The 53,203-nt window shown below is 64.0% G+C and carries 65 protein-coding genes, 1 tRNA gene, 1 pseudogene and 1 riboswitch (1 of these 68 running past the window's edge); of the genes and pseudogenes, 44 read left to right on the top strand and 23 right to left on the bottom strand.

What is annotated here, in order from left to right:
• Positions 1-663: 663 nt before the first annotated feature.
• Both CK221_RS30835 and CK221_RS30830 read right to left on the bottom strand, forming a co-directional pair.
• Positions 664-912, bottom strand: coding sequence for a carboxymuconolactone decarboxylase family protein (locus tag CK221_RS30835; RefSeq protein ID WP_348628444.1), 249 nt, complete (start codon positions 910-912; stop codon positions 664-666).
• 15 nt (positions 913-927) lie between these two features.
• Positions 928-1,131: a hypothetical protein gene (locus CK221_RS30830; RefSeq protein WP_245430696.1), complete on the bottom strand. Its 204-nt coding sequence runs from the start codon at positions 1,129-1,131 to the stop codon at positions 928-930.
• 136 nt (positions 1,132-1,267) lie between these two features.
• Here CK221_RS30830 and CK221_RS21410 point away from each other — a divergent pair, with 136 nt between their 5' ends.
• The 3 genes from CK221_RS21410 to CK221_RS21400 are packed head-to-tail and all read left to right on the top strand — an operon-like array spanning position 1,268 to position 3,404.
• Complete coding sequence (locus CK221_RS21410) at positions 1,268-1,912, top strand: TetR/AcrR family transcriptional regulator (protein WP_245430695.1); 645 nt, start codon at positions 1,268-1,270, stop codon at positions 1,910-1,912.
• A gap of 12 nt (positions 1,913-1,924) precedes the next feature.
• Positions 1,925-2,548, top strand: a complete 624-nt coding sequence (locus tag CK221_RS21405; protein WP_066995755.1) for a hypothetical protein — start codon at positions 1,925-1,927, stop codon at positions 2,546-2,548.
• A gap of 7 nt (positions 2,549-2,555) precedes the next feature.
• Positions 2,556-3,404: a 23S rRNA (adenine(2030)-N(6))-methyltransferase RlmJ gene (locus tag CK221_RS21400; RefSeq protein WP_066995759.1), complete on the top strand. Its 849-nt coding sequence runs from the start codon at positions 2,556-2,558 to the stop codon at positions 3,402-3,404.
• Positions 3,405-3,428: 24 nt separating this feature from the next.
• Here CK221_RS21400 and CK221_RS21395 read toward each other — a convergent pair whose 3' ends face one another.
• Positions 3,429-4,184 (bottom strand): helix-turn-helix domain-containing protein, encoded by a 756-nt coding sequence (locus CK221_RS21395; protein ID WP_095779159.1) that lies wholly within the window; start codon positions 4,182-4,184, stop codon positions 3,429-3,431.
• A 180-nt stretch (positions 4,185-4,364) separates the two neighbouring features.
• On the opposite strand from CK221_RS21395, the gene CK221_RS21390 reads away from it, so the two are divergent.
• From CK221_RS21390 to CK221_RS21370, 5 genes are all read left to right on the top strand, one after another.
• Entirely contained in the window at positions 4,365-4,787 is a 423-nt protein-coding gene (locus CK221_RS21390) for a VOC family protein (protein WP_095779158.1), read from the top strand.
• 24 nt (positions 4,788-4,811) lie between these two features.
• Positions 4,812-5,174, top strand: coding sequence for a DoxX family protein (locus CK221_RS21385; protein ID WP_095779157.1), 363 nt, complete (start codon positions 4,812-4,814; stop codon positions 5,172-5,174).
• A 110-nt stretch (positions 5,175-5,284) separates the two neighbouring features.
• Positions 5,285-5,737, top strand: a complete 453-nt coding sequence (locus CK221_RS21380) for a hypothetical protein (RefSeq protein ID WP_066995767.1) — start codon at positions 5,285-5,287, stop codon at positions 5,735-5,737.
• 202 nt (positions 5,738-5,939) lie between these two features.
• Positions 5,940-6,518, top strand: a complete 579-nt coding sequence (locus tag CK221_RS21375; RefSeq protein WP_095779156.1) for a TetR/AcrR family transcriptional regulator — start codon at positions 5,940-5,942, stop codon at positions 6,516-6,518.
• The gene (locus tag CK221_RS21370) at positions 6,515-7,351 is read left to right on the top strand and encodes a DMT family transporter (protein WP_095779155.1); all 837 of its coding nucleotides are present in this window, start codon (positions 6,515-6,517) and stop codon (positions 7,349-7,351) included. The genes CK221_RS21375 and CK221_RS21370 overlap by 4 nt, the downstream gene beginning before the upstream one ends.
• A 20-nt stretch (positions 7,352-7,371) precedes the next feature.
• Here CK221_RS21370 and CK221_RS21365 read toward each other — a convergent pair whose 3' ends face one another.
• Both CK221_RS21365 and CK221_RS29905 read right to left on the bottom strand, forming a co-directional pair.
• Positions 7,372-7,965, bottom strand: coding sequence for a TetR/AcrR family transcriptional regulator (locus CK221_RS21365; protein ID WP_067330364.1), 594 nt, complete (start codon positions 7,963-7,965; stop codon positions 7,372-7,374).
• 302 nt (positions 7,966-8,267) lie between these two features.
• Positions 8,268-8,597, bottom strand: coding sequence for a hypothetical protein (locus CK221_RS29905; RefSeq protein ID WP_141245890.1), 330 nt, complete (start codon positions 8,595-8,597; stop codon positions 8,268-8,270).
• A 106-nt stretch (positions 8,598-8,703) separates the two neighbouring features.
• Between CK221_RS29905 and CK221_RS21360 the strand changes: the two genes are divergently transcribed.
• The 6 genes and pseudogenes from CK221_RS21360 (at position 8,704) to CK221_RS21335 (ending at position 12,174) form a co-directional block, all read left to right on the top strand.
• Positions 8,704-9,054, top strand: a complete 351-nt coding sequence (locus CK221_RS21360) for a histone (RefSeq protein WP_095779154.1) — start codon at positions 8,704-8,706, stop codon at positions 9,052-9,054.
• A 247-nt stretch (positions 9,055-9,301) separates the two neighbouring features.
• Positions 9,302-9,625: pseudogene (locus CK221_RS21355) on the top strand (GNAT family N-acetyltransferase); the annotation flags it as partial.
• Between the two features lie 252 nt (positions 9,626-9,877).
• The gene (locus tag CK221_RS21350; protein WP_095779153.1) at positions 9,878-10,474 is read left to right on the top strand and encodes a glutathione S-transferase; all 597 of its coding nucleotides are present in this window, start codon (positions 9,878-9,880) and stop codon (positions 10,472-10,474) included.
• A gap of 149 nt (positions 10,475-10,623) precedes the next feature.
• Positions 10,624-11,253 carry a hypothetical protein gene (locus CK221_RS21345; protein WP_095779152.1) on the top strand — a complete coding sequence of 210 codons (630 nt, stop codon included), beginning with the start codon at positions 10,624-10,626 and terminating at the stop codon, positions 11,251-11,253.
• Between the two features lie 43 nt (positions 11,254-11,296).
• Positions 11,297-11,680 carry a TfoX/Sxy family protein gene (locus CK221_RS21340; protein WP_066995781.1) on the top strand — a complete coding sequence of 128 codons (384 nt, stop codon included), beginning with the start codon at positions 11,297-11,299 and terminating at the stop codon, positions 11,678-11,680.
• 77 nt (positions 11,681-11,757) lie between these two features.
• Positions 11,758-12,174, top strand: coding sequence for a GFA family protein (locus CK221_RS21335; RefSeq protein ID WP_095779197.1), 417 nt, complete (start codon positions 11,758-11,760; stop codon positions 12,172-12,174).
• Positions 12,175-12,267: 93 nt separating this feature from the next.
• On the opposite strand, the gene CK221_RS21330 is transcribed toward CK221_RS21335, so the two are convergent.
• Positions 12,268-12,918 (bottom strand): outer membrane protein, encoded by a 651-nt coding sequence (locus tag CK221_RS21330; RefSeq protein WP_066995784.1) that lies wholly within the window; start codon positions 12,916-12,918, stop codon positions 12,268-12,270.
• A 412-nt stretch (positions 12,919-13,330) separates the two neighbouring features.
• On the opposite strand from CK221_RS21330, the gene CK221_RS21325 reads away from it, so the two are divergent.
• From CK221_RS21325 to crcB (CK221_RS21290), 8 genes are all read left to right on the top strand, one after another.
• Entirely contained in the window at positions 13,331-14,095 is a 765-nt protein-coding gene (locus CK221_RS21325) for an SDR family oxidoreductase (RefSeq protein ID WP_066995786.1), read from the top strand.
• Entirely contained in the window at positions 14,092-16,170 is a 2,079-nt protein-coding gene (uvrC, locus tag CK221_RS21320) for an excinuclease ABC subunit UvrC (protein ID WP_095779151.1), read from the top strand. Before CK221_RS21325 ends, uvrC begins: the two co-directional genes overlap by 4 nt.
• Before the next feature lie 104 nt (positions 16,171-16,274).
• Positions 16,275-16,871 carry a CDP-diacylglycerol--glycerol-3-phosphate 3-phosphatidyltransferase gene (gene pgsA / locus CK221_RS21315; RefSeq protein WP_066995790.1) on the top strand — a complete coding sequence of 199 codons (597 nt, stop codon included), beginning with the start codon at positions 16,275-16,277 and terminating at the stop codon, positions 16,869-16,871.
• 1 nt (position 16,872) lies between these two features.
• The gene (gene moaD / locus CK221_RS21310; RefSeq protein ID WP_066995792.1) at positions 16,873-17,130 is read left to right on the top strand and encodes a molybdopterin converting factor subunit 1; all 258 of its coding nucleotides are present in this window, start codon (positions 16,873-16,875) and stop codon (positions 17,128-17,130) included.
• A 1-nt stretch (position 17,131) separates the two neighbouring features.
• A complete protein-coding gene (locus CK221_RS21305) occupies positions 17,132-17,611 on the top strand; it encodes a molybdenum cofactor biosynthesis protein MoaE (protein WP_066995795.1) in 480 nt (159 codons plus the stop codon).
• Positions 17,612-17,830: 219 nt separating this feature from the next.
• Positions 17,831-18,247, top strand: coding sequence for a YbaY family lipoprotein (locus CK221_RS21300; RefSeq protein ID WP_095779150.1), 417 nt, complete (start codon positions 17,831-17,833; stop codon positions 18,245-18,247).
• A gap of 220 nt (positions 18,248-18,467) precedes the next feature.
• Positions 18,468-18,541, top strand: a riboswitch (Fluoride riboswitch).
• Positions 18,542-18,639: 98 nt separating this feature from the next.
• The gene (gene crcB, locus CK221_RS21295; RefSeq protein WP_095779149.1) at positions 18,640-19,032 is read left to right on the top strand and encodes a fluoride efflux transporter CrcB; all 393 of its coding nucleotides are present in this window, start codon (positions 18,640-18,642) and stop codon (positions 19,030-19,032) included.
• A gap of 32 nt (positions 19,033-19,064) precedes the next feature.
• Complete coding sequence (gene crcB, locus CK221_RS21290; RefSeq protein ID WP_245430694.1) at positions 19,065-19,466, top strand: fluoride efflux transporter CrcB; 402 nt, start codon at positions 19,065-19,067, stop codon at positions 19,464-19,466.
• A gap of 146 nt (positions 19,467-19,612) precedes the next feature.
• Here crcB (CK221_RS21290) and ndk read toward each other — a convergent pair whose 3' ends face one another.
• A complete protein-coding gene (ndk, locus tag CK221_RS21285; RefSeq protein ID WP_066995802.1) occupies positions 19,613-20,035 on the bottom strand; it encodes a nucleoside-diphosphate kinase in 423 nt (140 codons plus the stop codon).
• Positions 20,036-20,211: 176 nt separating this feature from the next.
• Between ndk and CK221_RS21280 the strand changes: the two genes are divergently transcribed.
• Complete coding sequence (locus tag CK221_RS21280) at positions 20,212-20,403, top strand: hypothetical protein (RefSeq protein WP_095779147.1); 192 nt, start codon at positions 20,212-20,214, stop codon at positions 20,401-20,403.
• 162 nt (positions 20,404-20,565) lie between these two features.
• On the opposite strand, the gene CK221_RS21275 is transcribed toward CK221_RS21280, so the two are convergent.
• Positions 20,566-21,258, bottom strand: coding sequence for a glutathione S-transferase family protein (locus CK221_RS21275; protein WP_095779146.1), 693 nt, complete (start codon positions 21,256-21,258; stop codon positions 20,566-20,568).
• A gap of 54 nt (positions 21,259-21,312) precedes the next feature.
• On the opposite strand from CK221_RS21275, the gene CK221_RS21270 reads away from it, so the two are divergent.
• From CK221_RS21270 to CK221_RS21260, 3 genes are all read left to right on the top strand, one after another.
• Positions 21,313-21,822, top strand: coding sequence for a DinB family protein (locus CK221_RS21270; protein WP_095779145.1), 510 nt, complete (start codon positions 21,313-21,315; stop codon positions 21,820-21,822).
• A 190-nt stretch (positions 21,823-22,012) separates the two neighbouring features.
• Complete coding sequence (locus tag CK221_RS21265; protein WP_245299617.1) at positions 22,013-22,630, top strand: hypothetical protein; 618 nt, start codon at positions 22,013-22,015, stop codon at positions 22,628-22,630.
• Between the two features lie 186 nt (positions 22,631-22,816).
• Positions 22,817-23,602, top strand: coding sequence for a GGDEF domain-containing protein (locus CK221_RS21260; protein ID WP_066995812.1), 786 nt, complete (start codon positions 22,817-22,819; stop codon positions 23,600-23,602).
• Between the two features lie 83 nt (positions 23,603-23,685).
• Here the strand turns inward: CK221_RS21260 and CK221_RS21255 are convergent, their stop codons facing one another.
• Together CK221_RS21255 and CK221_RS30370 are read right to left on the bottom strand one after the other, a co-directional pair.
• The gene (locus CK221_RS21255) at positions 23,686-25,767 is read right to left on the bottom strand and encodes an ATP-dependent helicase (RefSeq protein ID WP_095779144.1); all 2,082 of its coding nucleotides are present in this window, start codon (positions 25,765-25,767) and stop codon (positions 23,686-23,688) included.
• A 159-nt stretch (positions 25,768-25,926) separates the two neighbouring features.
• Positions 25,927-26,082: a hypothetical protein gene (locus tag CK221_RS30370; RefSeq protein WP_082980499.1), complete on the bottom strand. Its 156-nt coding sequence runs from the start codon at positions 26,080-26,082 to the stop codon at positions 25,927-25,929.
• Positions 26,083-26,207: 125 nt separating this feature from the next.
• On the opposite strand from CK221_RS30370, the gene CK221_RS21245 reads away from it, so the two are divergent.
• Positions 26,208-26,390: a hypothetical protein gene (locus tag CK221_RS21245; RefSeq protein WP_066995816.1), complete on the top strand. Its 183-nt coding sequence runs from the start codon at positions 26,208-26,210 to the stop codon at positions 26,388-26,390.
• A gap of 217 nt (positions 26,391-26,607) precedes the next feature.
• Here CK221_RS21245 and CK221_RS21240 read toward each other — a convergent pair whose 3' ends face one another.
• Positions 26,608-27,576: a LysR substrate-binding domain-containing protein gene (locus CK221_RS21240; protein WP_095779143.1), complete on the bottom strand. Its 969-nt coding sequence runs from the start codon at positions 27,574-27,576 to the stop codon at positions 26,608-26,610.
• A gap of 110 nt (positions 27,577-27,686) precedes the next feature.
• Between CK221_RS21240 and CK221_RS30365 the strand changes: the two genes are divergently transcribed.
• The 5 genes from CK221_RS30365 to CK221_RS21210 all read left to right on the top strand — a co-directional run bounded on the left by CK221_RS30365 (position 27,687) and on the right by CK221_RS21210 (position 30,963).
• Complete coding sequence (locus CK221_RS30365; protein WP_066995820.1) at positions 27,687-28,520, top strand: hypothetical protein; 834 nt, start codon at positions 27,687-27,689, stop codon at positions 28,518-28,520.
• 101 nt (positions 28,521-28,621) lie between these two features.
• The gene (locus tag CK221_RS30825; RefSeq protein ID WP_245430703.1) at positions 28,622-29,629 is read left to right on the top strand and encodes an EamA family transporter; all 1,008 of its coding nucleotides are present in this window, start codon (positions 28,622-28,624) and stop codon (positions 29,627-29,629) included.
• A 5-nt stretch (positions 29,630-29,634) separates the two neighbouring features.
• Entirely contained in the window at positions 29,635-29,877 is a 243-nt protein-coding gene (locus tag CK221_RS21220; RefSeq protein ID WP_245299618.1) for a hypothetical protein, read from the top strand.
• A gap of 351 nt (positions 29,878-30,228) precedes the next feature.
• Positions 30,229-30,669, top strand: coding sequence for a MucR family transcriptional regulator (locus tag CK221_RS21215; protein WP_066995912.1), 441 nt, complete (start codon positions 30,229-30,231; stop codon positions 30,667-30,669).
• Between the two features lie 93 nt (positions 30,670-30,762).
• The gene (locus CK221_RS21210) at positions 30,763-30,963 is read left to right on the top strand and encodes a hypothetical protein (protein ID WP_095779142.1); all 201 of its coding nucleotides are present in this window, start codon (positions 30,763-30,765) and stop codon (positions 30,961-30,963) included.
• 114 nt (positions 30,964-31,077) lie between these two features.
• Here CK221_RS21210 and CK221_RS21205 read toward each other — a convergent pair whose 3' ends face one another.
• Positions 31,078-31,269, bottom strand: a complete 192-nt coding sequence (locus CK221_RS21205) for a hypothetical protein (RefSeq protein WP_095779141.1) — start codon at positions 31,267-31,269, stop codon at positions 31,078-31,080.
• Between the two features lie 197 nt (positions 31,270-31,466).
• A complete protein-coding gene (locus CK221_RS21200; RefSeq protein ID WP_095779140.1) occupies positions 31,467-31,721 on the bottom strand; it encodes a hypothetical protein in 255 nt (84 codons plus the stop codon).
• Positions 31,722-31,849: 128 nt separating this feature from the next.
• On the opposite strand from CK221_RS21200, the gene CK221_RS21195 reads away from it, so the two are divergent.
• The 6 genes from CK221_RS21195 (at position 31,850) to CK221_RS21170 (ending at position 40,072) form a co-directional block, all read left to right on the top strand.
• Positions 31,850-33,727: an ABC-F family ATP-binding cassette domain-containing protein gene (locus CK221_RS21195; RefSeq protein WP_095779139.1), complete on the top strand. Its 1,878-nt coding sequence runs from the start codon at positions 31,850-31,852 to the stop codon at positions 33,725-33,727.
• Between the two features lie 248 nt (positions 33,728-33,975).
• Positions 33,976-36,081, top strand: a complete 2,106-nt coding sequence (locus CK221_RS21190) for a molybdopterin oxidoreductase family protein (RefSeq protein ID WP_095779138.1) — start codon at positions 33,976-33,978, stop codon at positions 36,079-36,081.
• A gap of 112 nt (positions 36,082-36,193) precedes the next feature.
• Positions 36,194-36,973 carry a 4-hydroxy-tetrahydrodipicolinate reductase gene (gene dapB, locus CK221_RS21185; protein ID WP_095779137.1) on the top strand — a complete coding sequence of 260 codons (780 nt, stop codon included), beginning with the start codon at positions 36,194-36,196 and terminating at the stop codon, positions 36,971-36,973.
• Positions 36,974-37,177: 204 nt separating this feature from the next.
• The gene (locus CK221_RS21180; RefSeq protein ID WP_245430701.1) at positions 37,178-38,164 is read left to right on the top strand and encodes an ABC transporter substrate-binding protein; all 987 of its coding nucleotides are present in this window, start codon (positions 37,178-37,180) and stop codon (positions 38,162-38,164) included.
• 164 nt (positions 38,165-38,328) lie between these two features.
• The gene (locus CK221_RS21175) at positions 38,329-39,183 is read left to right on the top strand and encodes an ABC transporter ATP-binding protein (protein WP_095779136.1); all 855 of its coding nucleotides are present in this window, start codon (positions 38,329-38,331) and stop codon (positions 39,181-39,183) included.
• A gap of 13 nt (positions 39,184-39,196) precedes the next feature.
• Positions 39,197-40,072, top strand: coding sequence for an ABC transporter permease (locus CK221_RS21170; RefSeq protein ID WP_095779135.1), 876 nt, complete (start codon positions 39,197-39,199; stop codon positions 40,070-40,072).
• Here CK221_RS21170 and CK221_RS21165 read toward each other — a convergent pair.
• Together CK221_RS21165 and CK221_RS21160 are read right to left on the bottom strand one after the other, a co-directional pair.
• Positions 40,053-41,450 (bottom strand): sensor histidine kinase, encoded by a 1,398-nt coding sequence (locus CK221_RS21165; protein ID WP_095779134.1) that lies wholly within the window; start codon positions 41,448-41,450, stop codon positions 40,053-40,055. The two genes, CK221_RS21170 and CK221_RS21165, sit on opposite strands and share 20 nt — an antisense overlap.
• 5 nt (positions 41,451-41,455) lie before the next feature.
• A complete protein-coding gene (locus CK221_RS21160) occupies positions 41,456-42,124 on the bottom strand; it encodes a response regulator (RefSeq protein WP_066995918.1) in 669 nt (222 codons plus the stop codon).
• A 484-nt stretch (positions 42,125-42,608) separates the two neighbouring features.
• Between CK221_RS21160 and CK221_RS21155 the strand changes: the two genes are divergently transcribed.
• From CK221_RS21155 to CK221_RS21145, 3 genes are read left to right on the top strand one after another with little or no spacing between them, the layout of a single operon-like run.
• A complete protein-coding gene (locus CK221_RS21155) occupies positions 42,609-42,854 on the top strand; it encodes a DUF680 domain-containing protein (RefSeq protein WP_066995852.1) in 246 nt (81 codons plus the stop codon).
• Positions 42,855-42,907: 53 nt separating this feature from the next.
• The gene (locus CK221_RS21150; protein WP_095779133.1) at positions 42,908-43,114 is read left to right on the top strand and encodes a DUF680 domain-containing protein; all 207 of its coding nucleotides are present in this window, start codon (positions 42,908-42,910) and stop codon (positions 43,112-43,114) included.
• A gap of 55 nt (positions 43,115-43,169) precedes the next feature.
• Positions 43,170-43,376: a DUF680 domain-containing protein gene (locus CK221_RS21145; RefSeq protein WP_066995855.1), complete on the top strand. Its 207-nt coding sequence runs from the start codon at positions 43,170-43,172 to the stop codon at positions 43,374-43,376.
• Between the two features lie 123 nt (positions 43,377-43,499).
• Here CK221_RS21145 and CK221_RS21140 read toward each other — a convergent pair whose 3' ends face one another.
• From CK221_RS21140 to purM, 3 genes are read right to left on the bottom strand one after another with little or no spacing between them, the layout of a single operon-like run.
• A complete protein-coding gene (locus CK221_RS21140; protein WP_095779132.1) occupies positions 43,500-44,018 on the bottom strand; it encodes a histidine phosphatase family protein in 519 nt (172 codons plus the stop codon).
• 8 nt (positions 44,019-44,026) lie between these two features.
• Complete coding sequence (purN, locus tag CK221_RS21135; RefSeq protein WP_095779131.1) at positions 44,027-44,734, bottom strand: phosphoribosylglycinamide formyltransferase; 708 nt, start codon at positions 44,732-44,734, stop codon at positions 44,027-44,029.
• A complete protein-coding gene (gene purM / locus CK221_RS21130) occupies positions 44,731-45,810 on the bottom strand; it encodes a phosphoribosylformylglycinamidine cyclo-ligase (protein ID WP_095779130.1) in 1,080 nt (359 codons plus the stop codon). Before purM ends, purN begins: the two co-directional genes overlap by 4 nt.
• Before the next feature lie 298 nt (positions 45,811-46,108).
• On the opposite strand from purM, the gene CK221_RS21125 reads away from it, so the two are divergent.
• The 3 genes from CK221_RS21125 to hdaA are packed head-to-tail and all read left to right on the top strand — an operon-like array spanning position 46,109 to position 48,555.
• Positions 46,109-46,696, top strand: a complete 588-nt coding sequence (locus tag CK221_RS21125; protein ID WP_066995921.1) for a CDP-alcohol phosphatidyltransferase family protein — start codon at positions 46,109-46,111, stop codon at positions 46,694-46,696.
• Complete coding sequence (locus CK221_RS21120; RefSeq protein WP_095779129.1) at positions 46,638-47,849, top strand: AI-2E family transporter; 1,212 nt, start codon at positions 46,638-46,640, stop codon at positions 47,847-47,849. Before CK221_RS21125 ends, CK221_RS21120 begins: the two co-directional genes overlap by 59 nt.
• Position 47,850: 1 nt before the next feature.
• Positions 47,851-48,555 carry a DnaA regulatory inactivator HdaA gene (hdaA, locus tag CK221_RS21115; RefSeq protein ID WP_095779128.1) on the top strand — a complete coding sequence of 235 codons (705 nt, stop codon included), beginning with the start codon at positions 47,851-47,853 and terminating at the stop codon, positions 48,553-48,555.
• Between the two features lie 36 nt (positions 48,556-48,591).
• Here hdaA and CK221_RS21110 read toward each other — a convergent pair whose 3' ends face one another.
• From CK221_RS21110 to CK221_RS21090, 5 genes are all read right to left on the bottom strand, one after another.
• Positions 48,592-48,858 carry a hypothetical protein gene (locus tag CK221_RS21110; protein WP_095779127.1) on the bottom strand — a complete coding sequence of 89 codons (267 nt, stop codon included), beginning with the start codon at positions 48,856-48,858 and terminating at the stop codon, positions 48,592-48,594.
• 294 nt (positions 48,859-49,152) lie between these two features.
• A complete protein-coding gene (locus tag CK221_RS21105) occupies positions 49,153-49,488 on the bottom strand; it encodes a hypothetical protein (RefSeq protein ID WP_095779126.1) in 336 nt (111 codons plus the stop codon).
• A gap of 64 nt (positions 49,489-49,552) precedes the next feature.
• Positions 49,553-49,629 (bottom strand) — tRNA-Pro (locus tag CK221_RS21100).
• A gap of 610 nt (positions 49,630-50,239) precedes the next feature.
• Positions 50,240-51,850, bottom strand: a complete 1,611-nt coding sequence (locus tag CK221_RS21095; protein ID WP_095779125.1) for a GNAT family N-acetyltransferase — start codon at positions 51,848-51,850, stop codon at positions 50,240-50,242.
• Between the two features lie 33 nt (positions 51,851-51,883).
• Positions 51,884-53,203, bottom strand: the 3' portion of a protein-coding gene (locus tag CK221_RS21090; RefSeq protein WP_095779124.1) for an HlyD family type I secretion periplasmic adaptor subunit. 21 nt of this gene lie beyond the right edge of the window; only the last 1,320 of its 1,341 coding nucleotides appear in the window; its start codon lies beyond the right edge, outside the window; the stop codon is at positions 51,884-51,886.

Below are 53,203 nucleotides of genomic sequence, written 5' to 3'. Positions count from 1 at the left end.
TTGTCTGAGTAAGCGGGGTCGTTGCCGTACGGCTTATGTGCTGCCGCTCAGCGTCCCTTTGCCCCTAAGTCGCGATCCACGAACATGGTTGCCACCACCGCGGACTGCTCGCCCAAATTGCACACCCAACGTATGGAAAGATATACCTGTGCGCGGCATAGTCAACTAATTTAGGGATTCATTAACTTCAGTCTTTTGCGGTTGGTTAACTGTAAGCGTAGGCAGGCGCGCCTTTGAGTCATAGAAGGGGTCGGTTCCGGCCGGTTTTCCCGCGGTAAAGCATCGCGTGCCGCGGCCTACGCAAAGCTTGTCGAGCGTTAGGGGCGGAAGGCTTCAAGGTGAAAGGACAAGGAACGCGTCTGGCGTCGTCTCTCGGGCTCTGGCATTTCTTGCGGCCGGTCTTTCGGGCTAGAAAATTGCGCAAGTATATCTTAGTTCGCCAACAGGTAGATCTGGCGAGCCTGTAGGCCTGTCTGCGAAACGCGCTTTCCGAATTGATCGGGGCTAGGCGGCCGTGGTGACGACGGTTCCGCAGCCGTGCTGTCCGGCACGCCGAGATGGCCTCCCGGCATCGCCACCACTCTGAGGTGCATCAACAAGGAGTAGCGCAGGTTGGACAACTGGACGCCGTGCATTCCCGTTTCTACTCCTCATTGCCCCTCCTTATTCTCCGCCCATCTCCTTCTTGAACTGGGCGAAGTCGACCTGCATGCCGTAGAAGATGGTGCTCCAGTGGCGGGTCAAGGCCGCCAAGGCGACTGCCTCCTGGATCTCCTCGTCGGTGGCGCCGGCGCGTTTGGCGTTCTCGGTGTCCGACCAGACACAATAATTGCAGGGGATTTGCGCCGCGACCGCCAGCGAGATCAGCGACTTCACCTTCGGCGGCAGCGCCGTCTTGTCGCTGAGCTCGATGGCCTTGACCTCTGCTCACGCGCCGGGCAGAGCGGCTTTCGGGAACTGCTTCATGAAGCCGGGCACGCCCCCAACGGTCGACTGGATGTCCTTGATGGCGGCGTCGTAGTCGTCCGCGCCGGCAGGCATGGTCAAGGCCGCGGTGAACGCGATAGCGGCGAGCAGCGAGGCGGAACGAAGGTAGGAATGCGCGCTTGAGATGATGCGAATGACAGGCATGGTGTTCTCCTCTGGTTTTTGTTAGCCTTACGGTGTAAGGTGATCTGGAACATGAACCTTACAGTGTAAGTTGTCAAGCGGCGCCATGGACTCACCGAGCAAGAAAATCCGAACCCGCGGAAAATTGTCCCGCGAGATGATCGAGGACGCGGCCTTTGAGGTGATCGAGCGGGAAGGGCTCTCCGGCTTCTCGATGCGCAAGCTCGCCGCCAGGCTCGGCTGCGAGGCGATGAGCATCTACCATCACTTTCCCTCGCAGGCGCATCTCTACGAGGCGCTGGTCGATCGCCAGATGAGCGGGCTCGTGATCCCCGATGACAGCCTTCCTTGGCGTGAGCGGGCGCGCATCGGTATGCAGGAATTCCGGCGTGTGGCGACGGAGCATCCGGCCTTCGCGCCGTTCATCGTCGTCTATCGCATGAACTCGCCGCCCTGCCTCGCCAAGTTGAACGCCATCATCGGCCTGTTCGAGGATGGCGGCTTCGGACCTGAGCTCAGCGCCCGTCTGTTCCGCGCCGCCGGTTATTATCTGATGGGGGCGATCCTCGACGAGACCGCCGGCTACGCCAAGGGGCCGTCGGCGGTCACCACGGTCAGCGACGAAGAATTGCAGCGCGACTATCCCAGTGTCGTGGCGGCCGCGGCTTATTTTGGCACAAGCGGTTTCGACAAGACTTTCGAGCTTGGCCTGGAGATGTTTCTGGACGAGATGGAGCGGATTCGCGACGCTGCCCGGGACGATGCCGCCAAAAGTGGCGATCGCGCCCGCAAGAAACTCTAACCAGGGCTTTCAATGCGCTTCCTCTCGGTTCTTGTGCTCATCGCCGGCGCTGCCATAGGGGTCTTCTATCCCTGGGCGATGAGCAATTTCTCCGGCCATGCGATCGGCACCTGGCGCGTCTACGAGGGCGGCCGCTTCCGGCCGGCGACCGTACGGCTCGCTGCGCGCGACGCGCCTGTCCGCGTGCTGGTCGACCTCACCGCGCGTGCCGAGCGCGTCGCCTCGCAGCAGCACACGGTGCTGACGCTGACCGCGGCAAGCGGCGGCCGCACGGCGCTCGCCTCGACGCTCTCCTTCAACCACACCGACAATCCACGCCAGGTGAGCCCGCAGCTGCCCGACAAGATCTTTCGCGACGAGGCCGGTGTGATAGAGACGGTCACGCCGGGCGCTTACGTCTTCACTGTCGGTCCGGGCGATGCGGACGGGATCGACATGCGCGCCGTCGACCTGATCTTGCGTGCGGGCACCGGCTCGGTCGACGAACGCGCGCAGCCGGCCGGTTACACGCTGATGGGAGTCGGCTTGGCTGGACTGGTGCTTTCGCTGGTCTTTGGGCGCGGCAACAAGCCGCCGCAGAATCCCAACTCGCAGCCCCCGCCGCCGCGCTGGGGCCGCGGCGGTTCGCAAAGGTGAAGGCGGCATGAATTATCGCCACGCCTACCACGCCGGCAATTTCGCCGATGTCGTCAAGCACGCGGTGCTCAGCCGGCTGGTCGAGTATCTGAAGCAGAAGGACAAGGCCTTTCGCGTTATCGACACTCACGCCGGCATCGGCCGCTACGATCTCGCGTCGGTGGAGGCCGGCAAGACGGGTGAATGGCAGGGCGGCATCGGCCGGATGTCCGAGGCCGCGCTCGAGCCTCGGACGGCCGCGCTGCTTCAGCCCTATCTGGAAGCGGTGCGCTTGGAAAATCCCGACTGCGGTCTCCGCCGCTATCCCGGCTCACCGCTGATCGTGCGCCATCTCCTGCGCAAGCAGGATCGGCTTACGGCGATCGAGTTGCATTCCGAGGACGCTGCGCGGCTCAAAGCCGTCTTCGCCGGCGACATCCAGACCAGGGTGATCGAGCTCGACGGCTGGTTGGCGCTCGGCGCGCATCTGCCGCCGAAGGAAAAGCGCGGGCTCGTGCTTGTCGATCCGCCCTTCGAGGAGGAGGGCGAGTTCCAGCGTCTCGTCGAGAACCTGCGCCGAGCGCACCGGCGCTGGCCGGGGGGCATCTACGCGCTCTGGTATCCGATCAAGGATCGCAAGGCGGTCGCCGCCTTCCGTGCCGCGCTGAAGGAGACAGGCATTCCAAAACTGCTCGACATCGGCTTCGAGATCCGGCCGGCCTCGAGCGGACCGAGCCTCGACGGCAGCGGCCTTGTGGTGGTGAACCCGCCCTTCACGCTGGAGGCCGAATTGCGGGTGATGCTGCCGGCCTTGCATGGAGCGCTTGCCGTCGAACAGCCGTCGCGCTGGACGATCGAATGGCTGGCCGGTGAGTGAGACCGGGACCAGCCGAAGATTGAGCTACGCCAGCGCCGAGGGTGTCACGCCGGTCAGCCGCCGGGTTTCGCGGATCAGATGCGCCTGGTCGGCGTAGCCGGCCTCGATGGCGAGCAGCGCGGTCGAGGCATCGCTATGCCGTCGCTGCAGGCGCCGGAAGCGGTGGAAGCGCAGGATGCGGTCGAGCGTCTTCGGACCATAGCCGAAAGCGTCCTCGAAACGCCGGCGCAGCGTCCGCTCGCTCATGTTGAGGCGGTTGAGCAGACAGGGAACCAGCGGCGTCTCCGGCGACAGGCCTTCATCAATGACTTCGAAGGCCCTGCCCATCAGCGCATCGAGCGCATCGCGCCCCTCTGTATGCGCGCCGATTTTATTCTCCAGCTGCCGCACCATGCCGGCGAGGTCGGGCGCGGCCTTGACGCGATCCGACAGTTCGCGGGCACGCGTACCCCATAAGTCCTGGAGGCTCAGCCGCCCGCCGACGATTTCGCCGGCCGGCACGCCGAGCCACCCGGCGGCCGCGCCCGGCCGGAAGCGGAAGCCGATGATCACCGACCCGGGGGGAAGGCGCTCGATCTGCGGCTCCTTGTCCGGTCCGGCCACGCGGAAGCGACCTTCGATCCATTGCAGATCGATGGTCGCGTCTGGCGTGATGACGATTGGCGGGACGTCCTGCTTCGCCATGCGATGCACCCAGACGGCGGAGAAGGCGCCGGCCAGGCCTCGCGGGGCGGGCCGTTCCCGAAAGAAGCCGGTGGTCTGCGCCAGGACCGCTTCCATATCTTCTCCGATCTGCTTCGGCGTCCTCTGGCGGATCCGCTTCGGCCATTTTGGCCGAAATCTTCAATGCGGGTCGCTTCCGCCGTGGCAAAACGGATGCAGCCTCTTGGCGCGTCCAGCGCCTTCGCTGCGCCGCATCCGGTCGCCATGTGGTGACGAATATAGAAGGGAGTGACAGAAATGAAAGCTCGCATCACCGTCTTCACCCTTGGCGTCGACGATCTGGAGGCGTCGCTCAAATTCTACCGCGACGGCCTGGGCCTGCCGACCGAGGGCATCATCGGCCGCGAGTTCGAGCACGGCGCCGTCGCCTTCTTCGAGCTTGCCGGCGGCTTGAAATTCGCGATCTTCGAGCGCGCGAGCATCGCCCTCGACGCCACCGTGCCGCAGAGCGGCCGCAGTCCGACCGAGTTCACCATCGGCCACAACGTGTCGAGCGAGGCCGAGGTCGACGCTGCGATGGCCGAGGCCGTCAAGGCCGGCGCCCGCGTCGCCAAGCCGGCGCAAAAGACCTTCTGGGGCGGCTATGCCGGCTATTTCCAGGATCCCGACGATCATCTCTGGGAAGTCGTCTACAACCCCGCTTTCATCCCGAAGGATTGACCCGGAAACCTGCAGGAGGTCGACATGTCGATCGATACCGTTCAGGCGATAGGCGCGCTTCTCATCGGCGGCGTGTTCGTCTTCGTCGGCATCGAGCACTTCCTGAAATTCAAGGCTGTGTGCGACTATCTGGCGAGCCGGAAGTTTCCGGCTCCCGCTGTCATGCTGGCAGCCGGCTCAGCGCTCGAGGTCGTCGCCGGCCTGATGCTCGCGCTCGGCCGTGCCGTGCCTTTCGCCGCCGGCGCGCTTGTCCTGTTCACGCTGGCGACGAACGTCGCGCTGCTGCGCTTCTGGGAGTCCGAAGAGCCGGAGCGGCAGGTGCTGCGCAACGCGTTCCTGATCAACCTGGCCGTCGTCGGCGGACTGCTGGTGGCGGGAACCGTCTGACAGCCGGACCGCATCTGGAACGATGATTTGGGAAACCATTGTCTTCACAACCGCTTGACCGCCGTCAAGCGAATCCGCACAGTGCGTGCAACCGACCTTGAGAGGCTGTCATGACTCGCTTCGCCCATTCCGCCCTTGCCGCGCTGATTTCGCTTCTGACGCCGCTTGGCACGTCGCTTGGTTTCACCCAGGCAGCGCAGGCCGCCGACCTTGCCGTTTTAACCGAGGATGACGGCAGCGTCTGCGGCGAGGCCTGGGTGCTGAGCAAGATCACCGATCGCTTCAGCTATCAGGTTCATCATGTGCCGCACCTGCCGGATGTCGCGATCACCGATTTCCATAACATCCGCCTGCATCGTTATCTGCCGTCGACCGAGAGATGGCCGATCGGCCGGCACTATTGCCGCGCCACCGTCAGCCTGTCGGACGGCCGCGACCGCTCGATCTTCTACCTGATCGAGGAAGGCCAGGGCTTCGCCTCGATCGGCGACAATGTCGAGTTCTGCGTCTCCGGCTTCGACCGCTGGATGGTTTATAACGGCCGCTGCCGCGTGCTTCGGTAAGAAGCCGCAGATCCATTCACTGGTCCGCGGCCTTTAGGTCGCAGGCCACTCCGTTCGGCCCGTCGATGGCATCAGTCCCATCGCGAATATTGTGAGCTTGCCGGCCATCGCCGGAAGGCAAATCGGCTAATTGGCTGCCGATTGACAACTGTCGAACTGTCGCCTAAAAAGAGACAGACCTGTCTCATCACACGGCGACATAATGCCCTCATCGCCTTCCGCCAAACGCCAGCATGTCGTCGACACCGCGTATTCGCTGTTCAAGCGCGACGGCTTCCACGCCACCGGCATCGATCGCATTATCGCCGAGGCCGACATCGCCAAGATGACGATGTACCGCCACTTCCCGGCGAAGGACGATCTAATCGTCGCGGTGCTGGAGCACCGCGCGGCGCGTTTCGAACGCCAACTCGACCGGCTGGCCGCGTCGGCGGACACGGCGGAAGCGAAGATCTTCACGATACTGGACTGGCACGAACGCTGGTTTCGCGATCCGGATTTCCACGGCTGCCTGTTCGCGCACGCGCTCGCCGAGTTCGGCGATCCCGATCATCCGGTGTTCAAGGCAGCCAGCCGCCAGAAGAAGGGTTTGCGGGCGCGCCTGCGCGCCATCCTGGAAGAAGAGATGCCGCCGGAGCGGGCCGAGGGCGTCGCCACGGCGCTGCTGATGCTGATCGAGGGCGCGACGCTGATGGCCCAGATGGGGGAGGCTGATGCCGCCATCGCCAATGCGCGCAAGGCGGCTTCCGCCATCCTCGCCGGCGCGCGGGTCCCCCAATGAACGCGACGGTCGTTGGGCTCGCGCTGTCCGCGGCCATTTTGCATGCCAGCTGGAACGCCTTCCTACGGACCGGGGCCGACAGGCTGTGGACGGTCACAGTCATGAGCTTCTCGAGCACTGCCGCTGCTATTGTCCTGGCGCTCTTCCATCCGCTGCCGGCTGCGGCTGCCTGGCCCTATGTCGTGCTGTCGGCCGTCCTTCAGGTCGGCTACAGCGTGTTCCTGGTTGCCGCCTACCGCTATGGCGAGCTCGGGCAGGTTTATCCGATCGTGCGCGGCAGCGTGCCGCTGCTGGTGGCGCTCGGCGGCTTCCTGCTGGCCGGCCAGCGGCTCGCCGCGCCGGAACTCATCGGCGTCGCGCTGGTCGCCGGCGGCATTATGGGTCTGTCTGTCGGGCGGCGCAGGGCCTCAGTGACATCGATCCCCTACGCGTTGGCCACCGGCGTCATCATCGCGGCCTATGCGACGGTCGACGCGATCGGCGTGCGCGTCGCCGGCGACAGCGCCGCCTACACCGCCTGGGTACTGCTGATCTACGGTGCCCTGCTGCCGGCGGCTTTCGTCGGCCTGCGCGGCAGGCTCACTGTCGACCTGCGTGCGCCGGAAACACGCAAGGCCTTGAGCGGCGGTCTATTCGCGCTGCTGGCCTATGGCGCGGTGGTCGCCGCCTTCGCGCAGGGGCCGGCCGGGCCGATCACCGCCATCCGTGAGACCAGTGTCGTCTTCGCGGCCTTCATCGGCCGCTTCTTCCTCGGCGAGCAGTTGACGCCGCGCCGTATCGGAGCCTGTGCCGTCGTCGCGCTGGGCGCGATCTGCCTCGGCTACCGACCCTGACGGCGTCGGTCTCGCGATCGTCACGCTCGCGCGCCCTGGCCGGACAGATAGGCGCAGATCAGCTCGCCGAGTTGCTTCTGCAGCTCCGGCGCATCGAGCATGTTGCGGCGCGCCGCATTGTGGATCACGCCCTCGACGGCTGAGGAGAGCACGCGCGCCACGGTCTCGGTATTCTTCAGGCGCCGGCGGTATTGCGCGACGGCCGCCGCATAGTGCTCGAGATAGCGGGCCTGGAACGAGGCATGCGCGGCGCGCGAGCCGCGGTCGCCCGGCGTCTCGTCGAGCAGCACCTGATGCAGCGTCGGGTGAATGCTGTGCGCGGCGATCATGCCGCGCACCAGTTCGCGCGCGAATTGCCTGAGCGGCTTCTCCTCGGCCGCGGCTTCGCGAATGACGGACAGCACATGGTCGAAGTGGCGGCGTCGGATGGCGTCGACCAGCGCAAGCTTGTCGGGGAAATATTGATAGAGCGACCCGATGCTCACGCCCGCGGTCTCGGCCACCTTGTTGGTGCTGAAGCCCGCCCAGCCGATCTCGCTTAGAACGCGGGCACCTGCTTCGATTATCGCCTCGACGGTGGCGACCGAGCGCGCCTGGCGCGGCTCCTTGCGCATGCGCGGGGCTGGCTTTGCAATGCGAGTAGACATCCCCAACCTGCCTCCCGAGAATATAAGCAGGATACTCACATTTGGCCTGAGAGCAATTCCAGGAAAAGTGCGAAGCGGTTTTCCGTCCGGAATTGCGACCAAGGAAGAACAGCAATTCCAGGAAAAGTGCGAAGCGGTTTTCCGTCCGGAATTGCGACCAACGAAGAACAGCAATTCCAGGATTGTGCGCAACGGTTTTCTCCCCGGAACTTGCGAGGGGCATGCAACGGGCGGAATCCTCACGCCGTCCGCAGCGGAGCCTGAGCGGATCAAGCTCTCCAGCGGCAGATTTTGAATGTGAGCGGTAAGCTCGCTTTTTGCCGCGCAAGCTTTGCCCCTTCGCCGGTTCGGTTCTGCTCCGCCTTGACTTGTAAATCTTTCCGCTGGACAAGATGAGGTGCTTTGTATGGTGTGCGTTGTCCATTATGAGCAATACGCTCACATTCTACGCTCTGCGCGGCATCAAGATGTCTGGATGATCCGGCGATAGAGAGCATCGGGAATTCTCGACGGCGCATTTTCACTTCGAAGGGCAAAGATTCTCTGTCGTTTTTTTCGCCGATGCCCTTGTCAACGCGTCTTGCGTAACCAAAATTCAATAACTGAAATTCATTGTGTTGCTTCGCTGGCTAGATAGCCGCGAGTCAGATATGCATGAGCACGCCGGGTCACTCACGACCTTGGGCAAAACGCAAGGGGCATCGCATGGCAAAGACGACAACCAAGGCGCCGGCGGCGAAAGCGCCGGCAAAGAAAGCGGCACCGAAGGCTGCCGCGAAACCTGCAGCAACGAAGAAGGCAGCGGCACCGAAGGCAGCCGCCAAGGCTCCGGCCAAGGCAGCGGCAAAGCCTGCGGCGAAGGCTGCGGCTAAGCCGGCCGCGAAGGCGGCAGCCAAGCCCGCCGCGAAGGCGGCAGCGAAGCCCGCCGCCAAGAAGCCGGCAGCGAAGGCAGCGGCCAAGCCCGCCGCCAAGGCGCCGATGAAAGCAGCAGCCGCCAAGTCGACGGCAGCCGTGAAGAAGGCAGCGCCTGCCAAGAAGGCGCCGGCCAAGAAGTAATCGCGTAACTTCGCTCGCGAGCCTGAACAGGCGAGGGTGGGTGCCGTCGAGGCGCCCCTCTCGCCAGTTCGGCGTGACAGCGGGCGAAGTGGATGGCAAAGGCCTGTCCTGAAAGCTCCTGGAAATTTGCCGCCCGGCAAACTTCCGGGAGCTTTTTTATTGCGCGACCGGCTCGCATCGTCACGATCCGTTCTGGTCCGGCGATGTCGGCTGCTGCCGCACGTCGATCAGGTAGAAAGGGTTGATCATGGCTTTGTGGCTTGGACTTCGCCGGGCAGGCGAGGGCGATGCCGAAGCGGTAAGCCGGGTCATCCTTGCCGCTCTGAGGAAAAACAACGCCAGGGATTACGGACCGGAAATCATCGCCCGCGTTGAGCAGAGCTTCAGCCCCTCGGCCGTGCTGCAACTTTTCAAGAAGCGCCAAGTCTTTGTCGCCGTTTGCGGCGACAAAATTGTAGGCACCGCGGGCCTGGACGGAACAACGGTTCGATCTGTGTTCGTCGATCCTGAATTTCAGGGACGCGGCGTCGGCAGCCGGCTGATGCTGGAGATCGAGGAGGCAGCGCGGGCAAACGGCGCGACGGTGCTGACGGTGCCTTCCTCGGTCACCGCGGAGCGATTTTATTTCAGACTTGCTTCCGCGCGCTCCGGGACTGCTTCCACGACAACGAACGACCATCATCATGGAGCGGTCCCTGAAGTAGCGGCCGGCACGCGCCGCTCGAACAAGTGCGGCCAACTGGCGGTAGGTTTTGGCGGCGCTGGCCGTTGCTCTGGCAATAGCATTCGGTCAACAGTGCGCGGACAATCAGGAACCCGATCCATGCCGAAGCTGCTCTACGCCTCCACCTCTCCCTATAGTTCGAAGGTCCGCATGGCCGCCGCTTATGCCGGCATCGCCATCGACCTCGTGCCGGTCAAGACGGAGGACAAGCCGGCGGAGCTGATCTCGGCCAATCCGCTGGGCAAGATCCCGGTGCTGGTGCTGGAGGACGGCCGCACGATCCACGACAGCCGGGCGATCACCCAGCATCTCAACCGGCTATCGAAGAACGTGCTGTTCCCGCGCAACCCCGACAAGCGGCTCGAGGCCGAGGTGCTGGAGGCGCTGGCCGACGGCATCTGCGACTGCGCGCTGTCGATGGTCTATGAGCGGCGCACGCGCCCCGACGCCATGGTCTATCAGCCCTGGCTCGACCGGCAGTGGGCGAAGATCACCGCCGCGCTCGACCTGCTCAACGCCAACCCGCCGAAACTGCCCAAGAAGATCACCGCCGGCCAGGTGGCGCTGCGTGCCACCCTCGGCTATCTCGCGCTGCGTTTCGGCGGCCAGTGGGAAAAGGGCCGTGGCCGGCTGGTCCGCTGGGCGACGCGCTTCGACGAGAAGTTTCCGGAACTGAAGGGCTGCGTGCCGGGGTGAGGGACGGTTGGCGACAGCGCTTCACCTCCTTTCCGGGATTCTTTGAGCACTCACTGTGCACATAAAATATGCTCTGCGGATTTTGCGCTTTCTAAAATATTTGGAAGAATCATCAGCCGCGCTTCAATTGGCCTGAGGTAGGGATCAGCATGGCGGAACCCGACTGGGTTGACCGGCTCTTTTTCTGGATATCTCCGGGCATAGAGTTTGAGGGGCTGCGGATTGGCGCACTTGATGGTGACAGCTCAAGCGAAGTTTTTCGCCGTGTGAAAGACGCCATTCAACTGATCAAGACGTACGATGTTGTGCGCTTTCGAATGGTTGTACGGGAAATAGCGCGCATCTGGATAAGGCTCCTTCCGGGTCATTCGGCCGCGTACCGTCAAGATAAAAAGATGTGCCTTCTAGACAGAAGGTTTGTGCTTTCGTCTCAACCGGAGTTTATTGCATCCGCAATCATCCATGAAGCGACGCATGGAAGGCTGATACGATGGAAGATCGGCTATACGGAGGACGTGCGACATCGTGTTGAAATGGCATGCGTTCGTCGTGAGTTGGCTTTCGCCGGGAAGATGCCGAACGCCGAAACATTGGTCGCGCAGACAAAGGCGATACTCGAATATGGTCCCGAGGTCTTCAGCAACGAGGCGATGACAGAACGATCGTTCGCTGGAGAGATCGAGGCAGCTCGAGGGGAAGGCATCCCCGACTGGGTGATACAAATGGCGCTTCGTGTTAGAGCTTGGCGGGTCCGATTTGCGTCAAGAACGCAACGGTGAGCAAGTATTGGGGCCGATGAAATCTAGTCGCTGAACGGTGAGCATGGCAAAGGCAGTCACCAAGAGCAGCACCACTCCCGATCCGATGGTCGAGCGACTTCGCGCGGCCCTTGGCCGGCGCGCTTTCAGGGAACAGAAAATGTTCGGCGGCACCTGCTTCATGATCAACGGCAATATGCTGGTCGGCACCTCGAAGCGCGGCTTGCTGGTGCGTGTCGGCAAGGAAGGGCACGCGGCCGCAGCCGCACGGCCCCATGCGCGGCCGATGGAAATGGGCGGGCGTTCGATGGAAGGCTATGTCCACGTCGCGCCGGACGGCACTGCAACGGAGGCAGATCTCGCCGAGTGGATCGATCGTGCGCTGGCTTTCGTCGAGACACTGCCGCCGAAGGTCAAACCCGCCAAGGTCGCAAAGCGGCCAGCCTGAACAGATCGCGCCGCCAATCCTTCACATCGGCCGTGTCGGCGGGGGTCGGCCGGGGCACGCAGTCGGCGGAGGAAGCGATGGCATCTCTGGCGGGACGTTGCATCTGCGGCGCGGTCACCTGGATCTATTCCGGGGAGCTCACGCGAAATCTTGTCTGTCACTGCGCCGATTGCCAGCGCGCCACGTCCGCTCCCTTCACCGCTTTCCTCGGCATGAGGCCGGAGCAGCTGAACTGGGCCGGCGTCATCAGGCACTATGAAAGCAGCCTGAACACCTTTCGCGGGTTCTGCCCGTCCTGCGGCACCAGGCTCTACTTCCGCTCCGACAGATGGCCCGACGAGATCCACGTTCACGCCGCGACCATGACCGACCCGGCCGACTACCGTCCGGACGCCCAGGTCTTCACGCGCTCGCGCGCGAATTGGCTCGACCAGCTGCAGTCGATTTCAGCCCATGAGGCTTTCCAGCAGGCGCCATCCACCGGGTTGCGTTGAAGGCGTGGCCAAACGTGTCGGCCTGGGGCAACGCCAACCACAAAAAAAGCCGGGCGCGCGGCCCGGCTTTTTCCGTGTCGTGGCTTGGACGACTTAGAACTTCATACCGACGCCGAAGAGGACGCGGTTGTCCTTCGACTTGACGTTGCCGACATTGTCGAAATTCTTGTCGCCGTAGTCGGTGTAGCGGTATTCGACCCGACCGAACACGTTGTCGGTGATCTTGATGTCGGTGCCGACACCGGCCGTCCAGCCCAGCATCGCCTTGCTGTCGCTGCTGACGCCGTCGTCGATCTTCTGGTTCTTGGCGGCGAGACCGCCGGTGCCATAGAGCAGGATTTCCGGGGTCACGGCATAGCCGAGGCGAGCGCGCAGCGAGCCTTCGAGGCCGCCCTTCGCATCGATGCCCGCGCTGTCGCCCTTGACGCCATTGTAGCCGAGATCGGCTTCAGCGCCGTAGACGAAGTTGTCCTGCTGCCACTGGTAGCCGCCGAAGACGCCGCCGATGAAGCCCTTGGTCTTCACGTTGACGCCGATGTCGCGGGCGTCGGCATGGCCGCTGAAGCCGTAGCCGAGGCTGATACCGGCATAGGGGCCGGCCCAGGAAGCGACGGGGAGTTCGGCGACCGGGGCCGGTGCCGGGGGCTCTTCGGTGACGGCGTCTGCGGCATAAGCGGTACCACCGAGGGCGAAGAGCCCGAGCGCAACCGCCAGCGGCCGCGCAAACTTGAGATTAGCTTGCATTGTTGTTTACTCCTTAAGCCACAAGACACGAGGCTTTTTATGTTCATGAATGCCCCCGGCCCGTCCGGGGGGATAAACGGGCCTGGCGTTCAACGGTTCCAAATGTCGTGCTGAAATACGGCTGAAGCGAACCTGAACTTGGGTAATACCCTGGCGCGAATGAGGCCAAAAGGTGACGTTGCATCTTCGCAACAGCGAATGTCAGCACGCTAATCATGTTGCGCTGCACACCGCTTGGTTCAAGGGGTTCGGGGACATATATTGCATTATGAAACTTCCGCAATCCGGGTCGGCAGCGTGCGTACGGGCCGCTTCGCCACATTCCTGCCCCAGGTAGAAATGGCATTTAACGCTTGGCCCGTCATATTGTGCCGGCTTCCCGGAATCGTGAAGCCGATAGAGGATTGACGACATGAAAGAAGCCTTTGGCGTGGTGCTGGTGACGGGTGGAGCGAAAAGGATCGGCAAGGCGATCGTCGAAGACCTTGCCGCGCATGGCTTTGCCGTGGCCATCCATGCCAATCGTTCCGGAGCCGAAGCCGAGGCGCTGGCCAGCCGCATCAGGAACCAGGGCGGCCGTGCCGCCGTGCTCGTTGCCGACCTCACCGATATGAAAGCCGTCGGCGATCTCGTCGGCCGCTCCGAGGCTGCCCTTGGCCCGGTCACGCTGCTCGTCAACAACGCCTCCTTGTTCGTCGACGACCGTATCGAGGATTTCGACTGGCAGGCCTGGGACCGCCACTTCGCCATTCATCTGAAGACGCCGGCGCTGCTGGCGCAGAACTTTGCTCGCGCCTTGCCGGAAGGCGCGGAGGGACTGATCGTCAACGTCATCGACCAGCGTGTCTGGCGGCCGACGCCGCGTTATTTCTCTTACGCGCTGTCGAAATCGGCCCTGTGGACGCAGACCCAGATGCTGGCGCAGGCGCTGGGGCCGCGCATTCGCGTCAATGCCATCGGCCCCGGCCCGACACTGAAGAACAAGCGCCAGGACGACGAAGATTTCGGCAGGCAGGTCGAAGGACTGATTCTGAAGCGCGGCCCGCAATTGCCGGAATTCGGCGCCACCATCCGCTATCTCTGGGAGGCGCGCTCCGTCACCGGGCAGATGATCGCGCTCGACGGCGGCCAGCATCTTGCATGGCAGACGCCCGATGTGACAGGCATGGTGGAATGAGTCCTGCCCAAAAACACAGCCCCATCGGCGCCGGCGATGATTTGCCGCCCGATCTCGACATCGAGGACGAGGCGTCGGAGGAGATCGTCGAGCCGGAGGCGGTTGTCGCCGGTCCCGACGTTGCTTTCACCGCGATCGACTGGACGCCGCATGCCGGCGACGCCGACGGCATGGTCGGTGCCGAGGTGATCCAGACCTTGGTCAAGCGGCTGCCCAACCAGCCGGGCGTCTACCGAATGATGAATGCCGCCGGCGACGTGCTCTATGTCGGCAAGGCGCGCAGCCTGAAGAAGCGCGTCACCAACTATGCGCAGGGGCGCTTCCACACCGCCCGCATCGGCCGCATGGTGCGCGAGACGGCGACGATGGAATTCGTCGTCACTCGCACCGAGATCGAGGCGCTGCTGCTCGAGGCCAACCTCATCAAGCGGCTGAGGCCCCGCTTCAACGTGCTGATGCGGGACGACAAGTCGTTCCCTTACATCCTGCTTACTGGCGACCATGTCTCGCCCGGCATCTACAAGCATCGCGGCGCGCGCTCGCGCAAGGGCGACTATTTTGGGCCCTTCGCTTCCGCCGGCGCGGTCGGGCGCACCATCAATTCGCTGCAGCGCGCCTTTCTGCTGCGAAGCTGCACGGATTCCTTCTACGAGAACCGCACGCGACCTTGCCTGCTCTACCAGATCAAGCGTTGCGCCGGTCCCTGCACCGGCGAGATATCGCATCGGGGCTATGCCGAGCTGGTTGCCGAGGCGAAGGATTTTCTCTCCGGCCGCAGTCAGAAGGTGAAGACCGAGATCTCGGCCGCCATGCAACAAGCCTCCGAAGAGCTCGATTTCGAGCGGGCCGCTATCTACCGGGATCGCCTCGCGGCGCTATCGCATGTGCAGGCGCATCAGGGCATCAACCCGCAGACGGTGGAGGAGGCGGATGTCTTTGCCATCCACCAGGAAGGCGGCCAGACCTGCATCCAGGTGTTCTTCTTCCGCACCGGCCAGAACTGGGGCAACCGCGCCTATTTTCCCAAGGCCGATCCGGCGCTGGAGCCGGCCGAGGTGCTGGGCTCCTTCCTCGCGCAGTTCTATGACGACAAGCTGCCGGCGCGTACGCTGCTTCTTTCCCAGTCGGTGCAGGAGCAGGAGCTGCTCGCCGAGGCGCTCTCCACCCGTGCCGGGCGCAGGATAGCGATCTCGGTGCCGCAGCGCGGCGAGAAGAAGGATCTCACCGATCACGCGCTGCAGAACGCGCGTGAGGCGCTCGGCCGCAGGCTGGCGGAAACGTCGACGCAGGCGCGGCTATTGCAAGGCTTTGCCGAGACCTTCGGCCTCGCAAGGCCGCCAGTGCGCATCGAGGTCTACGACAACTCGCACATCATGGGCACCAATGCGGTCGGCGCCATGGTCGTCGCCGGGCCGGAAGGTTTTGTGAAGAACCAGTACCGAAAGTTCAACATCCGCTCGACCGAGATCACGCCCGGTGACGATTTCGGCATGATGCGCGAGGTGATGGAGCGCCGCTTCTCGCGGCTGCTCAGGGAGCATGGCGACGTCCAGCCTTCAATCGGCGCGGAGGCCGAGGACGATGCGGCCGAGGATCTTGTCGAGGGAAACGGCAGCTTCCCGGCATGGCCGGACGTCATCCTGATCGACGGCGGCCAGGGCCAGATGACGGCGGTGCGCAAGATCCTGTCCGGTCTCGGCATCGAGGACCGGGTCGTCGCCATCGGCATCGCCAAGGGCCAGGACCGCGACGCCGGGCGCGAGCGCTTCTTCGTCAAGGGCAGGGACTCTTTCACGCTGCCGGTGCGCGACCCGGTGCTCTATTTCGTCCAGCGCCTGCGCGACGAGGTGCATCGCTTCGCCATCGGCTCCCACCGCGCCCGCCGCAAGAAGGAGATGGTCAAGAGCCCGCTCGACGAGATCGCCGGCATCGGCCCCGGCCGCAAGCGGGCGCTGCTCCATCATTTCGGCACCGCCAAGGCGGTCAGCCGCGCCGCGGTCGAGGACCTGATCAAGGTCGACGGCATTTCCGAGCACGTGGCGAAGCTGGTCTACAACCATTTTCATGACAGCTGACCATTCTTGCGCCTATTTTGGGTTGACCAATCGAATCTCGCCTGTTGACCCCCCACATTGGCTTCTGATTTGAGTAGGCAGGCGGAGAGAGATCCCGATCAGATATGGCCCAGCGCGCTTTCAACCTGCCGAACATCCTCACCTACGCCCGCATCATCGCGGTGCCGCTGGTGGTGCTGTGCTTTTTTCTCGAAGGCCATCTGAAGTCCTCCGACTTCGCCCGCTGGTCGGCGCTCGCCATCTTCCTGCTCGCCTCCGTCACCGACTATTTCGACGGCTATTTCGCGCGCGCCTGGCAGCAGACCTCCAACATCGGCAAGATGCTGGACCCGATCGCCGACAAGCTCCTGGTCGCCACCTGCCTGCTCTTGCTCGCCGCCGACACCGATCGCCATGCCGGCATTGCCGGTTGGTCGCTCTGGGCGGCGATCATCATCCTGTGCCGCGAGATTCTTGTCTCGGGCCTGCGCGAATATCTGGCGGCGCTGAAGGTCTCGGTGCCGGTGACGCAGCTCGCCAAATGGAAGACGACCATCCAGATGGTCGCCATCGCCTTCCTGCTCGTCGGCCCGGCCGGCGACAAGATCTTCCCGCTGACCACCCAAATCGGCCTGGTGCTCTTGTGGATCGCGGCACTTGTCACCCTCTACACCGGCTACGACTATTTCCGCGCCGGCCTGAAACACATCATGGACGAGTGAGATGTCGACCAAGCTCATCTATTTCGCCTGGGTGCGCGAGCGGATCGGCAAGCCGGAAGAGCATGTCGAGCTGCCCGCCGGCGTCGAGACCGTCGCCGACCTGTTGCGCTGGCTGAAGTCGCGCGGCGAGGAATACGAAAACGCGCTGCAATATCCGGACGTCATTCGCGTCGCCATCAACCAGGAACATGTCGGCCATCGCGAGAAAATCGCGGGCGCGCTCGAGATCGCGCTGTTTCCGCCGATGACCGGGGGCTGAGATGGCGAGCACGGTCGTGCCGGCCATCCGCGTCCAGCGCGAGGATTTCGACGTCGCCGCCGAGATTGCCGCGCTGACCGAGGGCCATGCCGATATCGGCGCCGTAGTCACCTTCTCCGGTCTCTGCCGTGACGAGCAGGGCGCGCTCGCCGCCCTCGAACTCGAGCACTATCCCGGCATGGCCGAGGTCGAGATCGGCCGCATCGCCACTGAGGCCATCGGGCGTTGGCCGCTGCAGGGGCTCACCGTCGTACACCGCCATGGAAAAATCACGCCGGGCGAAAACATCGTGCTGGTGGTCGCGGCCTCCGCGCATCGCCAGGCGGCCTTCGAGGCGGCGAATTTCCTGATGGATTACCTGAAGTCGCGTGCGCCCTTCTGGAAGAAGGAGCACCGTGCCGACGGCTCCGAAGGCGGCTGGGTCGAGGCCAAGGAAGCCGACGACGAAGCCGCGGATCGTTGGAAGACCTCGGACAGGTAAGCCAGGACGGCATTGCCTTGGCGATCGCCCCATCTGGCGCGCTTCGCAGCACCTTCTCCCCTTGGGGAGAAGAGGGTCGCCCCGAACTGCTCTTCGCAATTTCGGTTGGCAATCCGCCTGAGGGACAAGCCGGCGAAATTTCCTCCCCAAGGCCATCGAACGACCGCAATCCTTCCCGACCTTGCAAATCGGTTTGATTTGCTGGGCGGGAGCAATCTTATGCTGGACAGGATCGCGGAATTTTTCATCTTCGGCCTTGTGCCGCTGGTGGTCGGCGTGCTTGCCGTGCCGGAGTTCACCAGTGCCGCCGAAAAGACGATTGCCGGCGAGGTGACCTATCGCGAGCGCATCGCGCTGCCGCCCAATGCCGTGCTTTCGGTCGAGCTCGCCGACATCTCGCTGGCCGACGCGCCGGCGACGCTCCTCGGCCAGCGCAAGATCGTGCTGGCCGGCCAAGTGCCGATCAAATTCGAGGTCGGCTTCGATTCCAAGGCGATCCAGCCCGGCAGGACCTATGCGCTGCAAGCCCGCATAACTGTCGATGACCGGGTGATCTTCGTCACCGACACTCGCCACCAGGTCGATCCGCTGGACGGCAAGCCGCAGACCATTGTGCTGAAGAAGGTCACGTCGTAGCCTAGCCTGGTTCGCAGGATTTCCGACACGCCGGAAACGCATAGAGACGAGGGATCGCGGCTGCTTCTGCGTCAGCGGCCGCCCCGGGAGTTCCGGCCTCTCGTCCGCCACCGCGTCCGCCACAATAACGGATTCGGCAAATGTTAAGGAGGCGCGAAAGGAACGCGGCGCAACCATAGTTGCCCCGATTGACCGCGACCCCGCGACCACCTAGTTTCCCTCGTCAAATGGGGATGGGGTTCCCCCGAAACCGCCCGAGCTTTTCGCATTCGGGCTGATGACTCCTGCCAGGCGTGCTTTCGCGCGGCAGGATTTGTTTTTTCCGCTCGCACATGCCTGTCTTGATGGCGCGATTCCCGCGAGGAATCGCTTTGTGGAAAGGCAATGAAGCGATGAGCCTTGCGGCCTGCGCCCTGGTCCTGATCGGCGGCTTCCTCGGCGGTATTTCCCGCTTCTTCCTGTCGGGCCTTGTCGGCCGCAGCGTCGGCGAGACCTTTCCCTGGGGCACGCTGGTAGTCAACGTCTCCGGCGCGCTTGCCATCGGCGCCTTCGCCGGCGCGGCGCGGGCCGTCGGCGGCATCTTTTCCGCCGAACTCGTGCGCGACCTGATCGTGGTCGGGCTGTTCGGCGGCTACACCACGGTTTCGTCCTTCTGCCTACAGACGCTGAACCTCGCGCTCGACGACGAGAGGCGGCTCGCCGCTCTCAACGTCGTCGCCTCGGCGGCGCTATGCGTGCTTGCCGTCGCCTTTGGCTTTTGGACCGTCGAGCGGATGGCAGGGTAGGGCCTATGCTTGGAAACGATAGACAGACAGCCATGCGGCTTTATCTGGCGGTGGGCTGCGGCGCGGCCATCGGTTCGCTGGCGCGCTTCCTGTGCGGCTACGTCGTCGTCTCCCTGCTGGGCTGGAGCGCGCTGCTTGCAACGGCGTTCGTCAACGTCGTCGGCTCCTGGGTCATCATGTTCTTTTCCACGCTGACCCGGCCGGATGGACGCCTGATGATCGGCCCGGCCGGCCGCCAGTTCGTGACCGGCGGCTTCTGCGGCGGTCTCACCACTTTTTCGTCGATGAGCCTCGACACCTTCATTCTGCTTCTCGAGGGCGACCTCGGCCTTGCGGCGACCTATCTTGTCAGTGTGGTGGTGCTGTCGCTTGCGTCGGCCTGGCTCGGCCATGTCATGGCGGCCAGGTTCAACCGCTTGCCGATCACCAGGTGATCAGGGAGGAGAGCATGGCACTTCTCGCCGGCTCGGAGGCCTCCGGCGCTGCCGCGGGCAATCGCCCGTTCCCAAAGCCTGCCCGGCCGCCCGCTCCAACAAAAAGGCGGCCCGAGAGCCGCCTTCATTGCCAGGACCGAAGCGTCTCAGCCGACGATCTCGGTGTCGGAGAACCAGTACCTGATCTCCTGCGCGGCGGTCTCCGGCGCGTCCGAGCCGTGCACCGAATTTTCGCCGATCGACAGCGCATGCACCTTGCGGATGGTGCCCTCGGCCGCATTGGCCGGGTTGGTGGCGCCCATCACTTCGCGGTTCTTGGCAATGGCGTTGTCCCCTTCCAGAACCTGCACGACGGTCGGGCCCGACGACATGAATTCGACCAGCTCGCCGAAGAAAGGACGATCCTTGTGGACGGCGTAGAAGCCTTCGGCCTCGCGGCGGCTCATCCATACGCGACGCGACGCGACGACGCTGAGGCCCGCGTCTTCCAGCATCTTGGTGATGGCGCCGGTCAGATTGCGCTTGGTGGCATCCGGCTTGATCATGGAGAAGGTGCGTTCGATCGCCATTGGGTCGTCCTTGTTCTGGGAATGGAAATTGGAGTGGCGGGCTCTATACAAGCCGCTTGGCGGCTTGCCAAGGGGAGGCGGCTTCTGGTCAAGGCCGGCTGTTTGCGGGATAATTAGACGGCTGAGAGCGCGCTTCGCGTGCAGTCCGGAGCGCCGCGGCAGCGGAGCAGGAGGCGATGAACCGGCTCTACCTCAGACGCGACGATGTCGCCGGCATTTTCTTGACGGCCGTGGTTCTTGCCGTGATCGTCTTCGTCCTGCTGTTCTTTCCACAAACCGGACAGCAGAATTTCGGCTTCGGCCCGGAATGGCAATGCGCCCGCATGGGAGAGGGCGATCCGATCTGCGTGGCTGGTCGAAAAGGATGAAGCCGGAAAATTCCCGCCTTGAGGGGGAGATGGCCGGCAGGCCAGAGCGGGGCGCCGCGCGTGAAACGCCGACTTCTTCTCTCGCCAGTAGGCACCGCAGCTGTTGAGGCGCCCACTCTGTCACCTTCAGCGACATCTTCCCACAAGAGGAAGATTAGCGCCTTAGGCCGCCGCGGCGACCTGCCGGCCGATTCCGCCATGCAGGTCGAGGCAGCGTTCGAACCATTCGGCAACGCCGTCGCCCGTCTCGAGCAGCTGGTAGGGCGAGGCGACGCGCGCCCATTGCAGCGCCCCGAACACGATGTAGTCGGCAAACAGCGGCGATGTCCCGCCGATGAAAGGCTGGTAGCTGAGCATCGAGCGCAGCGGCTCGAGCGAGGCACGAAAGCCGGCAAGCCCCGTGTCGCGGCCGGCCACCACCTCTTCGAGCCGCTTGCCGAGCCGCTGCTCGCGGCTCTCGCGGAAATAGGCGCGGTTCGCCTCGTCCTGCATCTTGTGCAGGTCGGTCAGCAGCACCGTCGTGAGGTAAGGATGGATGGTGAGCTGCGACCAGCGTTCGATGAAGCGCGCCGTCGCCTTGCCGCCTTCGCCGCCGAACAACGTCGGCCGCTCGGGATAGGCTTCGTCGAGATAGAGTGCGATGGCGAAGGAATCGGCCACCACGCGCTCGCCATCGCGGATCACCGGCACCGTCTTCGACACGCCGCCTTCCACCTTGGGGACTTCCAGGAAGCGCGTCGGCACCTTGGTGGCGTCGATCCCTTTGTGGGCCAGCGCCATCTTCGTCTTCCAGCAATGCGGACTGAAGGGGCGTTTTGCGTCGTGGCCGACGAGATCATAGAACAGAATGGTCATTACGGTTCCTGCGGGTTACGAAGAGCCGGGATTCGTTGCGAGCCGGGTGGAAGAATGAAACAGCATTTCATGATGTTTGCGGCCTACAATCAATGGGCCAACACGCGCATCTATGATGCCGCCGCCGATCTCAGCGAAGAGGAACTCGGCCGCGATGTCGGCGCCTTCTTCGGCTCGATGCTGGGCACGCTCAATCACCTGCTCGTCACCGACCGCGTCTGGATGAAGCGCTTTACCGGCGAGGGGGACGCGCCCTCAAACCTTGCGACGATCCTCTATCGCGCCTTCCCGGGCTTGCGCCTGGCACGCGAGGCCGAGGACAGGAGGATCGTCGACTGGATGGGCTGCATGACCGATAAGGCGCTCACCGGGCGATTTTCCTATATGACCACCGACATGCGCACCGTTTCGCAGCGGCTGGCGCCGGCGCTCAGCCATCTCTTCAATCACCAGACCCACCATCGCGGCCAGGCGCATATGTGCCTTACCGTCCTCGGCAGGCCCTCGGTGTCGCTTGACCTGATGCAGTTCCAGCGCTCCGAAGAAGGCCGCGCCTACGCCTGAAGCTTGCAGGGATTCCGGTTGGCCAATTCCGGAAAACTAAAAAACACTTCAATTTCGTCTATATTTTTAAAGCAGAAGTATCGTTTTTGAAAACTAGGATTCGTCATATGCGCAATAGCTAAAGAAACCGAAAGGGCACTCTCGGCGTATTTCTGTCTCAAAAGCTACGCGCGCTAGAAAAGCGCAACAAATGATGCAAGGCGGAAATACAAACCACATGGAGAGTGTCATGGCCAGTATCGTAAAAAGATTCGCCAGCACATTGGCGAGTGGTGCAATCGTCGTTGCTCTTGCCATGCCGGCGAACGCCCAGAGCGTCGGGCTCGGTGGCCTCGGCGGCGCATCCGTAGGCAGCAATAGCGCCGACGCCAATGCGGGCGGCCCAAATGGGGCTGACGCAAATGCATCCTTCGGCGGCAGCAACACCAGCGCCAGGGCTTCGATCGGCGGCGCAAGCGGCGGCACCGGAACCGCCACCATCGGCGGCAGCAGTTCCACCGCAACGGCATCGATCGGCGGCACCAACGGGGCTGGAGCCAATGCGACTTTGGGCAACGGCACCAATAGCACGCTCAACGTGACGACGGGCGGCACGAGCGGCGCTGGCGTCGCCCTCGGCGCGGGCGCCACCGTTCCTGGAACCGTCGGCGCGACGCCGCCGGGAACGACGAACCTGTCCTCCGCCGTCGCCCAGATGTCGAGCAGCCAGTTGTCGCGGATGAAGAAGCGCTGCGTCGATGTGCTCAGCAGCGAGGGCACCTATGATCGTGATCTGAGGGCGCTCTGCCTGATGATTTCGCGTCGTTGACGGCGCGCTGACGAGCGCCTCCGGCCAATCGCAAAGCCCGCCGCTGCGTCGGCGGGCCTTCTTCAGCTGGTATCGCGGTGCGGCGCGCTCGACGCCTGGTTAACCACATTCCCATTGAAGCCAATATATTAGGACTTCGTTTGCGCTCGCGCTCCACAATATGCCAGTTGTAGTGGGAGCAATGCCATGCGCATCGATTTGTCCCCCACCAGTTGGGGCAGGGTCGCGCTGGTTACCGTCGCCGGCACGGCATTCTTCATTGCCGCGGCCTTCTTTGTCGATTCCTTCAACTTTCCCTCGCTGTCACCCGAAGCGCTGCTCTGGGCCAAGCTCACCGACCTGTTCCTGCCGCTCATCCTTGGCGGCTCCTTCCTGTTCTTCCTGATGTGGAAGATGCGCCAGCTGGCCATCGCCCAGAAGGAGCTCAGCATCATTGCCGCGACCGACAGCCTGACGGCGGTCTTCAACCGCGGCGCTTTCTCGATGCTGGTCGAGGCCTATCTCGACAAGGCTCGCAGCCATGCGGTGGCCGAAGCCGGCGCGCTGCTGATCGTCGATGCCGACCATTTCAAGTCGATCAACGACCGGCTCGGCCACGATTGCGGCGATCAGGCGCTGAAGCTGATCGCGAGCACGATCCGGAGCCAGCTCCACGGCGCCGACATCGTCGGACGCATCGGCGGCGAGGAATTCGCGGTCTTCCTTCCGGGCGCCGACGCGACGCGCTCCTTCCTGGTCGCCGAGTCGATCAGGCTGCGTATCCGCGAGGCCGAGTTCGCTCCAGGCGGGCAGCCGTGCCCGCTTTCGGTCAGCATTGGCGGCGTCGCCTTCAGCGGGCCCACCACCTATCACCACATGTTTCAAGTCGCGGACAGGCATCTCTACAAGGCGAAGTCGAACGGACGCGACCAGGTGAGCTTCGAAAGCCCGCGCAGCAGGCTATCCGGCGAGGCCGCCGGCACCTTCCACTGAACGAACCCGCGCTGCAGGAAACGGAGCGCCCTCACCAGTGGTTCTGGTTGAGTGGAGCGTCGTCCCCGCCTTTGGGTAGGCGCCTATTTCCACATGCCGCGCATGCGCGCGCCGAGATCGACCTTAACGCCCGGCTTTTGGCGCGGATCGTCCGTGATCGCCGCGCTCGCCCAGGATGACTGTTCGAAAGCCGAAAGCATCGAAGCCGGGATGAAGCGGGTGCGAGAGGCATAGACGTGACGGTCGCCGCGCGCCGGCTGGTTGTGCGGATAAAAGCGCTGCGGCACCACCAGGTGCAGGCTGTCCTTGGCGCGCGTCATCGCCACATAGAGCAGCCGCCGCTCCTCCTCGATATCCTCCTTAGTGCCGACGCCGAGATCGGCCGGGATGCAGCCGTCGACCGTGTTGAGCACGAAGACGTTCTTCCACTCCTGGCCCTTGGCCGAATGGATCGTGGACAGGATCAGGTAATCCTCGTCGCGATGCGGCGGGCCGGCCTGGTCGCTGGTGGCGTCGGGCGGGTCGAGCGTCAGCTCGGTCAGGAAACGCTCGCGCGAGGGATAGCCCGACGCGATCTGCTCGAGCTGCAACAGGTCGGCCCGGCGCGTGATGGCGTCCTCGTGGATACGCTCCAGATGCGGCTCGTACCAGAGCCTGATCCGCTCGAGGTCGGCCGGCCATTTGGCGCCGGCGCGCAGTCCGCTGTAGATGTCGAGAAAAACCGGCCAGTCTGCGGCCGCGCGCTGCGGCGGCCGGAAGCGGGCAAGGCCCAGCGTCTCGTCGAGCGACGTCGCCATCGCCTCGACGATCTGCGAGGCGGCCGAAGGGCCGATGCCGGGCATCAACTGCAGCACCCGGAAGCCGGCGACCCTGTCGCGCGGGTTCTCGGCAAAGCGCAGCATCGCCAGCATGTCTTTCACGTGCGCGGCATCGAGGAATTTCAGCCCGCCGAATTTGACGAAGGGGATGTTGCGCCGCGTGAGCTCCACCTCCAGCGGCCCGCTGTGATGCGAGGCGCGGAAGAGCACGGCTTGCGCCTTGAGCGCCGTGCCGGCCTCGCGCTCGGCAAGGATCGCCTGGCAGACATAATTGGCCTGCTCAGCCTCGTCGCGCACGCTTACCAGTTGCGGCTTGTGCGACGACCGGCGTTCGGTCCAGAGATTCTTGGTGAAACGCTCGCTTGCCTCTCCGATCACTTTGTTGGCGGCGGCCAGGATCGGCTCGGTCGAGCGGTAATTGCGCTCCAGCATGACGATCTCGGCGCCTTGCGCGAACTGTTTTGGGAAATCGAGAATGTTGCGCACTTCCGCGGCCCGGAAGGAATAGATCGACTGTGCGTCATCGCCCACCACGGTCAAGCCCGCGCCGTCCGGCTTCAGCGCCAACAGAATAGAGGCCTGCAGCCTGTTGGTGTCCTGATATTCGTCGACCAGCACGTGGTCGAAGCGGGAGCCAAGGTGAGCGGCGATCTCCGGCTCGGCCGCCATCTGCGCCCAGTAGAGCAAAAGGTCGTCGTAATCGAGCACGTTCTGCGCCTGCTTGGCCTCGACATAAGCCGCGAACAGCTCCTTCAGTTGTTCCGCCCATCCTGAGCACCAGGGAAAGGCCGAGCCCAGCACCTCGCCGAGCGGCGCCTGCGCGTTCACCGCCCGCGAATAGATCTGCAGGCAGGTGGCTTTGGTCGGGAAGCGGCTTTCGGTCTTGGAAAAACCGAGCTCGTGCCGGGCAAGGTTCATCAGGTCGGCCGAATCCTCGCGATCGTGGATGGTGAAAGCCGGATCGAGGCCGATCTGCTCGGCATAGTCGCGCAAGAGTCTGGCGCCGATACCGTGGAAAGTACCGGCCCAGGAGAGCGCATCGGCGATGATCGCGGCATCGCGGCCCAGCACCTCGCCGGCGATGCGCTCGACACGCTTTGCCATTTCAGCCGCGGCGCGGCGCGAAAAGGTCATCAAAAGGATGCGGCGCGGATCGGCGCCCTTGACGATGAGGTGCGCCACGCGATGCGCCAGCGTGCTGGTCTTGCCGGAGCCGGCGCCGGCGATCACCAGCAGCGGCGCGGCCACCTTGCCGTCGCCATGCACCACCGCCAGCCGCTGCTCGTCGTTCAGCCGGGCAAGATAGGCAGGAGTTTCGAAGGACGAATCACGGGCGGCGATGTTCATCGCCCATCAAGCATCGTTTCCGCTTTGTTCGCAATACAGCTGATCTCCCGACAGGCGCCCAAGTGGGGGGCGATGCCCGGCAGGGCAGAGGGGACGATGCACGCGCCGGCATGTGCTGGATAGGCCGGCCATCTCCCAACAAGCGGGAGATTGGCCGATCTATCTTTTCGGCTCGACACCCATCGCCGCGGACTGGCGCCGCAGCGACCGCCGACCGTCCGGCGGCGCGAGCTCGCCGGACGCCTCCTCGATGATCCTCATCGTGACGCGATAGGCCGTGTAGCCGAACAGGCCGACGAGCAGCAGACGGATCATGACATCTCCTCGTGAGTTATCGAGGTTCAACCGGAGACAGCCGCGTTGGTTCCCGCCGGACGGCGCAACCAAACCGCCGCCGCCTCGTTTGCTTCGAAGAAAGGGGCGAACGAGAGGAGGTCGTCATGATGAAACTTCCTGTGCTGCTGGCACTCGCGGCAGGGCTCGCGCTCGCCGCCTGCGACAACAGCGTGCAGCCCACCAAGGCGCCGAGCGACACTGTCGACAAAAACCCGCAGGTCGACAAGAACCCGGTGCCGCAATCGACCACCGGCGGCGACCAGCCCGGCACGCCACCGAAGCAATGAAAGCGGACGGTGTTGTCGGGAGGCGAAGCGGCGCCGCCGCAGAAGAAGGCCGGCGCTGCTTGGGAGGAAGCTGGAAAGCGCCGGCCAAGCGGGAAAATCAGGCCCGCCGCAGGATCAAAGATAGCTGAGTCTCTCCGCCGCGTCATGGGGCGATCGCGCTAGCCGGCTACAGGCCTTCAAAGATCGGAGAATCTCAGGGGTGTGTTTGCGTCGCGCGTCACGCCATCGCGGCGCGCGCCAGCGGCACGTTGGCGATCTCCAGGTCCAGCTGGCGCTGCGTCAGCGCCGCTTCGGCCGTGATCCACTGCTTGAACAGCTCCACCTTGCGGGCGCCGAGCGCCTTGATGGGGCTGACGAAATACCAGCCGGCGGTGTTGGGATGGTGGACCGCGAAGGGGGCCACCAGCCGCTCGGCTCGGATGTCGCTTGCCATATAGGCGCGGTTGGCAACCGCAAAGCCCATGCCGGCATTGGCCGCCTCGTAGGACATCATGCAGGAATCGAAATAGATGCTCTTGGTCTCGCCAAGCACGAAACTCGCGCCGGCAAAAGCCAGCCACGACTGCCAGTTCTGGGTGCAGGTGTCGGAGTGGAGCAGGGTGAATTGCCTGAGGTCCTCCGGCGTCACCTTGGACAGCGGCTTGTCGCCCAGCACCTCGCGGAACAGCTTGCGGCTGCACACCGGCGTCAGGTCCTCCTTGAACAGCAGCGCGGAGTTGAGGCCGGGGAAATTGCCATCGCCGTAGCGGATCTCGAGATCGTATTCGGAGGTCGCCAATTCATGCGTGGCATAGGAAGTCGAGACCCGCATCTCGATATCCGGATACTGCCGCTGGAAGGTGGAAAGCCGCGGAAACAGCCAGCGCGCCGCGAAGGTCGGCAAGACGCAGATCTTCAGCACATGCGCCTGGGATTGGCCGGTCGCCTCCATGCTGGCAGCCACGATCCGCTCCAGCGCCTCGCGCACGCGCGCCACGTAGGTCTCGCCTTCCGGCGTCAGCGACACCGCGTTGCCGCCGCGCTGGAAGATCTTGAAGCGCAGCTGGTCCTCCAGGCTCTTCACCCGCTGGCTGACGGCGGAGGCGGTGATGAACTGCTCTTCGCCCGCGCGCGTGAAGTTGCGGTGCCTGGCGGCGCTCTCCACGATTTTCAGCGAGTTTAAGTTGACCTGGCTGAGCAGACGCACGGGGTTCGACCTTTAGCTATGCTTAAAGTAGCACCAGCATTCCTAAATTTACAGGGGAGGGTGCTCAATCGACTGTTTACCAAGTGTTGCCCCGACCTTGGAGAAGTAGAATGAACGCCCATACAATCCCCGAACTGCGCTATGCGATGAGCCGTGAAGCCATCATCGGTCATGATACGGCGTGGAAAGTGTCGAGCTTCGGCGTCGCCCAGTATCTTCACGGCTACGACCCGCAACTGCTCGCCGCGATCGAGGAGGCGGCGCTCAAGCTCAAGGCCAGCCACGCCGTGCACAAGCATCTCGACCTCACCTTCATCACCGGCGCCGACCGCTACATTCCCGAGATCAAGGAACTGCTCAACGACAAGCTGCGGCTGGAACGGCTGTCCGACATGATGGGCACCAAGCTCGAACCCTATCCGCTGTCTATCGTCGGCTCGACCGTCACCTTCATGAACCCCAAGGACGGCGCCGTCGACTGGCACTGCGATGGCGTTCCGGTGACGGAACTCATTCCGCTCTCGATCAGCGATCCTCTGATCGGCGGCCATCTTGAAATCTATTGCGACGATTCCGAGACGGGGCGTGCCATCCTCGAATCCGGCAGCGACCTGCCGCGCAACAGGGTCATGCGCATCGACCACAAGATGAATTACGCCACGCTCGGCCAGTTCCTCGGCGTGCTCCATCGCACCGCGCCGATCCAGCTCGGCTCGCGCGTCACCCTGGTGCTCAACCAGCGTTCGGTGGCGAAGCCCTATGTCGACGACAACCGCATGTTCTACCTCGCCGCCGACAACGACCAGGACCGCGGCTGGGTGAACGAACTGGCCGAGGACGTCTGGACGAACCAGCTGCCGGCCTATCGCCGTCATGCCGAAGAACATCCCGTGCCGAAGCCGGCTGTCGATCCGGTCTCCGGCGGAGCTAGGGAATCGTGGTAGTGGCTGACGATCCGGCCGGTCGCCAGCCGCCTTCAGCATCGCTGAGCCTTGACCCGGTCACCGCCGAAAGGCGGAAGGACCATTCCAGCGCTGCTCCCCCGCTGGCGCTGGCCTTTGCCCTCGGCGCCGTGGCGCTCTGGGCGACCAACGCTTTGGTCGGCAAGACGCTCCTTGCCAATCACCCGGTATCGGAGGTGCAGTTCCTGCAGTTCTCAGGCGCCGCGCTGGTCTTTGCGCTGATCAGGCTCTTCCCTTGTCCCCTTGTGAAGTCCGAAGGAGGGGGCGAGACCCGTGGCTGGCCCCCCGGCAGTGGCCTCGCCAAGCGAGGTCGTATCAAGGGGGCCGGACGGATCGCCGACGCAGGAGTTTCTTCCAACATCCCTCACCCGTCTCGGCGCTCCGGGCCGATCCAGTTTCTCCCACAAGGGGAGAAGGGGCGTACCGTGCTCGCCTGCGCAGTCGGCTTCATCGGCCTGGTCGGCACCATGGTGCTGCAATACATCGCCTTCGCCTCGATGCCGGTCATCGAGGCCAATCTCGTTGCCTACACCTGGCCGCTGATGGTCGCCGCCGCGGTCATCGTGCTCGGCCGTCCGAGACGGCCAATGCTGCTTGGACTGACCGCCGCGCTTGGCTTCGCCGGCGTCGCGCTGGTGATCTCCGGCGGAGACGCGCGTGCCTGGTTCGCGGGCAGCCCCGCCGGGTATTGCGCCGCCTTCGGCTCGGCACTTTGCATGGCCTTCTACTCGCTTGCCGTCGGCCGCCTTGCCGTGCCGCCGGATCGGCTTCTGCTGCCTTCGGCGCTGATCGGCGTGGCGCTGACCTTCGCATGGTGTCTGCATGACGGCGTCGCCGCCCTGGGCGGTTTGGACCTGCTGCTCGGACTCTATCTCGGCGCCGGGCCGATGGGGCTCGGCTATTATTTCTGGTCGCGCGCGCTCGGCCTCGATCAGGATGGGCGGCTCGCGGTCGTGGCGTATCTCACGCCGATCGCTTCCACGCTTCTGCTGGCGCTGTCGGGCGAAAGCCTGTCGATGACGGCCATGGCTGGCGCCGTCCTTGTCATCGGCAGTTGCATTGCTGTCGGCATCGAACGTCCGGAGGGCTGAAGACCATGCCAGGGATCGTACCAGGAAAGATGCCAGGGAGCGGGCTTGACGACGACGAACGCCGGGCCAGACAGGAGGCGCATTGGCTGGTCAAGGAATTCGGCGCCGAGGCGCAGCTCTATGCCGCCATGAAGGCTGAGAAGGCCATCGAGCAGAAGGATTTCGGCCGCTGCGCCCGCTGGAAACGCGTGCTGGAGATTCTGGCCGACGGCCCGACCGATCTCCGGCGCGGCGCTGCCGCGAAATAAGCGACTTGCCCTAACGAATCGGGCATGATCGATGATCGGAGAGCTAGCGCTGCTCGCAATTATTGGCTTTCCGTCCAGAATTCCAATTTTTGCAGGAATTACTCGTAGAAATTGAAGTGCTGTTGCGTCATTTACTCGCCCGTGCAGAGCTTCGGTGCTGTAAAGTGTTTGTTGTAGGTATTAGAATTCCTAACTTGCGCGGTCGCGGCCCGCGGTGAAAACATACCTTCGGTATTGAGCCTCGTACGTTTACTGACTCTGGACGCCCGTTGGGGGACAGGTCCAATAAGATACCTAGACTAAAGTCTTAAAAACAGCTGGTCATTTGAGAGCCAGCAGAAGGTGAAAAAATTGTCCAATATCGACGACAAGACTGCAATCGAGCTGACCGCCGACATTGTTTCGGCCTATGTGGGCAACAACCCGCTTCCGGCATCCGGCTTGCCTGATCTGATCGCCAGCGTCAGCGCTTCGGTGCGCAAGCTCGCCGGGGGCGCCCCGGTGAAGGAAAGCGCGCCGCAGACGCCGGCCGTCAATCCGAAGCGTTCGGTATTCCCCGACTACATCGTCTGCCTCGAGGACGGCAAGAAGTTCAAGTCGCTGAAGCGGCACCTGTCGACCGACCATGGGCTGACGCCGGACGAATATCGCGCGAAATGGGGCCTGCCGGCGGACTATCCCATGGTAGCGCCCAGTTATTCGGCCACTCGCTCGGCGCTCGCCAAGTCTTCCGGCCTGGGCCGCAAGCCGGCCGCGGATTCCGGCAGGGGCAAGCGCAAAGCCAAGGCCTGAACCGAAGGTCATGCTGCCCGCAACGGACGGCGCCACGCCGTCGGCCGACTGCTTTGCCGCGCTCGACGCGCTGCGTCGCAGGGTGGCCATCCAGTGTGTTCCGCCGATGCCGGCGACGGGGTCAAGGCGCGGCGCGTCCTGTTTTCATTGGACCTCCCGGCCATCGATCTGCGTACCGCGCTCGACGCGCTCGACAATTTCGAGCGCGCCATCGTCGAGCATGATGACCGGCCGGTCGTCGCTGCGCGACGGCTGAGATGCCTCGCGGTCCTGGACGGCATCATCGGCGGCTGAAAAGGCGCATGATCAAGGCGGTTCCGGGATAACCGCGCAGCGGTTTTCCGGAATCGCGGGAGGGGCGGTATTCAGCGTCAGCACCTGTCAAAGCCGGACCCGCTCGGGCCGCCTTCAATTGCGCGGCAGCTTGCCCGCCCCGGTGCCTCGATCCTGTTCGGCTGCGAGGCTGTCCGCCTCGACGGCGGTCATTTCCAGAAAATAGACAAGCATTTGATAGCGCGTGCTTGAAAGCATCTTCGCCAGCCTGCGCGTGATCTCCGCCACATATCTCAGCATGCGCAGATCGTTTGCCGCCCCGTCCATCGTGAGCTCCTAAACAAGCCAAGTTATTGTTGTTGCTCTTCTTGATCGTTCTTGGCGCTTACGCGCCACTCACAGCGCAATTCCAAATTCGCAGGGTCACGACAAAACTGAAGTCAATTTTCGGAAAGCATCAGGCCTGGGCCAAAAGCTTTCGACGCGCGGCAGCCCAGAGCGGCGCTGCGCCGCCGGCCTATCGGTCATTGCGTAGGCGACGTCTGGGATTGTTTTCCAGGATAAATTTGGATCAGCAGGTGTTTCGTCGCGTCCGCCTCTGGCCTGCCGGTCATCTCCCCCACTTGGGCGGAGATTGGCAGCGTCGGCGCCGCGCTTGCCGGGTCGGTTAAGGGGAGCACTGCAGCCGTCTCGCCCTCAAACAGCACCACCTGCGTCGCCAGCGCGGCGGTCGTGGCGACCTGGAAGAAGATGAACGCGAGGGCGAAATAGCGGATCACGGGGCTCAGAACGCTTCGGCCGGCAACTGGTTCCCTGATTGGGCTCGGGACCGGCGCCCGGAACACGGCGAGCCGTCCTCCAGGCTTGGCTCTTGCGAAGCGCCGACGTCCGGTGCAAAAGCCCGCCCATGCTTATCATCAACGATCTCTCGCTGCGCATGGCGGGGCGCCTGCTTCTCGATCATGCCTCGCTGACCCTGCCGGCCGGCACCAAGGCCGGTCTCGTCGGCCGCAATGGCACCGGCAAGACGACACTGTTCAAGGCAGTCACCGGCGATTTCCCCTCCGAGACCGGCTCGATCAGCCTGCCGAAAAACACCCGCATCGGCCAGGTCGCACAGGAAGCGCCGGGCACCGAGGAGCCGCTGATCGACATCGTGCTGAAAGCCGATGTCGAGCGGCAGGCCTTGCTGGAAGAGGAGAAGACCGCGACCGATCCGCACCGCATCGCGGAAATCCACACACGGCTCGCCGACATCGATGCGCATTCGGCCGAATCCCGCGCCGCCACCATCCTTGCCGGCCTCGGCTTCGACGATGCGGCGCAGAAGCGCCCGGCTTCGTCCTTCTCCGGCGGCTGGCGCATGCGCGTGGCCTTGGCCGCCGTGCTGTTCTCCGAACCCGATCTTCTGTTGCTCGACGAGCCGACCAACTATCTCGACCTCGAAGGCACGCTCTGGCTCGAGAACTATGTCGCAAAGTATCCGCACACGGTTTTGCTCATCTCGCACGATCGCGACCTGCTCAACCGCGCGGTCAATTCGATCGTCCATCTCGACCAGAAGAAGCTGACCTTCTGGCGCGGCGGCTACGACCAGTTCGAGCGCCAGCTCACCGAGCAGCGCGAGCTGCAGGAAAAGAGCCGCGTCAAGCAGGAAGCGCAGCGCAAGCATATGGAATCCTTCGTCGAGCGTTTTCGCGCCAAGGCCTCGAAGGCCAGGCAGGCGCAATCGCGGCTGAAGGCGCTGGAGAAGATGAAGCCGATCGCCGCGGTGGTGAACGACACGGTGCGGCCGTTCTCCTTCCCCGAGCCGGTGAAGACGGTGGCCTCGCCGATCGTGGCGCTCAACGGCGTCAATGTCGGCTACACCGAGGGCAATCCGGTGCTGAAGAAGATGACGCTGCGCATCGATGCCGACGATCGCATCGCGCTGCTCGGAGCCAACGGCAACGGCAAATCGACGTTCGCCAAGATGCTAGCCGGCCGCCTCAAAGCCGAGACCGGCACGATGACGGTGGCGCCGGGCCTGAAGGTGGCGATCTTCGCGCAGCACCAGCTCGACGATCTGCGTCCCGAGGAAAGCGCCTATGAGCATGTGCGCCGGCTGATGCCGGATGCGCCGGAAGCCAAGGTGCGCGCCCGCGTCGCGCAGTTCGGGCTGTCGACCGAGAAGATGAACACCGCGGCGAAAGATCTGTCCGGTGGCGAGAAAGCGAGGCTCTTGATGGGGCTCTCGGCCTTCGAGGGGCCGGACCTGTTCATCCTCGACGAGCCCACCAACCACCTCGACATCGACAGCCGCGAGTCACTGATCCATGCGCTCAACGATTTCCCTGGCGCGGTGATCCTCATCTCGCACGACCGGCATCTTCTGGAGGCGACGGCGGACCGGCTGTGGCTGGTCAAGGACGGCGCGGTCAATCCTTATGACGGCGACCTGGAGGATTATAAAACGCTGGTCACCGGCGTTTCCTCAAATCGTCGCGAGCAGAAGGAGGCGGACAAGGCATCCAAGGCCGACCGTCGCCGCGAGGCCGCCGCCCGGCGCTCGGCGCTCGAGCCTCTAGCCAAGGAGATCCGCGCCACCGAGGCGCTGATGGACCGCATCCGCAAGCGCATCGACCTGATCGAGGACGAGCTCGCCAACCCGGCGATCTACGAGAAGGACCCGTCCACAGCGACGCGACTGGCCAAGGAACGCTTGCAACTTGCCCACACACTTGCCCTCAACGAGGACAAGTGGCTGACGATGTCGGCGGAATATGAGGAGGGGATCGCGGAGTAGGGCGGCTTCCCCTTCTCCCCTTGTGGGAGAAGGTGGATCGGCGCGAAGCGCCGAGACGGATGAGGGGTGTTGGACGGAGTGAGGCGCCGAAGAACAGGCTGCTTCGATCGCCCATTTCTTTGTCGTAGCGATCCTTCCAACACCCCTCATCCGACCGAGCTTCGCTCGGCCACCTTCTCCCACAAGGGGAGAAGGAGGAGCCCATCTGGCCCTACACCTCTCCCGCAAAACCCGCTACACACCCTCGCATGAACCAGCACGCCAAGCTCGGGATCGGCCATTCGGCCTGTCCGCATGACTGTCCTTCCACCTGCGCGCTCGAGGTGGAACTGCTCGACAATAACCGCATCGGCCGCGTCCATGGCGCGAAAGCGAACAGCTACACGGCAGGAGTCGTTTGCGCCAAGGTCGCGCGATATGCGGACCGCGTCCATCACCCCGACCGGCTGCTGAAGCCGCTGGTGCGCGCGGGCGCAAAGGGTGAGGGTGCCTGGAAGGAAGCCAGCTGGGAAGCGGCGCTTGACCTCGTCGCGGAGAAGTTCATCGCGGCCGAAGAGAAATACGGCTCGGAGACGGTCTGGCCCTATTTTTACGCCGGCACGATGGGATTGGTACAGCGCGACGGTATCGAGCGGCTGCGGCACGCGAAGAGATATTCGGGCTTCTTCGGCTCGATCTGCACGAATCTCGCCTGGACCGGCTGGATGATGGGGGCGGGCGCTCTGCGCGGCCCCGATCCGCGTGAGATGGCGAAGGCCGACTGCGTGGTGATCTGGGGCACCAATGCCGTGGTCACCCAGGTCAATGTCATGACCCATGCAACCAAGGCGCGAAAAGAGCGCGGCGCGAAGATCGTCGTTATTGACATCTACGACAACGCCACCATGAAGCAGGCCGATCTCGGCCTGGTGCTCAAACCCGGCACCGACGGCGCGCTGGCTTGCGCGGTCATGCATGTCTTGTTCCGCGACGGCATGGCCGACCGCGCCTATCTGGAAAAATACACCGACGATCCGCGCGGGCTGGAAGAACATCTGAGGACGCGCACGCCCGAATGGGCAGCGGCAGTGACGGGTCTGACAGTCACCGAGATCGAGACCTTCGCGCATCTGGTCGGCACAACGAAGAAGACCTACTTTCGCCTCGGCTACGGTTTTGCGCGCCAGCGCAACGGCTCGGTCAACATGCATGCAGCCTCATGCATCGCTGCGGTTACCGGCGCCTGGCAATATGAGGGCGGCGGCGCCTTTCACTCCAATTCCGGCATCTTCAAGCTGAACCAGGATGTGCTCGAAGGCACCGCGATGCGCGACCCGAAGGTGCGCTATCTCGACCATTCGCGCATCGGCCCGGTGCTGACCGGTGCCGAGGATGCGCTTTACGGCGGCCCGCCGGTGACGGCGATGCTGATCCAGAACACCAATCCCGCCAATGTCGCGCCCGAGCAGCGGCTGGTCAGAAAAGGTTTCCTGCGGGAGGACCTGTTCACCTGCGTGCACGAGCAGTTCATGACCGATACGGCCAAGCTCGCCGACGTCGTGCTGCCGGCGACGATGTTTCTGGAACATGACGACATCTACAAGGGTGGCGGCAACCAGCACATCACGCTCGGCCCCAAGCTGATCGAACCGCCGGAGGGGCCGCGCACCAACCACTACGTCAATGAAGAACTCGGCAAACGGCTGGGCGTTGGCGACCGGCCGGGCTTTGGCCTGACCGAGAAGGAACATATCGACATCATCCTCGGCAAGCGCGGGCTAGGCAGCTTCGACAGCCTGAAGGAACAGAAGTGGGTCGACCTGCAACCCGATTTCGACGACGCGCATTTCATCAACGGCTTCGGCCATGCCGACAAGAAATTCCACTTCCGGCCCAATTGGACCGGGCAGTCGGCGCCCAACCGGCCGCCGAAGAGCATGGGCTTGTTCGGACCGGTCGAGCGGCTGCCGGAATTCCCCGACCATGTCGAGCTGATCGAGGTCGCGGACGAAGAGCATCCGTTCCGGCTGGCAACTTCGCCGGCGCGCAACTTCCTCAATTCCAGTTTTGCCGAGACGCCGGTGTCGAAAGCCAAGGAAGGCAGGCCGGAGCTTTTGCTGCACCCGGAAGATGCCGCGGCGCTTGGCATCGAGGACGGCGGCCGCGTTGAGATCGGCAACCGGCGCGGCGACGTGGTGCTGCATGCCAGGTTCTTCGACGGCGTGAAGCGCGGCGTGGTGATTGCGGAAGGCATCTGGCCGAACAGTGCGCATGAGCGCGGCGAAGGCATCAACGTGCTGACCGGTGCCGACGCCCCGGCGCCCTATGGCGGTGCTGCCCTCCACGACAACAAGGTCTGGCTGCGCGCACTGTGATGGTCTGTGGCGCGAGCTCGGCAGGTCACATGCCCAGGAGATTAGCCGAAAAAGCCCGTTGCTTCGTCACCCTGGCGCGGAGCAAGGAGCGAAGCGACGGGCGAGGTGTCCCTTGCCGCGACAACCATTGAAAATAGCCATCGCCGGCGCGCTCGGCCGCATGGGCCGGGAGATGACGGAGGTGGTGCAGGCGGATCCGCGGCTGGTGCTTGTCGCCCGCTTCCATCGACCGGGCAGCACGGGCGAGGGGCTGGTCGCGCGCGACGAGGCGCTGGCGCTTGCCGACGTCGTCATCGACTTCACCACGCCGGCGGCGTCAGTCGAACTGGCAAAGGCATGCGCGGCGCGCGGCGGTCCGGCGCTGGTGATCGGCTCCACCGGCTTCGATGGTTCCGAGCTGGAGACGATCGCCGACGCGGCGAAGACGATCGCGATCGTGCGCTCCGGCAGCTACTCGCTGGGTCTCAACATGCTGATCGGGCTGGTGGAGCAGGCGGCGCGGGCGCTTGGGCCTGACGATTGCGACATCAATGTCCTGGAAGCGCACCACCGTTTCAAGGTCGATGCGCCGTCCGGAACGGCGCTGATGTTGGGCGAGGCGGCGGCGCGCGGACGCGGCGTCGGGCTGGACGAAGTGGCGCGGCGCGCTCGAAACGGGATTGTCGGCACACGCCCTGCCGGCAAGATCGGCTTCGCCGTGCTGCGCGGCGGCAGCATCATCGGCGAGCATTCCGTCAGCTTCCTCGCCGAGGGCGAGGCGCTGACGCTCTCGCACTCGGCTGGCGACCGCTCGATGTTTGCTCGCGGCGCCATCGCGGCGGCACTCTGGGTGGCCGGACAGTGTCCAGGCGAATACGGCATGCGCGATGTGCTTGGCTTCGCCGCTTCGTGACCAGCCATAGCTGCGGAATTCGCTCTTTCGGCCGCTAAAATGACTGAAAGCCAGCTGAAAGCTTGGGCATGCCATGACAGTTTTGCGGCGTTCGCCGCGGGATCGGTCCGGGAGCGGGCCGGCAAGGAGGAAATGCGGCGTGGCCTGGTGGCACGCCGCCCAGGTGGAGGAAGTTACGTGACCGGTTTCATCTCGAAGTGCGTCTTGCGTTCGGCGGCGCTTTCGTTTGCCATCGTCGCCGCGGGCGCCACGGCGGCATCGGCTGCCGACAAGATCACCATCATCGTCGGCGGCATGGAAAAGCAGATCTACCTGCCGGCCGTGCTCACCCAGCAGCTCGGCTACTTCAAGGATGAGGGGCTCGATGTCGAGCTGGTCAACTCCCGCGCCGGCGTCGAGGCCGAGAATGAGTTGCTGGCCGGTGCCGTGCAGGGCGTCGTCGGCTTCTATGATCACACCGTCGACTTGCAGTCGAAGGGCAAATACATCCAGTCGATCGTCCAGTTCAGCCAGGCGCCGGGCGAGGTCGAGCTGGTTTCGGCCAAGCATCCGGAAATCAAGTCGCCGGCCGACTTCAAGGGCGCCACGCTCGGCGTCACCGGTCTTGGCTCCTCGACCGATTTCCTGACGCAGTATCTCGCCGTGCGCAACGGCCTAAAGCCGGGCGACTACACGCTGCTGCCGGTGGGCGCCGGCAACACTTTCATCGCCGCCGTCAAGCAGGACCAGATCCAGGCCGGCATGACCACCGAGCCGACCATCGCCAAGCTGCTTCAGACCGGCGAGGCCAAGGTGTTGGTCGATATGCGCACGCCCGAAAAGACCAGGGAAGCGCTGGGCGGCGACTATCCGGCGGCATCCTTCTATGTCCAGTCCGCCTGGATCGAGAGCCATAAGGACGAGGCGCAGAAGCTCGCCAACGCTTTCGTCAAGACGATGAAGTATATTGCCAGCCATTCGGCCGAAGAGATCGCGGACCAGATGCCGAAGGATTATTACGCCGGCAACAAGGACCTCTATGTGCAAGGGTTGGCCGGCGGCAAGGCGATGTTCACGCCTGACGGCCGCATGCCCGCCGATGGCCCGGAGACGGTGCTGAAGGTGCTGTCGACCTTCTCGAAGAGCCTGCAGGGCAAGCAGATCGATCTTTCGAAGACCTACACCACGGCATTCGTCGACGCCGCCAAGTAGCGCCGACAGGGAGCCGGGCCTGCCGGCTCGGTCGTTGAAGAACAACAAGTCGCGCCGCTTGCCTGAATCAATTCGGCAGCGGCGCCTTTCCGGATACCGAGGCGCGGCGGGCCCATGGGCTCGAGCCCCCAGCCATCCTCGCACCATCGCTACAGGAGTGTGCCATGCAGTTGCAAACCATGGCGGCCGAGAAATTGTCTCCGGCCGCGCCGCCGGCCGATGCCGCGATCGCCATCGACGATGTGACGCTGCGCTTCGTCACCCCCGACGGCCACATGATGACGGCCATCCGCGATTTCACCATGACGGTGGCGCGCGGCGAGTTCGCCTGCGTCGTCGGCCCGACCGGCTGCGGCAAATCGACGACGCTCAACCTCGTCACCGGGCTGCTCAGGCCGACGACCGGCAATGTCCGCGTCATGGGCAATCCCGTAACCGAGATCAGCCGCGACATCGGTTTCGTCTTCCAGGCGGACGCGCTGTTTCCGTGGCGCAGCGTCATCGACAATGTCGCCGCCGGCCCGCTCTATCGCGGCACGCCGAAGGCGCAAGCCTATGACCGGGCGCGCGACTGGATCGCCCGCGTCGGCCTTGCGCGTTTCGAGAAACACTATCCGCACCAGCTCTCTGGCGGCATGCGCAAGCGGGTCGCGCTAGCGCAAACCTTCATCAACCAGCCGAAGATTCTGCTGATGGACGAGCCGTTCAGCGCGCTCGACATGCAGACCCGCACCGCCATGCAGGACGAGCTGCTCGGCCTCTGGTCGGAGCTCAAATCCTCCGTCGTCTTCGTCACTCACGATCTCGAGGAGGCGGTGGCGCTGGCCGACAAGGTCTATGTGCTCACCGCCGGGCCGGGCACGGTGAAGAGTGTCTACCGCATCGACCTGCCGCGCCCGCGTGTCATGGCCGACATCCGCTACGATCAGAAATTCATCGAGATCGCCAAGGTGATCTGGAACGACCTGCGCGAGGAAGTGCAGCTCGGCCAGAGCCGCGGCCTGCAGACCGGCCATTGAAAGGAGACTTGCCATGACCGCCATCTCTCCAGCCTCTCACCAAGCCGCCCGCGCGACCTCGATCGTCGCCGCGGAAGCCCGGGCGAGGGCGCGGCTGCGCCGCCGCCATGCCCTGGTTATCGGCCTGCGGCTCGCCATCCTGATCGTCTTCCTCGCTCTTTGGGAGCTTGGCGCCGATCACGGCGTCATCGATCCGTTCTTCTTCTCAAGCCCCTCCGGCATCTGGGAGCAGATCTGGTCCTGGGTCACCGAGGGCACCTCGCAGGGGCCGCTCTGGCTGCAGATCTATGTGACGCTCGAGGAAACCTTTCTCGGCTTCGCCATCGGCGCCGTCGGCGGCATCGCCGCCGGCATCATCCTTGGCCGCAACAAGCTCCTGGCGGATGTCTTCTCGATCTACATCAAGATCGCCAACTCGGTGCCGCGCGTCGTGCTGGGCTCGGTCTTCATCATAGCGCTCGGCCTCGGCATGGCCTCCAAGGTGGCGCTGGCCGTCGTCATGGTGTTCTTCGTGGTCTTCGCCAACGCCTTCCAGGGCGTGCGCGAGGCCGACAGGGCGATGATCGCCAACGCTCAGATCCTCGGCGCCTCGCCCTACCAGATCACCACCACAGTCATCATTCCATCGGCCATGAGTTGGATCCTGGCGAGCCTGCATGTCAGCTTTGGCTTCGCGCTGGTCGGCGCCGTGGTCGGCGAGTTCCTCGGCGCCAAGCAGGGCATGGGCTTGCTGATCTCGACCGCCCAGGGCGCGTTCAACGCCAATGGCGTCTTCGCCGCCATGATTATCCTGGCGGTGATGGCGCTGGTGGTGGAGTTCATCATCACCCGCTTCGAGAACTACGTCGTCAAATGGCGCCCGGCGCCGTTCAACGAGCAGGGGACCTGACCGCTCCACTCGGCCTGTCCTGGGGTGCGGCGAGCGGCAGCCGGACCTCGACCCTGAGCCCGCTGCCGGCGGCCTCGCCAAGCGCAACGCTGCCGCCGGCATTCTCGACCACCTCGCGTACGATCGCGAGTCCGAGCCCGCTGCCTTCCTCGGCAGCACCGGCAATACGATAGAAGCGCTCGAAGACCTGCTCGCGCTCTTCGGCCGGAATGCCGGGACCGGTGTCGGTGACCGTCATCACGCCCTCGCGACCGATCGCGGCCAGCTTGACGGTCACCGTGCCGCCAGCTGGCGTGTAGCGCAGCGCGTTGTCGACCAGGTTGACGATCATCTCGCGCAGCATGGTGCCGTCGCCGATGACGGGAACAGGTCCGGCTTCCTCGAGCCCAAGATCGATGTTGCGCTCGACGGCCTTCGGCGCATGTGTTTCCAGCACCTCGCGGGCGGCTTCGGTGAGGTCGATGCGGTCGGCGCGCGGCCGGCGGCTGCCCGGCTCGGCGCGCGACAGCGTGAGCAGCTGTTCGGCCAGCCGCGCCAGCCGGCCGGAGCCTGCCTGCAGGGCCACCAGCGCCTCCTCGCGCCGGTCGGCGGCGCTTTCGCGCAGCACATAGCTCGCCTGTGTCGACATGAGCGCCAGCGGCGTGCGCAGCTGGTGCGCGGCATTGGCGATGAAGCGGCGCTGCGCCGCCATCTGCGCCCGCACGCGCTCCATATAGGCGTTGAGCGCGTCGATCAGCGGCCGGATCTCGCTTTGCGCGCCCGGCACCTCGACCGGGTCGAGATCGGTGCGATCCGGCGAGCGCACCGTATCGCGCAGGCGCATCAGCGGCGCCAGCCCGCGGCGCAGGCCGAGCAGCACGAAGAGGCCGGCGATCGCCACCAGCGCCAGCTGCTGGGCAAAGGCGCTGAACCACAGCCGCTGCACCATCGCGTCATGGCCGGCGAGCGTGACGCCCACCGTGACCCTGATCGGCGAATCCGTGCCGGCGCCGATCACGGCATGGCTGAGCGTTGTCAGACGCAGCCGGCGATCGCGATAGGAAGCCTCGATGCTGCCGCTCTGCGGCGCCTGGGGGAGGTCGGGATATCCGGTCAGCAGCCGGCCGTTGGCGGTCTCGACCCGGTAGTAGACGCTGTCGCGGTCGCCGGTGTCGAACATCTCGATCGCCGCCGGCGGAATGGTGGCGTCGAGCACGCCTTCGGCCATCGCCACCCGCTCGGCGATCGCGCGCGCCGAGCCGACCAGCATCCGGTCGGTGACCAGATCCGCCGTCGCCAGCGCGTTGCGCTGGCTGGTCCACAGATTGACCGTCACCAGCGCGGCAAGCGGCAGCACCACCCATGCCAGCAATTGCAGGCGGAGGCTGCTAATCTTCATGGCCCCTAATCTTCATGACGGAGCAGATAGCCCAGGCCGCGCAAGGTGGCGATCTGCACGCGCGAGCCTTCCAGCTTCTTGCGCAGCCGATGCACGTAGATCTCGATGGCGCTGGGATCGGCGTCGGTGTCGAAGTCGTAGATCGCCGCCGAGAGTGCCGCCTTGCTCACCGTGCGCCCCGCCTTGACCACCAGCTGTTCCAGCACCGCATGTTCGCGCGGCGTCAGCGAAAGCGCCGCGCCGCCGAGCGAGAACAGCCTGGTGTTGGTGTCGAAGACGAGGTCGCCGCAGGAGATGACGGGCGCTGTCCGGTCGTTGGCGCGGCGCAGCTGCACGCGGATGCGCGCTTCCAGTTCCTCGATCTGGAAGGGTTTTGCCAGATAGTCGTCGGCGCCCTCGTTGAGGCCCTTCACCCGGCCGTCGAGACTGGCATTGGCGGTGAGCACGATGACCGGCACCGGGTTGCCGCGGGCCCTCAGCCGCTTCAGCACCTCCATCCCGCCCATGCGCGGCAGGGCGAGGTCGAGGATGATCAGCGCATGGTCGCCGGCCGCCAGCGCATGCTCGACGTCTTCGCCGTCATGCACGACGTCGACGACGTAGCTCGCCTGGCGCAGCGTCTTGCTCAGCCAATCGGCCAGTTCGCGATTGTCTTCGACAAGCAGGAGCCGCATCGTCCATCGCTGTTCGGCAAATGCCTCCATCCGGGTGGCGCCGGGCTTTCGCAAGCGCGGCGGGCGGTCCGAACGGAAAGTTTGAAAGCAATCGATAGTCTCGATCCGCCGACAAGGCAAACGCCGGCTGAAATCGGTTCCGTCGGTCGGCCTGGAGGCCCAATTCGCTCGCGTGATGGATAAAACCGAACGGTTCGGTTCAATTTATGTTGACGGTTCGTGTAACTCAGGTGAACGCTGGCTCGCTGTCCAGACCGTGAGACCTCGTCCGCTAATACTGCAAGTAGTTGATATTCAAACAAAAGAATGTGGCAGCCGCGCTGTTCACGCGATTTCAAGGTCGAACCGAACGGTTCGATTTGCACATCTTCGTGATTGGAAATGGCAACAGGACCGACCCATCTCGGGGTGGTCCGAGCGACGCGAATTTCCATTACGGCACGCCACTTGACGGACAGGATTTTGAAAATCTGGAGTACCTAAAATGAACAAGATTGCTCTTACCGCCGCGGTCCTTCTCGTTGCCACGGGCAGCGCCTTCGCCGGCAGCGACCATTACGGTTCCGACAACGTCAACCAGCCGGCCGTCACCCAGTCGGTTGCGCCGCGGTCGGGCGACAACATCGACCGCAGCATCACCGGTTCGATCCGCAAATTCGAGCAGCGCGATCTCAGGATCACGCCCGATCAGAACCAGCCGGAATCCGGCCAGGGCATTTGGGGCCGCTAGGCCTCCGTCCCGAACCGATCAGAACCACAACTCTCAAATCTGGAGTAACTGAAATGACCAAGATCGCTCTTACCGCCGCTGCCCTTCTCGTTGCCACTGGTGCCGCTTTCGCCGGCTCCGACAACTACGGTTCGGCCAACGCCAAACAGCCGGCTGCTTCGGTCGACACCTCGTACACCGCTTCGGTCAAGAAGTCTGATGCGAATGTCCAGAAGCCCGTCACCCAGGGCAGCGACCGCGACCTGTTCGGCAACCACTAACCGGCCTGTCAGGGCAACCTTGCCAACATCCCCCCTCAATTTCGGAGTAACTGAAATGACCAAGATCGCTCTTACCGCCGCCGCCCTTCTCGTTGCCACCGGTGCCGCTTTCGCCGGCTCCGACAACTACGGTTCGGCCAACGCCAACCAGCCGGCCGCCTCGGTCGACACCTCGTACACCGCTTCGGTCAAGAAGTCGGTCGCGAATGTTCAGAAGCCGGTTACCCAGGGCGCCGACCGCGATCTGTTCGGCAACCACTAAGCGGTCGATCGTCGATAGACCTCAAAGCGGCGGGCTTGTCCCGCCGCTCTGCGTTTATGCAGCCGGCTATCCGCAGGGCCGGCTTGTGTCGTGGCTATAGGCCCGGCTGCGCACAGAGGCGCTCTATTCCAAATCCTTCGGCCTGACGAAATGCGTCAGTCGCGCTCCGCCGAAATCGAGGTTCGCCCAATCCTCCTTCACCGTGAACCGGGCCAGTGCCGCCGTCGGGAACTTCGCTTCGACTTTCTTGAACACGCCCTCGTCCGATCCGGTGCCGGCGAGCCGCAGCACGAAATTCTGCAGGCCGGGATTGTGACCGATCACGATCAGGCTGGTGGCTTTCGCCTGCCGCACGCACGCCAGGATGGCGGCCGGCGCCGCCTCGTAGAGCTCCTCGGCGAATTCCGCCGGCCCATGCTTCGGCAATTCGGCGGCGACCAGCCGCCAGGTATCGCGGGTGCGCAGCGCCGGCGAGACCAGCGCCAGATCCGGCAGCCAGCCGCGCCGCGAAAGCTCGCGGCCGATCAGCGGTGCCGTCTTCAGCCCGCGCGGGGCGAGCGGACGGTCGAAATCGGCGAGCTTGGGATCGTCCCGGCTCGACTTGGCATGGCGCAGCACAAGGAGTTGTCTGGGCGTCGCCATGGCAGTCCTTACGGCGTGATGCGCGCCAGCTGTTCGAGGTCGGTTTCCTCGCGCAGCGGGTCGGGCGCCATCACCACTGAAGTGGCGTTGTCGGCGTCGTCGGCGAAATGGGCAAGCACGGTGTGGCCCTTTTCCATGCGCGCCTTGCCTTCGGCGACCAGCCCCAGCGCCAGCGGATAGAGCCGGTGCTCCACCTTCAGCACCCGCGCGGCTAAAGTGTCCTCGTTGTCGCCGACCATCACCGGCACGGCGGCCTGGGCGATGATCGGGCCGTCATCCATCTCGGGCGTGACGAAATGCACGGAGCAGCCATGGATGCGCACGCCCGCGCGGATGGCGCGCGCATGCGTGTCCAGCCCCTTGAAGGCAGGCAGAAGGGCAGGGTGAATGTTGACCATGCGCCCCTGCCATTTTTCGACCAGGCCGCGGCCGAGGATGCGCATATAGCCGGCCAGAGCCACGATCTCGGCGCCGAAGCCGGATAGCGCGGCATCGATCGCAGCGTCATGTGCGTCCTTGCTCGGATTGTCGGCGCGCTGAATCACCTTGGTGGCGATGCCGCGCGATTGCGCGAGGCCGAGGCCCGCGGCGTTCGCACGATCCGAGATGACGCCGACGATCTCGGTCGGATAGGTCGGGTCGCTGGCTGCCGCGATCAGCGCCGTCATGTTGGAGCCGCGGCCCGAGATCAGGACGACCGTGCGTTTCCTGCTCATAGTTCGATCGAGCCCCGGTAGATCACGCCGGCGTCGCGGCGCGGCACGATGCGACCGATCGGCGTCACCGTCTCGCCGGCTTCCTGCAGCACCGCTGCCACCTGCGCCGCCTGGCCGGAAGCAACGGCGAGGATCATGCCGATGCCGCAGTTGAAGGTGCGCATCATTTCTTGCGGCGCCACGCCGCCGGTCCTGGCGAGCCACGAGAATACAGGCGGTACGTCGATCGCTTCGAGGTCGAGCTCGGCGGAGAAATCCTTGGGCAGCACGCGCGGAATGTTTTCCGGAAAACCGCCGCCGGTGATATGAGCCAGCGCCTTGATGCCATGCGTGTTGCGGATCGCCTTCAGGATCGACTTCACATAGATGCGCGTCGGCTCGAGCAGCGCCTCGGCGAGGCTGAGCTCATCGTTGAACGGCGCCGGATCGCTCCAGCCGAGCCCGCTGGCTTCGACGATGCGGCGCACCAGCGAAAAGCCGTTGGAGTGGAGGCCGGAGGACGCGAGGCCAAGCAGCACGTCGCCCTCGACGATGTCGTCGGTGGGCAGCAACTGGCCGCGCTCGGCCGCGCCCACGGCAAAGCCGGCAAGGTCGTAATCCTTGTCGTGATACATGCCGGGCATCTCGGCGGTCTCGCCGCCGATCAGCGCGCAGCCGGCCTGCCGGCAGCCTTGCGCGATGCCGCCGACGATGGACGCGCCCTGGTCCGGATCGAGCTTGCCGGTAGCGAAATAGTCGAGGAAGAACAGCGGCTCGGCGCCCTGCACGACGATATCGTTGACGCACATGGCGACGAGGTCGATGCCGATGGTGTCGTGCTTGCTGGAATCGATGGCGATCTTGAGCTTGGTGCCGACCCCGTCATTGGCCGCGACCAGCACCGGATCGGTGAAGCCGGCGGCTTTCAAATCGAACAGGCCGCCGAAGCCGCCGATCTCGCCGTCGGCACCCGGCCGGCGCGTCGCGCGCACGAGCGGCTTGATCTTCTCGACCATGAGATTGCCGGCATCGATATCGACGCCCGCCTCGGCATAGGTGAGCCCGTTCTTGCGCTTGGCCTTGTCGCCGTTGCTCATCTTCGGCTCATCCCTGTTTCCATTGCGGGCTCATCGCATGAATGGTTTCGGGGGGCAAGGCGCGTGAGAGCCAATCTCCCCCCTTGAGGGGGAGATGTCGCTGGAGGCGACAGAGGGGGGTCGCCTCGCGTGGAGCTCCAGCGCCTTGTGCGCCAGATGGAGGTCGGCGATCGACGCGTGAGGCGACTGGCCTGCCGGCCATCTTCCCCCTCGAGAGGGGAGATCAGCAACTCCTCCCTTGCGCGCACCTCTCATCTCCATCAACTATCTTCCAACAAAACCCATGACGGGACATCACGTGACCATACCCAACATGATCACGATCATGCGGCTGCTGCTGGTGCCGGCCGTGGTGTTGGCCATGCTGCAGGCGCGCTGGGACTGGGCCTTTGCCGGCTTCCTCGTCGCCGGCATCTCCGACGGCATCGACGGTTTCATCGCTCGCCGCTACCGGTTGTTCTCGCGGCTCGGCGCTTATCTCGATCCGGTCGCCGACAAGCTTCTCCTGGTCTCGGTCTTCGTCGTCATGGGTTATGCCGGGGAACTGCCGCTCTGGCTTGTCGTGACCATGGTCTCGCGCGACGCGCTGATCGTCTGCGCCGTGCTTTTGTCCAGCGTGATGGCGCAGCCGGTCGAGATGAAGCCGCTCTTGGTCTCCAAGGTGAACACCGCCGTGCAGATCGCGCTGGCGGCGCTTGTGCTGGGCGAGCTTGCCTTTTCCATGCATCTCTATCCGCTCCGGCCGGCGCTCATATTGCTCTCCGGGGTCTTGACCGTGGCTTCGGCCGCGGCCTATCTCGTGGCCTGGCTAAGGCATATGAGTGGCTATGGCGAAGGCTCCCGGACGAGCAACACCAAGTCGGGCAATTCCAGCACGGACACCTGACGGCGAAGCCTGGACGGCCGCGGCCTCGACCGCGTTGCGCCGGCAGATCGCGTTCTGGCTGATCGTCGCCGTGCTTCTGGCGCTGTTCCTCTATGTCTTCTCCGGCATCCTCTTGCCCTTCGTCGCCGGCATGGTGCTCGCTTATTTCCTCGATCCGGTGGCCGATCGGCTGCAGCGGCTCGGCCTCTCCCGGCTGATGGCGACGGTGGTGATCCTCATTGCCTTCGTCGTCGTCGTGGTGCTCGCCTTCGTTATCCTGGTGCCTGTGCTGGCCACGCAGATGGCCGATTTCGCGCGCAAGCTGCCGGAATATCTCACCCGCCTGCAGTCGCTCATCACCAGCTTCGACCCGAAGTGGCTGGAGCAGCGTTTTGGCGTCAACGCGGCCAGCCTGCGCGACGGACTGAACTCGCTCCTCACCACCGGTTTCGGGCTGCTCACCACCGTCTTCACCTCGATCTGGAGCTCGGGCGTGGCGCTGGTTTCGGTGGTCAGCCTCTTCGTCGTCACCCCGGTCGTGGCCTTCTACATGCTGCTCGACTGGGACCGCATGGTGGCCGTGGTCGACAGCTGGGTTCCGCGCGACTACGTCGAGACGGTCAGGGCGCTTGCCCGCGAGATCAACACCGCCACCGCCGGCTTCGTGCGCGGGCAGGGCACGCTCTGCCTTGTGCTGGGCGCCATGTACGCCACCGGCCTGACGCTGACGGGGCTGAACTTCGCCATCCTCATCGGCTTCTTCGCCGGGCTGATCTCCTTCATCCCCTATGTCGGCTCGCTGACCGGGCTGGTGCTGGCGGTCGGCGTCGCCTTCGTCCAGTTCTGGCCGGATTGGACGATGATCGTGGCGGTGGCCTGCGTGTTCTTCGTCGGCCAGTTCATCGAGGGCAATATCCTGCAGCCGAGGCTGGTCGGCAAAAGCGTCGGCCTGCATCCGGTTTGGCTGATGTTCGCGCTCTTTGCCTTCGGTGCGCTGTTCGGCTTCGTCGGCCTGCTGATTGCGGTGCCGGCTTCGGCGGCCATTGCCGTGCTGGTGCGCTTTGCGATTGCCCGCTACCTCGAATCGCCGCTCTACAACGGCCATGCCACCGAGCCCGCACCTCCTTGGCCGGCGGATCGCGGCGGCGGCCACCGCTCACCGCCGCGTGGCTGAAATGGCTGGCGAACGAACCGGTCCACCGCGCCAGCTGCCGCTCGATCTCGGCCACGGTACCGGCTACTCGCGCGACGAGCTCGTCGTCTCCGGGGCCAACGCGCAGGCCGCAGCACTGGTCGACCGCTGGCCGGACTGGCCCGCGCCGGTGGTGGTGCTCGCCGGCCCTTCCGGGTCCGGCAAGACGCATCTCGCCCAGATCTGGCAAGCGCATGCGCACGCTGTCGTCATCGCTCCCGATCACATCGGCGAGCACATTGGCGGGCTTGGCGCGAGCCCTGCGTTGATCGACGACATCGACAAGCTCCCGATCGACGAGCAAGGCCTGTTCCACCTGATCAACACCGTGCGCGGCGCCGGCTCCACGCTGCTTCTGACGGCGCGGCGCTTTCCCTCGGCCTGGCGCGTCGTGCTGCCGGACCTCATCTCGCGGCTGAAAGCGGCGGCGACCATCGAGATCCACGAGCCGGACGACCTGTTGCTCGCCGGCGTTATCACCAAGCTCTTCGCCGACCGCCAGGTCGAGGTCGAGCCGCATGTTGTGCAATATCTGGTGCGGCGGATCGAACGCTCGCTGGCGACTGCCATGCGGGTCGTGGAGCGCCTCGACCGCGCCGCTCTCGAGCGCAAGACGCCGATCACCCGAGCGCTCGCCGCCGAGACCGTCAGCGCCATGGACGAGGGCCAGGGCGAGTTCGATATTTAGGATGTCGAGGAAGGCTGCTCCGGGATTGTGCGCTCTCTACGCCCATAGTCCGGCCAGATGCCGAGCCAGCAGATAGACCCCCGTATGCGCTGCCACGTAGCATGCGCCGACAAAGACGAAGAACACCAGGCTGGCGATCCGCGACCGGGCGACGCTGCCATTCTGCCTCTTGCTCGGCCGGTTGTTCCAAACCCACAGAGCAGCGCACAGGATTGCCCAGGCGACCGCGACCGGAACCGCGAAGCCATAATAAGCCAAATAGGCTGGGCCGATCAGCGACAGCAGCGCCTCGAGAACAGGCATCCAGAGTCCCCCTTGCCCCGTTTGTCCGGAGTCTAGAGCAACTCCGGGAAAAGTGCGTAGCGGTTTTCCGTCCGGAGTTGCGGGACGATCGTGGCTGTCCCATTTCGAGCCATCGCCCTGGCATCCATCTTGCAGCGTGGAAGACGCCGGTTGATCCCGGTCCCGGTCACATTGCAGATCGGGTTGTAGGCTCGCCGGGCTCGAGGTTGTTGGGGACTCGCCCGGCGGGTTTACTCGGTTCCACGCCGAAGGCTCCCTTCAGAGATCAAAGCCGTTGCTCGATGCTGGACACCTTCAGCCCGTCTTGCCATGGCTGGTGAGCAAGCGCAGCACTTGCACGCTCTTCGGCAGCTCGATCAGGAATTCCGCGTCGCGGTCGAGGTGGTGGACCTGGGTCGGCCCGCCGCCGGTGAAGCGCGCCATTGCCTCGATGCTCTCCCAATAGGAGATCGTCACGAACTCGGAATGGGACGCCGTGTCCTCGCGAAATGTCTGGACGCCGAGTGCCTTTTCGATGAGCGGCTTGATGCCGGTCTCGTAATTGTAAGCTTCATAATCGTCGGCTTTTTCCGGCAAGGTCCGGCCGCGCCAGATGCGGGCGATGGTGGGGGTCCTTTTAGTGTCGGCCATGGCAACAGAACTTCTGAAGGCCGACAGGGTTCCCGAAGCGCGGGCTCTAGGATGTTCAGGAAACTGGTCGGAGTGGCGTGATTCGAACACGCGACCCCCTGATCCCAAATCAGGTGCGCTACCAGGCTGCGCTACACTCCGAACGGCATCCCCATAGGGTTCCGAACCATTTTGAGCAAGCCCCAAAATGGAAGAGCGGAACGAACGGCGTACATTGGCAGAGTTCGGCACGCAAAGTCCCACGGAAAGTCCCACGGTGTTGCCCAGTCGTTCCCCCCTCCTGCTTTCGAGCCGAAGGTCAAAAATGTAATAAGTCTCGATGCCGGCTGCGGGCGATGGGCAGGCGCAGATACGCGGCGGCGTACGGATGCGCGCCCAGCAACATCTCTATCGACCGCGCCCGCCGTCGAGCTTCGATGCGCAAGGGACGGTAGAGGCCGGAGGATGCTGACTGAAAGCCACAGACAAACAGCAGGTTAGGACGCAAGGAACGCTAAAGTCGATTTTTCCGTTTTCGCGTGCGCGCGAAGATACGCAAGAATAGCAAACGCAGCTTGATTGTGTGGCGCGAAATTTGTCGTCTCTTCCTGCTGCTCGTTCCGAGGGCCAGCGACGTCGTTCATCGGAACGGCGGACCTGGATAGACTCGCGCCGTTCGCCCCCAACACCGATCAGATCCAACCCTTTAGTTCAAATCCGATAGCAGCATGTGCACGCACCAGAAGCGAATCTCCGGGTTGCGTCGCTATGGCTAGGCGTCCATCCGCTCCAGTCTGGAGACGCCTGCGTTTGCCGGCTCCAGTTTTATGTAGCACGGACTTACGTCCGACTTCAGCTTTCGCAGCTGTAGACGGATTTTGGCGCGAAGCATTGGGTCGGCTTTGTCCTCGACGGCGCTCAGCACCCTGGTGGCCTCATCCACCTGGCTAAGCTGCGCGAGGCTGCGGCCAAGACCATATCGCGCCCCCGACAGGTCTGGATTAAGCTCAAGCAATTTGCGGAAGGCGTCGGCGGCGTCCGCGTGCCGGCTGAGCAGCTGAAGTTCGACGGCAAGCCTTGACCAAGCCTTGACCGATTTCGGTGCGATCTCCACGAGCGATCCGAAAGTATCGGCCGCCGACCAGTGGTCGCCTTTGGCGGCCAGCAGCTGGCCCAATCCGTAAAGCGTGCGCGGATGGCGAGGGTTGACCTCCAAGATCTGGCGATAGCCATTTTCGGCGTTGGCAAGGTTGCCTGCTTCGTGGAATTTGGTCGCCTGCTCCAGCACGCTCCCGACGGACCTCTCGTCGATCCGGTCGCCGAGATTGCGACCGGTCCTGGTCTTGATCAGGACGCAATGGATGGTGGTCTCCTCCACGCCGTAGGAGTACTTGTACGGTTCGTTGCCGCGCAGGAAGTCGTAGTTGCGGAAGCCCTGTTCGATCGCATGACGAATGCAATAGCCATGCAGCACGAGCCCGGACGGGATGTCGTTCGCGGTCTCGTCGCGTCCCGCGAGATGGAACAGCATCGTTTTTTTGACCCGGTCGACCAGGAATGCCAGGCCCCCGAGCGGCTTGTCGCCCTGCCACAGGATCGGCAGGAACAGCGTTCCGCTTTCGAAGGCGTCCTTGAACAGGATCCGGTTGGACCTGACTAGGCCAGGCAGGAGGTTGCCCTTCCGCGGCGCCCATTTGATCCGCCACATTTCGAGGATGATGCCGATGTCGCGATCTATCGTGGAGGCGTCGGCATGGGTGATGCGGAACTCGCCGGATCCATCGAGCTTGCGCAGGAAGCGTCTGATCTTCTGGCGCGTGTTCGAGCTGGTCTTTTGTTCGAGATAGCTGTCCCAATCGCCTGGCAGTGCGGCGGCCGGGCAGATGCAATTGTCGACATTGTCGGTTTTGTTGACGCGCGGCATCTTGTGGGCCGTCAGCCGCTTGTCGGCAAGGTTGTCGATGAGCAGGCGCCGTCGCTTCTCCGACATGCGCAGATTTTCGAGATGCAGCTTGGCCCAGTTCATCTTCAGAAGATGCCTGGCAAGAGCCGGGATCGCGCGCTCGGCAAAGCCCGGTGCGCACAGGATACCGGCATAGTCGGCCGCGTAGTTGCCGGCCATGTTGATCTCGTTGTGGCAGATACCGGTCTTCTTGTTCAGCCTGGTGCGCAGTCGCAGAGGCAATAGGGCGACATAGGAAGATCCTGGCGGCCCCGAGCGTGCCGCCAGGACGGACCAGGCGTCTTCATAGCGTCGCATATAGGACGACAGGAACGTCCAGGAGAGGAAAAACTGCGCTTCGGGATCCTTTTGGTAGAGATCATCCCAGTTCTTTCTGAGCCGGTTCAGCTCCTCCCGTTTCGTGATGACGTCGATCTGCATGGTTCCCCCGAAATCGTTGCCTGTTCGTAGGTCTCACTGCTCCATGAAGGCTCTCGCCATGCTGTCGGCGATCGGCTTCGTCAGATAGCTGAAGAATGTGCGCGACTCCGTCGCGACGAGGATCTCGGCGGGCATACCCGGGGTCGGCGTAAAACCATGCACCTTTGCCAGTTCGCTTGCCGGCACGCGCACGCGCGCCAGATAGACTTCCTTGGGCGTGGGGCCGCTCATCTCCGGCAACGCATCTGCCGAGACATAGTAGACTTCGCCCTCCAGAACCGGCGTCGTGCGGCGATTGAGAGCGATCAGCCGGATCGAGGCTTGCTGCCCGACCTTGATGTTGTCGATGTCGGTGCGGGGCACCTGGGCCTCGATGACGAGAGGCACATCCGAGGGCAGGATCTCGAGGATCGCCTTGCCGCTCTCGATAACGCCGCCGGCGGTGTGATAGTACATGCGTATGATCGTGCCGGGCTCGGGAGCCTTGATGGTCACGCGGCGAAGCACGTTCTCCGCCTCGCGCGACTTTTCTCGCACGGCGTCCAGTTCGGCCTCCAGGCTTTGCAGTTCCTGGAGCGCCGCCTGGCGATAGGTATCCTTGGTCTGCGTGATCTGCTGCTCGAACCTGACGATCTGTTCGCGGTTCTCGGCGACCTCCGCCACCATCTTGCCGATCTGGCCATCGGCGTCGGCCATCGCGCGCTGGATCGCCTTTACCTCGGTGCCGCGGATCAGGCCCTGCTCGAGGAGCCTTTGCTTGCCCTGATATTCCTCCTTGAGGAATTGCAGTTGCCGGCGCACCGACGAGATCTGCTCCTCGATGCCTTCGTTGCGGAATTCCATTGCCTTCTTGTTCTGGTCGAACAGCGCTATGTCGCTGTCGCGCTTTCGTTCCGCGGCCTCGAAGTTGGCCTGCTGGCTTTCCATGATCGGGGAGACCTCCGGATCGTACCGGTTGTCGAGGATGATCGCGGGAAACCGGATCTTGCCGCTGCCCTGCACCTCGGCATTCAGCCGGGCCGCGATCGCTTCGAGCCGCGCCTTGCGCAGGAACAATTGCCGTTCGTTGGTCTGCGCGGCGGTCTCGTCGAGCTTTATCAACGGCTGGTCGAGGCTGACATGGTCGCCTTCATTGACCAGGATTTCCTTGATGATGCCGCCTTCGAGATGCTGGACGATCTTGTTTTGCCCGGTTGCGACAAAGCTGCCCTGGGCGATGATGGCGGACGCGAGCGGCGCCGTGAAAGCCCAGGTGCCGAAGCCGCCGAAGGCCACCGTGATCAACAGCGCGCCAAATGCGGTCTGCTTCCAGATCGAGCGCGGCACCTCGGAATACCACTCTATGTCGTGAAC

Source organism: Mesorhizobium sp. WSM3868 (assembly GCF_002294785.1).
In the GTDB taxonomy this organism is placed as follows: domain Bacteria; phylum Pseudomonadota; class Alphaproteobacteria; order Rhizobiales; family Rhizobiaceae; genus Mesorhizobium.
Note: the sequence above shows the minus strand (reverse complement) of the source record. Positions and strands in the feature narration are given on the sequence as shown.

Coding starts and splice junctions, on each gene's coding strand:
- ndk (WP_066995802.1), bottom strand. CDS start 20,035: ATGGCGATCGAACGCACCTTCTCCATGATCAAGCCGGATGCCACCAAG.
- CK221_RS21175 (WP_095779136.1), top strand. CDS start 38,329: ATGCAGTTGCAAACCATGGCGGCCGAGAAATTGTCTCCGGCCGCGCCG.
- CK221_RS21205 (WP_095779141.1), bottom strand. CDS start 31,269: ATGGACGGGGCGGCAAACGATCTGCGCATGCTGAGATATGTGGCGGAG.
- CK221_RS21375 (WP_095779156.1), top strand. CDS start 5,940: ATGCCCTCATCGCCTTCCGCCAAACGCCAGCATGTCGTCGACACCGCG.
- CK221_RS21160 (WP_066995918.1), bottom strand. CDS start 42,124: ATGCGGCTCCTGCTTGTCGAAGACAATCGCGAACTGGCCGATTGGCTG.
- CK221_RS21140 (WP_095779132.1), bottom strand. CDS start 44,018: ATGGCGACGCCCAGACAACTCCTTGTGCTGCGCCATGCCAAGTCGAGC.
- CK221_RS21195 (WP_095779139.1), top strand. CDS start 31,850: ATGCTTATCATCAACGATCTCTCGCTGCGCATGGCGGGGCGCCTGCTT.
- CK221_RS21265 (WP_245299617.1), top strand. CDS start 22,013: ATGATGCAAGGCGGAAATACAAACCACATGGAGAGTGTCATGGCCAGT.
- CK221_RS21280 (WP_095779147.1), top strand. CDS start 20,212: ATGAACCGGCTCTACCTCAGACGCGACGATGTCGCCGGCATTTTCTTG.
- CK221_RS21370 (WP_095779155.1), top strand. CDS start 6,515: ATGAACGCGACGGTCGTTGGGCTCGCGCTGTCCGCGGCCATTTTGCAT.
- CK221_RS21300 (WP_095779150.1), top strand. CDS start 17,831: ATGCTGGACAGGATCGCGGAATTTTTCATCTTCGGCCTTGTGCCGCTG.
- CK221_RS21410 (WP_245430695.1), top strand. CDS start 1,268: ATGATCGAGGACGCGGCCTTTGAGGTGATCGAGCGGGAAGGGCTCTCC.
- CK221_RS21350 (WP_095779153.1), top strand. CDS start 9,878: ATGCCGAAGCTGCTCTACGCCTCCACCTCTCCCTATAGTTCGAAGGTC.
- purN (WP_095779131.1), bottom strand. CDS start 44,734: ATGAGCAGGAAACGCACGGTCGTCCTGATCTCGGGCCGCGGCTCCAAC.
- pgsA (WP_066995790.1), top strand. CDS start 16,275: ATGGCCCAGCGCGCTTTCAACCTGCCGAACATCCTCACCTACGCCCGC.
- crcB (WP_245430694.1), top strand. CDS start 19,065: ATGCGGCTTTATCTGGCGGTGGGCTGCGGCGCGGCCATCGGTTCGCTG.
- CK221_RS30830 (WP_245430696.1), bottom strand. CDS start 1,131: ATGCCTGTCATTCGCATCATCTCAAGCGCGCATTCCTACCTTCGTTCC.
- CK221_RS21095 (WP_095779125.1), bottom strand. CDS start 51,850: ATGCAGATCGACGTCATCACGAAACGGGAGGAGCTGAACCGGCTCAGA.
- CK221_RS21325 (WP_066995786.1), top strand. CDS start 13,331: ATGAAAGAAGCCTTTGGCGTGGTGCTGGTGACGGGTGGAGCGAAAAGG.
- CK221_RS21145 (WP_066995855.1), top strand. CDS start 43,170: ATGACCAAGATCGCTCTTACCGCCGCCGCCCTTCTCGTTGCCACCGGT.
- purM (WP_095779130.1), bottom strand. CDS start 45,810: ATGAGCAACGGCGACAAGGCCAAGCGCAAGAACGGGCTCACCTATGCC.
- CK221_RS21110 (WP_095779127.1), bottom strand. CDS start 48,858: ATGCCTGTTCTCGAGGCGCTGCTGTCGCTGATCGGCCCAGCCTATTTG.
- CK221_RS21335 (WP_095779197.1), top strand. CDS start 11,758: ATGGCATCTCTGGCGGGACGTTGCATCTGCGGCGCGGTCACCTGGATC.
- CK221_RS21190 (WP_095779138.1), top strand. CDS start 33,976: ATGAACCAGCACGCCAAGCTCGGGATCGGCCATTCGGCCTGTCCGCAT.
- CK221_RS21345 (WP_095779152.1), top strand. CDS start 10,624: ATGGCGGAACCCGACTGGGTTGACCGGCTCTTTTTCTGGATATCTCCG.
- CK221_RS21220 (WP_245299618.1), top strand. CDS start 29,635: ATGCCAGGGATCGTACCAGGAAAGATGCCAGGGAGCGGGCTTGACGAC.
- moaD (WP_066995792.1), top strand. CDS start 16,873: ATGTCGACCAAGCTCATCTATTTCGCCTGGGTGCGCGAGCGGATCGGC.
- hdaA (WP_095779128.1), top strand. CDS start 47,851: ATGGCTGGCGAACGAACCGGTCCACCGCGCCAGCTGCCGCTCGATCTC.
- CK221_RS21390 (WP_095779158.1), top strand. CDS start 4,365: ATGAAAGCTCGCATCACCGTCTTCACCCTTGGCGTCGACGATCTGGAG.
- CK221_RS21150 (WP_095779133.1), top strand. CDS start 42,908: ATGACCAAGATCGCTCTTACCGCCGCTGCCCTTCTCGTTGCCACTGGT.
- CK221_RS21395 (WP_095779159.1), bottom strand. CDS start 4,184: ATGGAAGCGGTCCTGGCGCAGACCACCGGCTTCTTTCGGGAACGGCCC.
- CK221_RS21330 (WP_066995784.1), bottom strand. CDS start 12,918: ATGCAAGCTAATCTCAAGTTTGCGCGGCCGCTGGCGGTTGCGCTCGGG.
- CK221_RS21385 (WP_095779157.1), top strand. CDS start 4,812: ATGTCGATCGATACCGTTCAGGCGATAGGCGCGCTTCTCATCGGCGGC.
- CK221_RS21155 (WP_066995852.1), top strand. CDS start 42,609: ATGAACAAGATTGCTCTTACCGCCGCGGTCCTTCTCGTTGCCACGGGC.
- CK221_RS21405 (WP_066995755.1), top strand. CDS start 1,925: ATGCGCTTCCTCTCGGTTCTTGTGCTCATCGCCGGCGCTGCCATAGGG.
- CK221_RS21275 (WP_095779146.1), bottom strand. CDS start 21,258: ATGACCATTCTGTTCTATGATCTCGTCGGCCACGACGCAAAACGCCCC.
- CK221_RS21165 (WP_095779134.1), bottom strand. CDS start 41,450: ATGAAGATTAGCAGCCTCCGCCTGCAATTGCTGGCATGGGTGGTGCTG.
- CK221_RS21380 (WP_066995767.1), top strand. CDS start 5,285: ATGACTCGCTTCGCCCATTCCGCCCTTGCCGCGCTGATTTCGCTTCTG.
- CK221_RS21305 (WP_066995795.1), top strand. CDS start 17,132: ATGGCGAGCACGGTCGTGCCGGCCATCCGCGTCCAGCGCGAGGATTTC.
- CK221_RS21340 (WP_066995781.1), top strand. CDS start 11,297: ATGGCAAAGGCAGTCACCAAGAGCAGCACCACTCCCGATCCGATGGTC.
- CK221_RS21360 (WP_095779154.1), top strand. CDS start 8,704: ATGGCAAAGACGACAACCAAGGCGCCGGCGGCGAAAGCGCCGGCAAAG.
- CK221_RS21260 (WP_066995812.1), top strand. CDS start 22,817: ATGCGCATCGATTTGTCCCCCACCAGTTGGGGCAGGGTCGCGCTGGTT.
- uvrC (WP_095779151.1), top strand. CDS start 14,092: ATGAGTCCTGCCCAAAAACACAGCCCCATCGGCGCCGGCGATGATTTG.
- CK221_RS21105 (WP_095779126.1), bottom strand. CDS start 49,488: ATGGCCGACACTAAAAGGACCCCCACCATCGCCCGCATCTGGCGCGGC.
- CK221_RS21400 (WP_066995759.1), top strand. CDS start 2,556: ATGAATTATCGCCACGCCTACCACGCCGGCAATTTCGCCGATGTCGTC.
- CK221_RS21245 (WP_066995816.1), top strand. CDS start 26,208: ATGATGAAACTTCCTGTGCTGCTGGCACTCGCGGCAGGGCTCGCGCTC.
- CK221_RS21270 (WP_095779145.1), top strand. CDS start 21,313: ATGAAACAGCATTTCATGATGTTTGCGGCCTACAATCAATGGGCCAAC.
- CK221_RS21365 (WP_067330364.1), bottom strand. CDS start 7,965: ATGCGCAAGGAGCCGCGCCAGGCGCGCTCGGTCGCCACCGTCGAGGCG.
- CK221_RS21170 (WP_095779135.1), top strand. CDS start 39,197: ATGACCGCCATCTCTCCAGCCTCTCACCAAGCCGCCCGCGCGACCTCG.
- CK221_RS21120 (WP_095779129.1), top strand. CDS start 46,638: ATGGCGAAGGCTCCCGGACGAGCAACACCAAGTCGGGCAATTCCAGCA.
- CK221_RS21255 (WP_095779144.1), bottom strand. CDS start 25,767: ATGAACATCGCCGCCCGTGATTCGTCCTTCGAAACTCCTGCCTATCTT.
- CK221_RS30365 (WP_066995820.1), top strand. CDS start 27,687: ATGAACGCCCATACAATCCCCGAACTGCGCTATGCGATGAGCCGTGAA.
- CK221_RS30370 (WP_082980499.1), bottom strand. CDS start 26,082: ATGATCCGTCTGCTGCTCGTCGGCCTGTTCGGCTACACGGCCTATCGC.
- crcB (WP_095779149.1), top strand. CDS start 18,640: ATGAGCCTTGCGGCCTGCGCCCTGGTCCTGATCGGCGGCTTCCTCGGC.